General features: G+C 39.0%; 41 protein-coding genes and 1 pseudogene (2 of these 42 cut by a window edge). 30 read left to right on the top strand and 12 right to left on the bottom strand.

From position 1 onward, the window contains the following. Positions 1-583, bottom strand: the 5' portion of a protein-coding gene (locus HLV59_RS15065) for a LysE family translocator (protein ID WP_171430293.1). 26 nt of this gene lie to the left of the window's left edge; 583 of the gene's 609 nt are visible here — the first part of the coding sequence; the start codon lies at positions 581-583; the stop codon falls past the left edge of the window. Positions 584-838: 255 nt separating this feature from the next. Between HLV59_RS15065 and HLV59_RS15060 the strand changes: the two genes are divergently transcribed. The 9 genes from HLV59_RS15060 to HLV59_RS15020 all read left to right on the top strand — a co-directional run bounded on the left by HLV59_RS15060 (position 839) and on the right by HLV59_RS15020 (position 21,357). Further along, a complete protein-coding gene (locus HLV59_RS15060; protein WP_171430292.1) occupies positions 839-1,711 on the top strand; it encodes a LysR family transcriptional regulator in 873 nt (290 codons plus the stop codon). A gap of 368 nt (positions 1,712-2,079) precedes the next feature. Further along, on the top strand, positions 2,080-3,066 hold the full coding sequence (locus tag HLV59_RS15055; RefSeq protein ID WP_171430291.1) for a DUF1852 domain-containing protein: 987 nt from the start codon (positions 2,080-2,082) through the stop codon (positions 3,064-3,066). A 21-nt stretch (positions 3,067-3,087) separates the two neighbouring features. Then, a complete protein-coding gene (locus tag HLV59_RS15050; protein ID WP_032004310.1) occupies positions 3,088-4,131 on the top strand; it encodes a methionine synthase in 1,044 nt (347 codons plus the stop codon). A gap of 185 nt (positions 4,132-4,316) precedes the next feature. Next, a complete protein-coding gene (locus HLV59_RS15045; RefSeq protein WP_171430290.1) occupies positions 4,317-4,808 on the top strand; it encodes a flavin reductase in 492 nt (163 codons plus the stop codon). A gap of 680 nt (positions 4,809-5,488) precedes the next feature. Beyond that, positions 5,489-6,046 (top strand): TetR/AcrR family transcriptional regulator, encoded by a 558-nt coding sequence (locus HLV59_RS15040; protein ID WP_216606731.1) that lies wholly within the window; start codon positions 5,489-5,491, stop codon positions 6,044-6,046. A gap of 466 nt (positions 6,047-6,512) precedes the next feature. Further along, positions 6,513-8,045, top strand: coding sequence for a TolC family outer membrane protein (locus tag HLV59_RS15035; protein ID WP_171430288.1), 1,533 nt, complete (start codon positions 6,513-6,515; stop codon positions 8,043-8,045). Beyond that, on the top strand, positions 8,042-10,183 hold the full coding sequence (locus HLV59_RS15030; protein WP_171430287.1) for a type I secretion system permease/ATPase: 2,142 nt from the start codon (positions 8,042-8,044) through the stop codon (positions 10,181-10,183). Before HLV59_RS15035 ends, HLV59_RS15030 begins: the two co-directional genes overlap by 4 nt. Further along, positions 10,180-11,376, top strand: coding sequence for an HlyD family efflux transporter periplasmic adaptor subunit (locus tag HLV59_RS15025; protein WP_171430286.1), 1,197 nt, complete (start codon positions 10,180-10,182; stop codon positions 11,374-11,376). The genes HLV59_RS15030 and HLV59_RS15025 overlap by 4 nt, the downstream gene beginning before the upstream one ends. Positions 11,377-11,751: 375 nt before the next feature. Next, complete coding sequence (locus HLV59_RS15020) at positions 11,752-21,357, top strand: ABSDF2314 family large adhesin (RefSeq protein ID WP_171430285.1); 9,606 nt, start codon at positions 11,752-11,754, stop codon at positions 21,355-21,357. Positions 21,358-21,486: 129 nt separating this feature from the next. Here HLV59_RS15020 and HLV59_RS15015 read toward each other — a convergent pair whose 3' ends face one another. Genes HLV59_RS15015 through HLV59_RS15000 form a run of 4 tightly spaced genes read right to left on the bottom strand, consistent with a single transcriptional unit; the run spans position 21,487 to position 26,566 of the window. Continuing rightward, the gene (locus HLV59_RS15015) at positions 21,487-22,524 is read right to left on the bottom strand and encodes a peptidase MA family protein (RefSeq protein ID WP_171430645.1); all 1,038 of its coding nucleotides are present in this window, start codon (positions 22,522-22,524) and stop codon (positions 21,487-21,489) included. Beyond that, entirely contained in the window at positions 22,524-24,065 is a 1,542-nt protein-coding gene (locus tag HLV59_RS15010) for a glycosyltransferase (RefSeq protein WP_171430284.1), read from the bottom strand. Before HLV59_RS15010 ends, HLV59_RS15015 begins: the two co-directional genes overlap by 1 nt. 48 nt (positions 24,066-24,113) lie before the next feature. Further along, a complete protein-coding gene (locus tag HLV59_RS15005; RefSeq protein WP_130121103.1) occupies positions 24,114-24,863 on the bottom strand; it encodes a CatB-related O-acetyltransferase in 750 nt (249 codons plus the stop codon). A gap of 44 nt (positions 24,864-24,907) precedes the next feature. Then, positions 24,908-26,566: a glycoside hydrolase family 88 protein gene (locus HLV59_RS15000; protein WP_171430283.1), complete on the bottom strand. Its 1,659-nt coding sequence runs from the start codon at positions 26,564-26,566 to the stop codon at positions 24,908-24,910. 730 nt (positions 26,567-27,296) lie between these two features. On the opposite strand from HLV59_RS15000, the pseudogene HLV59_RS14995 reads away from it, so the two are divergent. Together HLV59_RS14995 and HLV59_RS14990 are read left to right on the top strand one after the other, a co-directional pair. Continuing rightward, a pseudogene (locus HLV59_RS14995) lies at positions 27,297-27,921 on the top strand (hypothetical protein). A 628-nt stretch (positions 27,922-28,549) separates the two neighbouring features. After that, the gene (locus HLV59_RS14990) at positions 28,550-28,957 is read left to right on the top strand and encodes a hypothetical protein (protein ID WP_171430282.1); all 408 of its coding nucleotides are present in this window, start codon (positions 28,550-28,552) and stop codon (positions 28,955-28,957) included. Positions 28,958-29,033: 76 nt separating this feature from the next. On the opposite strand, the gene HLV59_RS14985 is transcribed toward HLV59_RS14990, so the two are convergent. Further along, positions 29,034-29,420, bottom strand: a complete 387-nt coding sequence (locus HLV59_RS14985) for a hypothetical protein (RefSeq protein WP_005075196.1) — start codon at positions 29,418-29,420, stop codon at positions 29,034-29,036. A 600-nt stretch (positions 29,421-30,020) separates the two neighbouring features. Beyond that, entirely contained in the window at positions 30,021-30,608 is a 588-nt protein-coding gene (locus HLV59_RS14980) for a recombinase family protein (RefSeq protein WP_025469665.1), read from the bottom strand. Positions 30,609-31,438: 830 nt separating this feature from the next. On the opposite strand from HLV59_RS14980, the gene HLV59_RS14975 reads away from it, so the two are divergent. Further along, positions 31,439-32,023 carry a recombinase family protein gene (locus HLV59_RS14975; RefSeq protein WP_130121101.1) on the top strand — a complete coding sequence of 195 codons (585 nt, stop codon included), beginning with the start codon at positions 31,439-31,441 and terminating at the stop codon, positions 32,021-32,023. 245 nt (positions 32,024-32,268) lie between these two features. Continuing rightward, a complete protein-coding gene (locus HLV59_RS14970; RefSeq protein ID WP_031947468.1) occupies positions 32,269-32,562 on the top strand; it encodes a hypothetical protein in 294 nt (97 codons plus the stop codon). Between the two features lie 172 nt (positions 32,563-32,734). Here the strand turns inward: HLV59_RS14970 and HLV59_RS14965 are convergent, their stop codons facing one another. The 3 genes from HLV59_RS14965 to HLV59_RS14955 form a co-directional block, all read right to left on the bottom strand. Continuing rightward, entirely contained in the window at positions 32,735-34,018 is a 1,284-nt protein-coding gene (locus HLV59_RS14965; RefSeq protein WP_171430281.1) for a ribonucleotide-diphosphate reductase subunit beta, read from the bottom strand. Positions 34,019-34,156: 138 nt separating this feature from the next. After that, positions 34,157-34,291 (bottom strand): preprotein translocase subunit YajC, encoded by a 135-nt coding sequence (locus tag HLV59_RS14960; protein ID WP_171430280.1) that lies wholly within the window; start codon positions 34,289-34,291, stop codon positions 34,157-34,159. Between the two features lie 56 nt (positions 34,292-34,347). Beyond that, positions 34,348-37,182, bottom strand: coding sequence for a ribonucleoside-diphosphate reductase subunit alpha (locus HLV59_RS14955; protein ID WP_031947469.1), 2,835 nt, complete (start codon positions 37,180-37,182; stop codon positions 34,348-34,350). A 354-nt stretch (positions 37,183-37,536) separates the two neighbouring features. On the opposite strand from HLV59_RS14955, the gene HLV59_RS18715 reads away from it, so the two are divergent. The 3 genes from HLV59_RS18715 to bfmS are packed head-to-tail and all read left to right on the top strand — an operon-like array spanning position 37,537 to position 40,114. Then, the gene (locus tag HLV59_RS18715) at positions 37,537-37,719 is read left to right on the top strand and encodes a hypothetical protein (protein ID WP_031947470.1); all 183 of its coding nucleotides are present in this window, start codon (positions 37,537-37,539) and stop codon (positions 37,717-37,719) included. Then, positions 37,716-38,432 (top strand): response regulator transcription factor BfmR, encoded by a 717-nt coding sequence (gene bfmR / locus HLV59_RS14950; RefSeq protein WP_000076440.1) that lies wholly within the window; start codon positions 37,716-37,718, stop codon positions 38,430-38,432. The genes HLV59_RS18715 and bfmR overlap by 4 nt, the downstream gene beginning before the upstream one ends. A 32-nt stretch (positions 38,433-38,464) precedes the next feature. Continuing rightward, positions 38,465-40,114, top strand: coding sequence for a sensor histidine kinase BfmS (gene bfmS, locus HLV59_RS14945; protein ID WP_016144445.1), 1,650 nt, complete (start codon positions 38,465-38,467; stop codon positions 40,112-40,114). A 21-nt stretch (positions 40,115-40,135) separates the two neighbouring features. Here the strand turns inward: bfmS and HLV59_RS14940 are convergent, their stop codons facing one another. Continuing rightward, positions 40,136-40,489, bottom strand: coding sequence for a hypothetical protein (locus tag HLV59_RS14940; protein WP_171430279.1), 354 nt, complete (start codon positions 40,487-40,489; stop codon positions 40,136-40,138). A 92-nt stretch (positions 40,490-40,581) separates the two neighbouring features. Further along, on the bottom strand, positions 40,582-42,000 hold the full coding sequence (locus HLV59_RS14935; protein ID WP_062848708.1) for a sensor domain-containing diguanylate cyclase: 1,419 nt from the start codon (positions 41,998-42,000) through the stop codon (positions 40,582-40,584). 425 nt (positions 42,001-42,425) lie between these two features. Here HLV59_RS14935 and ndhC point away from each other — a divergent pair, with 425 nt between their 5' ends. The 14 genes from ndhC to upp all read left to right on the top strand — a co-directional run. Next, entirely contained in the window at positions 42,426-42,977 is a 552-nt protein-coding gene (gene ndhC, locus HLV59_RS14930; RefSeq protein ID WP_171430278.1) for an NADH-quinone oxidoreductase subunit A, read from the top strand. A gap of 6 nt (positions 42,978-42,983) precedes the next feature. Next, the gene (locus HLV59_RS14925) at positions 42,984-43,661 is read left to right on the top strand and encodes a NuoB/complex I 20 kDa subunit family protein (RefSeq protein WP_002120034.1); all 678 of its coding nucleotides are present in this window, start codon (positions 42,984-42,986) and stop codon (positions 43,659-43,661) included. 84 nt (positions 43,662-43,745) lie between these two features. Then, the gene (gene nuoC / locus HLV59_RS14920; RefSeq protein ID WP_002120052.1) at positions 43,746-45,533 is read left to right on the top strand and encodes an NADH-quinone oxidoreductase subunit C/D; all 1,788 of its coding nucleotides are present in this window, start codon (positions 43,746-43,748) and stop codon (positions 45,531-45,533) included. 13 nt (positions 45,534-45,546) lie between these two features. Next, a complete protein-coding gene (nuoE, locus tag HLV59_RS14915) occupies positions 45,547-46,056 on the top strand; it encodes an NADH-quinone oxidoreductase subunit NuoE (RefSeq protein ID WP_002120040.1) in 510 nt (169 codons plus the stop codon). After that, positions 46,053-47,384: an NADH-quinone oxidoreductase subunit NuoF gene (gene nuoF / locus HLV59_RS14910; RefSeq protein WP_002120030.1), complete on the top strand. Its 1,332-nt coding sequence runs from the start codon at positions 46,053-46,055 to the stop codon at positions 47,382-47,384. Before nuoE ends, nuoF begins: the two co-directional genes overlap by 4 nt. Before the next feature lie 11 nt (positions 47,385-47,395). Further along, positions 47,396-50,080: an NADH-quinone oxidoreductase subunit NuoG gene (nuoG, locus tag HLV59_RS14905; protein ID WP_069141561.1), complete on the top strand. Its 2,685-nt coding sequence runs from the start codon at positions 47,396-47,398 to the stop codon at positions 50,078-50,080. Between the two features lie 3 nt (positions 50,081-50,083). Beyond that, a complete protein-coding gene (gene nuoH, locus HLV59_RS14900) occupies positions 50,084-51,100 on the top strand; it encodes an NADH-quinone oxidoreductase subunit NuoH (protein WP_004703499.1) in 1,017 nt (338 codons plus the stop codon). 18 nt (positions 51,101-51,118) lie between these two features. Beyond that, a complete protein-coding gene (gene nuoI, locus HLV59_RS14895; RefSeq protein ID WP_002120012.1) occupies positions 51,119-51,661 on the top strand; it encodes an NADH-quinone oxidoreductase subunit NuoI in 543 nt (180 codons plus the stop codon). Then, positions 51,661-52,179, top strand: a complete 519-nt coding sequence (gene nuoJ, locus HLV59_RS14890) for an NADH-quinone oxidoreductase subunit J (protein WP_014205902.1) — start codon at positions 51,661-51,663, stop codon at positions 52,177-52,179. Before nuoI ends, nuoJ begins: the two co-directional genes overlap by 1 nt. Then, positions 52,179-52,487 (top strand): NADH-quinone oxidoreductase subunit NuoK, encoded by a 309-nt coding sequence (nuoK, locus tag HLV59_RS14885; RefSeq protein WP_000529822.1) that lies wholly within the window; start codon positions 52,179-52,181, stop codon positions 52,485-52,487. Before nuoJ ends, nuoK begins: the two co-directional genes overlap by 1 nt. After that, entirely contained in the window at positions 52,484-54,373 is a 1,890-nt protein-coding gene (gene nuoL, locus HLV59_RS14880; RefSeq protein WP_002120008.1) for an NADH-quinone oxidoreductase subunit L, read from the top strand. Before nuoK ends, nuoL begins: the two co-directional genes overlap by 4 nt. Position 54,374: 1 nt before the next feature. Then, positions 54,375-55,973, top strand: coding sequence for an NADH-quinone oxidoreductase subunit M (gene nuoM, locus HLV59_RS14875; RefSeq protein WP_002120006.1), 1,599 nt, complete (start codon positions 54,375-54,377; stop codon positions 55,971-55,973). Between the two features lie 2 nt (positions 55,974-55,975). Continuing rightward, entirely contained in the window at positions 55,976-57,469 is a 1,494-nt protein-coding gene (gene nuoN, locus HLV59_RS14870; RefSeq protein WP_016144453.1) for an NADH-quinone oxidoreductase subunit NuoN, read from the top strand. 100 nt (positions 57,470-57,569) lie between these two features. Next, positions 57,570-57,671, top strand: partial view of a uracil phosphoribosyltransferase gene (gene upp, locus HLV59_RS14865; RefSeq protein WP_002120045.1) — the start only. It continues 534 nt past the right edge of the window; 102 of the gene's 636 nt are visible here — the first part of the coding sequence; its start codon is at positions 57,570-57,572; the stop codon falls past the right edge of the window.

Genomic DNA, 57,671 nt, shown 5'->3' with positions numbered 1-57,671 from the left:
TCACACCCAATACACATAAAATTGAACCAATCACCTTATTAATCTGCACCTGTTTGGCTAACATTTTTTGTCTTAACAGCATTGAAGAAAAAAGCACAGCCACCAGTGAAAACCATATAAAATGGGCAAAAGACATAAAAAAGCCATAAGCCAAAAGAATGGTTTTAGGTGTAGTTAAACTCACAATTTGCGTGTAGGTACTGATTACAAATAGTGTGGTTTTAGGATTGAGGGCGTTGGTAAAAAAGCCATATTTTATGGCTTGAAAAGTACCTATAGAAGTTAAGGCAGCAGAGTCTAAAACAGGTTTTTGAGTAAAAGTTTTATAGCCAATATAGATTAGGTAAAGCGCACCAATGTACTTAACAATATTCAAAATTTGCGGCGTATATGTCATCACAAAGGCAACGGCAACTAACGTATAGGTCACATGCACCAACACGCCAAGCGATATTCCGAGTGAAGTGAACACACCTATTTTTTTGCCGTACAAGTAACTATTTTTGGTGACAATCGCGAAGTCTGCTCCGGGACTAATCACTGCTAAAATTGTAATGAGAATAACTGCAATGAACTCTGCCATTATCTTGTGCCCTCACTGAAAGCGAGAGAGTTAATCTGTACTTTTTGGAATGTATGTAAGGAGGTAAAAGTACTCCTTAATGTTGCTATTCTTGTCAGGAGAAAGGTTGGGGCTTTAGTGTTTCGAAGACAGATATAGATATCTAATATATTTTTCATCATCTAAAATAAGTTTTAATAAAGATGATTTTTATTTTGAACAGAAACCTAGAAATAAAAATCGATAAAAACGACTACACATCTATGAGTTTTTGGAATGATCGAAAGAATATCGCTGAATTCATTAAAATTTTTCTATTTTGTGGCGAAGTATGGCAGCGTCACTTTAGCTGCAAAGAAATTATTTGTGACGCAAAGTGCGGTTAGTAAACAGATTTATAATTTAGAAGAAGCTTTAAATACGGTTTTATTCGACCGTAAAAATAAAACACTTGTGATGACCGAGCAGGGCGAAATTTTATTGAGTTGTTGCCATCAAGTTTTTGGTCAACTCGATGAATGTCTAATAGAGCTAAGCCAGCCTAAAGCTAAAAGCAAACAACTGGTTTTGTCGTGTGAACCGACTCTTTCTATGAAATGGCTCATTCCTCGTTTATCAAAATTTAAAAAGCTCGGTCACGATTTTGAAGTCGTGCTACTCACTGCAGGCGGCGTGGTCGATTTTGAAAAAGATAATATTGATATCGCAATTCGTAGAAATGACTTTGATTGGGGAGAGCATATCTATAGCGAAAAAATTGCCGATGAATATATCGCTCTAGTTCAGGCAACTAAGCCATCGGAAACCAACGACGTACTCATTTCGACTTCTAGACCGAATTTTTTTAAAAACATGAGCCGCGTTGCTGAATTAAAGCAAAGTTTAAAAGGCTACACCAAAGTTGAACTCGAGCATTTTTATCTATGTTTAGAAGGTTGTTTGGCGGGACTCGGCGCGACAGTCATCTCAATTTATATGATTGAAAAAGAGCTTGAGTGGAAATTACTGCAAAAAAAATCACCAGTTGTGCAAGATAATTCAGCCTATTTTTTACTTTCTCATAGCGCTTTTGAGGAAGATTCACGTAAAACCATATTTTTAGAATGGCTAAAAGCAGAGATGAATGTGAGTCAGCATAAATTACTTTAAGTTTAGGCATTTGTTTAAGGATTTTATTGATTAAATTATTGAAATTAATAATAAATATTTAAAAAAGATTAAGGTGCTTTTCGAGCGCCGTATATTAAGTTACTGCCGTCTAAAATTCCCTAAGATGAAAAAAATTTAACTCAATACTTATTTATTAAATCTTAAACATGAATTTTACTCAGTTTTGAATGAGACTAAATCATTTTTATTCATGTTGTGATTGCGGTATAAATCTATTCATGCTCTGAAGCGCTCCAGTCATTCACTTTGATAAGACCATAAGGCACAAATCTGACAAGTCTGGAAAGTTTAAAAAGAGCAAAAAGTTTTTATTTAGGTTTATCTCAGAAATTAGGGTACTGATCACAATGAGTAAAGAATTTACATTTACGATTAAGAGTATTTGTTTCGATGAGAACTATCGTCCAGCAGACAATACACGTATTACAACCAACTTTGCTAACTTAGCAAGAGGGATGAGCCGCGAAGAAAATTTGCGCAATACATTGCAGATGATCGACAATCGTTTCAATGCCTTAGCTCATTGGGACAACCCTAAAGGCGACCGCTACGGCGTTGAACTTGAAATTATTTCAGTTGAAATGAACATTGATGCCGAAAACCGTGCAAGCGGACTTCCTCTCATCGAAATATTAAAAACCAATATTGTTGATAAGAAAACCAATGAACGCATCGAAGGTATTGTAGGCAACAACTTCTCGTCTTATGTACGTGACTATGACTTTAGTGTGCTGTTGTTAGATCACAACAAAAACAAGTCTACGTTTAGCACGCCAGAAAACTTTGGTGAATTGCACGGTAACTTGTTTAAGAGCTTTATTAACTCTGAAACTTACAAAGCCAACTTTAAAAAGGCACCTGTGATTTGCTTAAGCGTTTCGACCACGAAAGAGTACCACCGTACTGAAAACGAACATCCTGTTTTAGGCGTGGAATACAAGCAAGAAGACTACTCATTAACTGATGAATATTTCCAAAAAATGGGCTTAAAAGTTCGCTACTTCATGCCGCCAAATAGCGTTGCGCCGTTAGCGTTTTACTTTACTGGCGATTTGCTAAGTGATTACACCAACCTTGAGTTGATTAGTACCATTAGTACGATGGAAACCTTCCAAAAGATTTACCGTCCTGAAATTTACAATGCAAATTCAGTGGCTGGAAAATCTTATCAACCAAGCTTGAAACACGAAGATTATTCACTTACTCGAATTGTGTATGACCGTGAAGAACGTAGCCGTCTGGCTATTGAGCAGGGGAAGTTTGTTGAAGAGCAATTTATCAAACCATACCAAGCGATTCTTGAGCAGTGGTCTGCTAATTACGCTCCTAATTAATCAACATACGGGTCATTGATCATGAAAAAATTATTACCAACTTCAACTGCTGGCAGCTTACCTAAACCGTCTTGGCTTGCAGAACCTGAAAAGCTTTGGTCGCCTTGGAAACTTGAAAATGAAGGCTTAGCCGAAGGTAAAAAAGACGCGTTACGTTTAGCGTTGCACGAGCAACAACTTGCAGGCATCGACATTGTGAGCGATGGCGAACAAACCCGCCAACACTTTGTGACCACGTTTATTGAACACTTAAATGGCGTAGATTTTGAGAAGCGCGAAACAGTTCGTATTCGTGACCGTTACGATGCAAGCGTGCCATCTGTGGTCGGTGCGGTGTCTCGTCAAAAGCCTGTGTTTGTTGAAGATGCTAAGTTTTTACGTCAGCAAACCAATCAACCAATTAAGTGGGCATTACCTGGTCCAATGACCATGATTGATACGCTTTACGATGGTCACTACAAGAGCCGTGAAAAACTTGCTTGGGAATTTGCCAAAATCTTGAACCAAGAAGCGCGTGAGTTAGAAGCTGCTGGTGTAGATATTATCCAGTTTGACGAACCTGCATTTAACGTATTTTTTGACGAAGTAAATGACTGGGGCATCGCGACTCTAGAGCGTGCAATTGAAGGTCTTAAGTGTGAAACTGCGGTTCACATTTGCTACGGTTACGGCATTAAAGCCAACACTGACTGGAAAAAAACACTCGGTTCAGAATGGCGCCAATACGAAGAAGCTTTCCCGAAACTTCAAACGTCTAACATTGATATCATCTCGTTAGAATGTCACAACTCACATGTGCCTATCGATTTGCTCGAACTCATTCGTGGTAAAAAAGTCATGGTTGGCGCAATTGATGTTGCATCTAACCAGATCGAAACACCAGAAGAAGTGGCTAACACATTGCGTAAAGCACTTCAGTTTGTAGACTCTGACAAGCTTTACCCTTGCACAAACTGCGGTATGGCGCCTCTTTCACGTGAAGTGGCACGTGGCAAGTTAAATGCTTTAAGTGCAGGTGCAGAAATCGTTCGCAGAGAACTTACGGGTTATGATCTTACTGCTTAATATTTACCAATAAGTGGTATAAAGGGTTACTTTTTTGATGGCAGTTGATAATCAAACAAGTAACCCTCATTTTACTTACTACATGTCGCTCTAATCAGATCGCATGTCGATAGTACCTTCCTGATGGAGTTGGGCGGTATAGCAAACACACAGGACAAGGTACGGTTCAATTTAGGAATAATGTCATGGTTCAAGCAACAGACTTTAGAAATGCAATGTCTTTACTCACAAGTGCAGTTAGTGTTGTGACCACGGCAGGCATGTCTGGCCGTTTTGGATTTACTGCCTCTGCTGTTTGTAGTGTGACCGACACACCGCCGACATTATTGGTATGTATGAACCAATCTGCAAGTTCGCATGCACATTTCCTAGATAACAAAATCTTAACGGTAAATGTGTTAGGTGCGCAGCACGAACATATTTCAAAAGCATTTTCATCTAAACTCACACCAGAAGAGCGCTTTAAACATGGCGCATGGATTGAGTTAGAAACGGGTTCACCTGTATTAGACGATGCTTTGGTAAGTTTCGACTGTGAGATTGAGCAAATTCAACAAGTCGGCACACACACAATTTTTATATGTCCGATCATAGCGATTAAACAAAGCCAACATGACCAAAGTTTGGTTTATTTTAACCGTGCTTATCACCAAGTGGGGCAGACTGAGATTGTCTAATCTCACTTTCCGGTTTGTTGTTTCAAATTAAAATTTAAAAGATAGAAATCAATAAGCACGGATCGCTTCTGCTGGGTTTTAAAAATATAATTAAATATAATATCTAAAACAATAATTAAGTTAATCTAATGAAAAATAATAAGAAATTTAAACACTTGTCATTAAAGCCACATTGACACTTCTAAACTCTCAGATTATGCTTTGCGTGCTGGCCACATTGCCAGCCGGCTTTGACAGGCTGTTTTTTCGAGTACATTGAAAAGACTTGTTTTTTTTGATGTATACCCACTCGTCTCCCTTTTTGTAGCGGTAGGACGGAAGGGGGACGCCTTCGTGCGTGCTGGGTTCTCGAAAACCAGTCTGTCAACCCTCTTTCGTTCTGCCACCATAATTCTCTAATGCTTTGGCAGAACTCCCAAAATCAGGAGTTGGCTATGCACATCCATTATTTCTTGGCCTTGAGTGCCAAAGGCTATAACGACACAGCTTAAAAATTTAAAGCAGCTTGAACGCCATAAGGTTTTCAGGCTTTAAGTCTTTTTTACTTAAAACTTAGCAACAACAAAACTTGAGATGTGCCAAGCACCGTCTTACGGCTTTGCTGTGCCTTTTTTTCTCCCAAAAAGGGCACAGGCTTTTTATCTCATTTAGAAACAACAAGAATTTATAACGGTAAAACGATGCCAACTTTAGAAATATCTTCCAAAAAATTACAGGTGGTTCAAACCGCTATCCAACTCTTTACCACGCATGGATTCCATAATGCAGGCGTAGACCTGATTATCAAAAAATCCAAAATTCAAAAAGCCACGTTTTATAACTACTTTCACTCGAAAGAACGCCTTGTTGAAATGTGCCTAATCTTTCAAAAAAGCCGACTCAAAGAAGAAGTTCTGGCAATTGTCTATTCACACCGCTACCCGACCGCAGCCGATAAGCTCAAAGAAATTGTCCGCTTACATGTTGATGTAAATAGCCTTTACCATCTTTTGTTTAAAGCCATTTTTGAATTAAAACTGCTTTATCCACGGGCTTACCGCATGGCAGTTGAATACCGAAAATGGTTACTGAAAGAGCTTTTTGATTTGGTCTTTAGTCTGCAAACTAACAAACCTAAACCTGATGCCAACATGGTTTTAAACCTAATTGATGGCTTGATGCTACAGGTTTTAAGCTCCAACAGTTTGAATGAGCGGGATGTGGTGTTGGAGAGGTTTTGGGGAAATACATTGATATAAAAACTAAAATATTTATATAAAGGAAAATTTTAATTAATAAATCTTAATTGTAATAATGCGGTTTTATTAATTTTATATGTTTTTAATCATATGTTTTAATTTTATTTAAATTAATCATTATTGCTGCTTTTAAATAAATGATATATCTTTAATAATATGATTTTTTAGAGTTTATAGCCTACCACTTCCCCAAGGGGTAGGTTTTTTTTATTTAAAAATTTTACTTTAATTGCTGGATTGTATAGCTTTGATAGGTTTTAAATGTATGTGTTTAAAACCTATTTTTATAATTTAAATTTTAAAAAAATTAATTGTTTAGTTAATGTTTTTAAAAAATAATCATTTTTCGCTTTATTTTTTTTAAAAGAAAATTATTCTGAAAATTATTTGTTTAATGTGTGGGGGTTAATAATTTTTAAATAAGTTTTGGATTGTTTTAAAATATTTCAAGAGATTAGATCTTCTAATGAGTAAATTGCCTTTTCCCCCCAATGATTTACAACTTATAATCAAATCAGGTACGAAGTTTTTTTTATATTTTTGTATTGCTTCTAGTTTATCAATATCAATCGCAAAAGCAGAGACCGTGTCTGTTAACTCGGGAAAAAACTTAACAAAAAAAGTTTCTAAGCTCTTTAAACCCACGCCAGATGAAAGCTATCGATCTATCGACTTCCAAAAATTAAGTAATTTAGGCTTTGATCAGAACCAATTTCAACGGTTTGGAAATGATGGGAATTATTTACCGACTTCTACTGCGATGTGGAATAATCAAGTCAGTTTAGTTGATGCTGTTCAATATGCAGTTCAACGAAATCCTAACATTTCTCAAGCCATTTCAACTTTAGCTGGCCAAAATGCCGGTATTGATGTTGCGAAGGCGGGTTATTACCCCCAAATTTCAGGTGGTATTACCACAGGTGACTTGAGTAGCGGTGAGCGGGGAAGGCAGTTACTCACATTATCTGCAACTCAAATGCTTTTTGATTTTGGTAAAGTCAAATCAGGTGTATCGGTTGAGAAAGCCAAACTCCAAGTCGAGCAGGCGAATGTGTTGGTCAGCATTGACGATATTGCACTTGATGTGGCTCAGTCGATTATCAACATTCAGCGCTATCTTCAATTAAATAAAATTGCCGAACAGCAAATTGCGGGTATTCAGCGAATTCAGGAAATCGCTAATTTACGTGCAAATGCTGGTATTAGTAGCCAAGCTGATCCAGTTCAGGCACAAACATATTTAGAATCTGCGCAGTCAACACTTATTGCACAGCAATCTTTATTACGTCAGTACCAACAACATTTAAGAACTCTGGTAGGCGTAGATGTTTTTAATAAATCATGGATCATTCCTGACGATTTAGTGAAACAATCTGGTCTTTATAGTGAACCTGAGTTTAATACCATTCCAAAAATGATCGCTGCACAAGCGGGCATTGAAGTGGCTAAAGCTCAAAAGGAACAGACCCGTTTAACACGTTATCCAACTTTGGCAGTGAAAGGCTCTTTGAGTCAGGCTATTAACGGAAGAAACCCAAACAATAATGAAGACGACGGTTTATATAGTTCCATCATGCTTGAAGCCACTAGCCAGTTTTATCAAGGTGGGGCAGTTTCCTCTCAGGTGAAAATGGCAAGTTATGCAGAGGAAGCCGCTAAATCTAAAGTGAATTCTGTGTATCTGGATGTGCTCGATCAGATCAGAACCAGCCGTGAGCAAATTGAAAATAAACAACGTCAAATGCAGGTTTTAGCCAACCGCCAAGCGACAACAGTTCGTACACGCGAACTGTATCAAGAGCAGTACAAACTCGGTACACGTTCATTGGTTGACTTACTGAATGCTGAACAAGCCATTCATAGCGCCAATTCAGAACTTGAAACTGCACGTTATGACATCTACAGCAGTATTGTTCAGTATATTTCGGCAACAGGACGTTCCCGCCAAGCTTATGGCTTAAATAATATTTCAATTCAGGGGTTCGAAGTACAACCATGATGACAAAAATAAACTACCAGCCCTGGTTACAGGCGGTCTTAACGATTGCTAAACATTATAGAATTGAGCCTTCAGAAGAAAGAATTCGTTTACAACTTGACTGGAACCAAAATCAAAACCTTGATGATGTTTTGCAGTTAATGACCCGTCAGGTTGGACTCCATTTGCGTAAAGTACCTTTTTCTTTAGATTTACTTAATCCATGGCGTTTACCCGTCATGGTCGAGTTTAACGACGGACAGGTCGGTGTAATTGATAAGGCCGATACTCAAGGAAATGTTAGTATCCAGTTTAGTGGGGATCAGGGACTTTCGCAAAATGCGTCTTTAAGTGCTTTGAAAGATACGGTCAAAAATATTTATATTTTGCGCCCTGAAACGTCTATTCCCGATGCGCGTATTGATGAATATATCAAACCATACGAAGCAAGCTGGTTCTGGTCTATTGTTTTAAGAGACTGGAAACGCTATGTTGACATTATGTTTGCCTCACTGATTGCCAATGTGTTGGCACTGGCAACCATTATTTTCTCAATGCAAGTCTATGACCGTGTTGTACCTTCACAGTCTATCCCGACTTTATGGGTGTTGGCAGGTGGCGTACTGATTGCAGCGCTTTTTGAGTTTACTTTACGTGTAGCTAGAGTTTATTTATCCGATATTATTGGAAAACGTGCTGACTTACGGGTATCTGATCGTGTATTTGGCCATGCCCTACGCATCAAGAATAAAGATCGTTCAAAATCTACAGGTAGTTTTATTTCCCAGATTCGTGAGCTCGAAGGTGTTCGTGAGCTGGTGACTTCAACCACCATTAGTGCAATTGCCGATTTCCCGTTCTTTTTCCTGTTCCTGATCATTTTTGCGATTATTGGTGGGAAACTGTTTTGGGTGATGCTGCTGGTTGTACCGCTTATGCTTTTGCCGGGTATTCTGGCACAGAAGAAGTTAGCGCAACTCGCACAAGAGGGCATGAGAGAATCTTCAATCCGTAACGCTATTCTTGTTGAAGCGGTGCAGGGCATTGAAGACATTAAGTTATTACGTGCTGAGTCTCGCTTTCAGAACCAGTGGAACCACATGAACGAGGTTTCAGCCGATATCGGGATGAGACAGCGTAAAATTGTCGGCACCTTAATGGCATGGACCCAAAAGATTCAAGGCTTAACCTACGCACTTGTGGTGTTGGTCGGATGTTTTGCCGTGATGGAAGGTGAAATGACTACAGGTGCGTTAGTGGCTTGTTCAATTTTATCTTCACGTATGTTGGCACCGATTGCTCAAATTACAGGTGTGTTAGGACGTTTACAGCAAGCAAAAGTTGCCAAACAAAGCCTTGATGAACTCATGCAACGTCCGATCGATCAGGCAGATCGTTCGCATCTGGTACACAAAGCAGTTTTAAATGGCGATTACGAATTAAAAAGTGTCTTATTCCAATATGGCGAAGAAGACCCGAAACCAAGTTTGGCAATCCGTCATTTAAAAATTCGTGCTGGTGAAAAAATTGCCATATTGGGGCGTAACGGTGCAGGTAAATCAACACTGCTCCAGCTTCTATCTGGTATGCAAGTTCCAACTCAAGGCGCAGTACACTTAGATGGTCTCGATCTTTCATTAATTGATCCGTCTGATGTACGTCGTGATATGGGTTTACTTAACCAGAATGCACATCTTTTCTACGGTACGATTCGTGAAAACCTCACTTTAGGTGCGCCGCTTGCAACGGATGAAGAGATTCTTCGTGCGCTAGTAGTGACTGGTGCATTACCTTTTGTTCAAGAGAAAAAAGAAGGGCTAGATCACCTGATTTTAGAAGGTGGTGTTGGTTTCTCTGGTGGTCAGAAACAAGGGTTGTTACTGGCTCGTTTATTGATTCGTCAACCGAACATTTTACTGTTGGATGAACCGACAGCAGCCATTGATGACGTGGCAGAGAAACAACTGATTGATCATTTAAAAGGTTGGCTGGCACATCGTACTTTGGTCGTTGCGACCCACCGCCGCGCTGTTTTAGAACTGGTGGACCGCATTATTGTCGTGAATGAAGGCAAAATCGTGATGGACGGTCCAAGAGATCAGGTCCTCAATCAATCAACAGCCCAACAAAAACAAGTGAGCCAAGGGGGTAATTCATGAGCGAACCACAACAAGAACAACAACTCACCCGTTCAATGAATGTGTCTTATAGTGAGCCACCCTTACCACGTGCCAGTTTAGTGATCTGGATTGTGGGCATTGGCTTGGTTATTTTCTTTATCTGGGCGTGGGTATTTAAACTTGAAGAAGTTTCTACCGGTACAGGTAAAGTCATTCCATCATCTAAAGAACAGGTCATCCAGTCTTTAGAAGGCGGTATCTTAACCAAGCTGAATGTACAAGAAGGTGACATTGTTCAAAAAGGCGAAATTCTTGCACAGCTCGATCCAACCCGTTTTGCATCAAATGTCGGTGAGTCAAGATCTTTACTGATCTCTGCTCAGGCAACAGCAGCGCGTTTGCGTGCGGAAGTAAACGGTACACCTTTGGTTTTTCCGGAAATTGTGATGAAAGAACCAAAGTTAGTACAAGAAGAAACTGCATTATATACATCTCGCAGAGCCAATCTCGAAGAAACCCTTGCGGGTTTTAGGCAAGCTTTACAGTTAGTACAACAAGAACTGGCGATGACAGAGCCTTTGGTTGCTAAAGGTGCAGCAAGTGAGGTTGAGGTTTTACGTTTACGTCGTGAAGCAAATGATTTGCAAAATAAAATGAATGATGCGCAGAACCAGTACTATGTGAAAGCGCGTGAAGAGTTATCTAAAGCGAATACGGATAGCGAAACGCAACAACAAATTGTACTGGGTCGTAGTGACAGTTTAGATCGCGCAGTGTTCAGAGCACCGGTACGTGGTGTTGTAAAAGAAATTGCAGTCACTACCCATGGTGGTGTTATTCCACAAAACGGTAAATTGATGACGATTGTACCGATTGATGAACAGCTGCTTATTGAAGCGCGTATTTTACCGCGCGACATTGCCTTTATTCGTCCGGGACAAGAAGCACTGGTTAAAATTACCGCCTATGACTACTCAATTTATGGTGGTTTAAAAGGGAAGGTTACGGTTATTTCACCAGATACCATTCGTGATGAAGTGAAACAGGACCAATTCTATTATCGTGTTTATATCCGCACTGATTCCGATAAACTTTACAATAAAGAAGGTAAAGCGTTTGGTATTACACCGGGTATGGTGGCAACAGTAGATATTCGTACTGGTCAAAAAACAATACTCGATTACTTACTTAAACCATTTAATAAAGCCAAAGAAGCTTTGAGAGAAAGATAAAAAATTAAATCTATATAGCTTTTAAATATTTAAAAGCTATATAGATATTAATAATAAAAATTTTTGTTTTAAATATGTGGTTTTTATTATTTATGTTTTAAAACATAAAAAAATTAAAACACTATTGTGAGTATTATTTATTTATAAGTTTTTGAAAAACAATATTTATTATTTTAATTTTTTATTTGGTTAATAAACAAACTTATTTTTGCCCCATTTTTCGTGACGTGATTCATGTTTATAATTGGTTTTTGCGTTGAGGTTGGCTTTTGTTTTCTCTAGTTTATTCCTTAATTTGGGCTCTTCTTATTTCAAAAAATAAGGGCTTTAAATTGGATTGGTTTAATTAAATAATCCTGTACAAGGGGAATAAATATGTCAGAGATAAGGGTAGTTTCTAAGGAGAGTCATGAAACCTTAGAAATTACGACAAAGGATACAGTCTCTCTTTCCGAAGCATCTGTTATTTTAATAAAAGTAAATAAAGATGATGTTTCCGAAATTAGACAAGATGGTCGAAATGCAATTATTACTTTAAAAAATGGTGAACAAATAGTAATAGTTGATTTTTTTAACGGTAGTAATTATTCAACTGATAATAGCTTAGTTTTTGAGGATAACAATCATAAATTAATTTGGGTACAATTTACTGATGCCAACGGGGCATTATTAGAAAATATTACTTATAGTTATATTGATAGTATAGAACCGCTTCTTTATCACGATGGAGTTGCATCTCCATGGGCATGGTTATCTGTACCGCTAACCGCAGCAGGAATTTTGTGGTGGGCACATGATAGTGATGATAAAAATAATAATTTAAATAACGATTCAGACTCTGACAGCGACTCAGACTCTGACAGCGACTCTGATTCTGATAGCGACAGCGATTCTGACTCTGACAGCGACTCTGATTCTGATAGCGACTCAGACTCTGATTCCGACAGCGATTCTGACTCTGACAGTGACTCTGATTCCGACAGCGATTCTGACTCTGACAGTGACTCTGATTCCGACAGCGATTCTGACTCTGACAGTGACTCTGATTCCGACAGCGATTCTGACTCTGACAGCGATTCTGACTCTGACAGCGATTCTGACTCTGACAGCGACTCTGATTCCGACAGCGACTCTGACTCTGACAGCGACTCTGATTCCGACAGCGACTCTGACTCTGACAGCGACAGCGATTCTGACTCTGACAGCGATTCTGACTCTGACAGCGATTCTGACTCTGACAGCGACTCTGATTCTGATAGCGACAGCGATTCTGACTCTGACAGCGATTCTGACTCTGACAGCGACTCTGATTCCGACAGCGACTCTGACTCTGACAGCGACAGCGACAGCGACTCAGACTCTGATTCCGACAGCGATTCTGACTCTGACAGCGACTCTGATTCTGACAGTGACTCAGACTCTGATAGCGACAGCGATTCTGACTCTGACAGCGACTCTGATTCCGACAGCGATTCTGACTCTGACAGTGACTCAGACTCTGACAGTGACTCAGACTCTGACAGTGACTCGGATTCTGACTCTGATAGCGACTCTGATTCTGATAGCGACAGCGATTCTGACTCTGACAGCGACTCAGACTCTGACAGCGATTCTGACTCTGACAGTGACTCAGACTCTGACAGCGACTCTGATTCTGATAGCGACTCAGACTCTGACTCTGACAGCGACTCAGACTCTGACAGCGACTCTGATTCTGACAGCGACTCTGACTCTGACAGCGACTCTGATTCCGACAGCGATTCTGACTCTGACAGCGACAGCGACTCAGACTCTGATTCCGACAGCGATTCTGACTCTGACAGCGACAGCGACTCAGACTCTGATTCCGACAGCGATTCTGACTCTGACAGCGACTCAGACTCTGACAGCGATTCTGACTCTGACAGTGACTCAGACTCTGACAGCGACAGCGATTCTGACTCTGACAGCGACTCTGATTCTGATAGCGACTCAGACTCAGACTCTGACAGCGACTCAGACTCTGACAGCGACTCTGATTCTGACAGCGACTCTGACTCTGATAGCGACAGCGATTCTGACTCTGACAGCGACTCTGATTCCGACAGCGATTCTGACTCTGACAGCGACAGCGACTCAGACTCTGATTCCGACAGCGATTCTGACTCTGACAGCGACTCTGACTCTGACAGCGACTCAGACTCTGATAGCGACAGCGATTCTGACTCTGACAGCGACTCTGATTCCGACAGCGACTCTGACTCTGACAGCGACTCAGACTCTGATTCCGACAGCGATTCTGACTCTGACAGCGACTCAGACTCTGACAGCGACAGCGATTCTGACTCTGACAGCGACTCTGATTCCGACAGCGACTCTGATTCTGATAGCGACAGCGACTCTGATTCCGACAGCGATTCTGACTCTGACAGCGACAGCGACTCAGACTCTGATTCCGACAGCGATTCTGACTCTGACAGTGACTCTGATTCCGACAGCGATTCTGACTCTGACAGCGACAGCGACTCTGACTCTGACAGCGATTCTGACAGTGACTCAGACTCTGACAGCGACTCTGATTCTGACAGCGATTCTGACTCTGACAGCGACTCAGACTCTGACAGCGATTCTGACTCTGACAGTGACTCAGACTCTGACAGCGACTCTGATTCCGACAGCGATTCTGACTCTGACAGCGACAGCGACTCAGACTCTGATTCCGACAGCGATTCTGACTCTGACAGCGACTCAGACTCTGACAGCGACAGCGATTCTGACTCTGACAGCGACTCTGATTCCGACAGCGACTCTGATTCTGATAGCGACAGCGACTCTGATTCCGACAGCGACTCTGATTCTGATAGCGACAGCGATTCTGATTCCGACAGCGATTCTGACTCTGACAGTGACTCAGACTCTGACAGCGACTCTGATTCTGACAGCGATTCTGACTCTGACAGCGACAGCGATTCTGATTCCGACAGCGATTCTGACTCTGACAGCGACAGCGATTCTGACTCTGACAGCGATTCTGACTCTGACAGCGACAGCGACAGCGACTCAGACTCTGATTCCGACAGCGATTCTGACTCTGACAGTGACTCAGACTCTGACAGCGACAGCGACTCGGATTCTGACTCTGACAGCGACTCTGATTCTGATAGCGACAGCGATTCTGACTCTGACAGCGACTCAGACTCTGACAGCGATTCTGACAGTGACTCAGACTCTGATAGCGACTCTGATTCTGATAGCGACAGCGATTCTGACTCTGACAGCGACTCAGACTCTGACAGCGACTCAGACTCTGACAGCGACAGCGATTCTGACTCTGACAGCGACAGCGATTCTGATTCCGACAGCGATTCTGACTCTGACAGCGACAGCGATTCTGACTCTGACAGCGATTCTGACTCTGACAGCGACAGCGACTCAGACTCTGATTCCGACAGCGATTCTGACTCTGACAGTGACTCTGATTCTGATAGCGACAGCGATTCTGACTCTGACAGCGACTCTGATTCCGACAGCGACTCTGACTCTGACAGCGACAGCGACTCTGACTCTGACTCTGACTCTGACAGCGATTCTGACAGTGACTCAGACTCTGACAGCGACTCTGATTCTGATAGCGACAGCGATTCTGACTCTGACAGTGACTCTGATTCTGATAGCGACAGCGATTCTGACTCTGACAGCGATTCTGACAGTGACTCAGACTCTGATAGCGACTCTGATTCTGATAGCGACAGCGATTCTGACTCTGACAGCGACTCAGACTCTGACAGCGATTCTGACTCTGACAGTGACTCAGACTCTGACAGCGACTCTGATTCTGATAGCGACTCAGACTCAGACTCTGACAGCGACTCAGACTCTGATTCCGACAGCGATTCTGACTCTGACAGTGACTCAGACTCTGACAGCGACTCTGATTCTGACAGCGATTCTGACTCTGACAGCGACAGCGACAGCGATTCTGATTCCGACAGCGACAGCGATTCTGACTCTGACAGCGATTCTGACTCTGACAGCGACAGCGACAGCGACTCAGACTCTGATTCCGACAGCGATTCTGACTCTGACAGTGACTCAGACTCTGACAGCGACAGCGACTCGGATTCTGACTCTGACAGCGACTCTGATTCTGATAGCGACAGCGATTCTGACTCTGACAGCGACTCAGACTCTGACAGTGACTCAGACTCTGATAGCGACTCTGATTCTGATAGCGACAGCGATTCTGACTCTGACAGCGACTCAGACTCTGACAGCGACTCTGATTCTGACAGCGATTCTGACTCTGACAGCGACAGCGATTCTGATTCCGACAGCGATTCTGACTCTGACAGCGACAGCGATTCTGACTCTGACAGCGATTCTGACTCTGACAGCGACAGCGACAGCGACTCAGACTCTGATTCCGACAGCGATTCTGACTCTGACAGTGACTCTGATTCTGATAGCGACAGCGATTCTGACTCTGACAGCGACAGCGACTCTGACTCTGACAGCGATTCTGACAGTGACTCAGACTCTGACAGTGACTCGGATTCTGACTCTGACAGCGACTCTGATTCCGACAGCGATTCTGACTCTGACAGCGATTCTGACTCTGACAGTGACTCAGACTCTGATTCCGACAGCGATTCTGACTCTGACAGCGACAGCGATTCTGACTCTGACAGCGACAGCGATTCTGACTCTGACAGCGACTCTGATTCCGACAGCGACTCTGACTCTGACAGCGACAGCGATTCTGATTCCGACAGCGATTCTGACTCTGACAGCGACAGCGATTCTGACTCTGACAGCGACAGCGACTCTGACTCTGACAGCGACTCTGATTCTGATAGCGACTCAGACTCTGACAGCGATTCTGACAGTGACTCAGACTCTGACAGCGACAGCGACTCGGATTCTGACTCTGACAGCGACTCTGATTCTGATAGCGACAGCGATTCTGACTCTGACAGCGACTCAGACTCTGACAGTGACTCAGACTCTGATAGCGACTCTGATTCTGATAGCGACAGCGATTCTGACTCTGACAGTGACTCAGACTCTGACAGCGACTCTGATTCTGATAGCGACTCAGACTCTGACAGCGACAGCGATTCTGACTCTGACAGCGATTCTGACTCTGACAGCGATTCTGACTCTGACAGCGACTCAGACTCTGACAGTGACTCGGATTCTGACTCTGACAGCGACTCTGATTCTGATAGCGACAGCGATTCTGACTCTGACAGCGACTCAGACTCTGACAGCGATTCTGACTCTGACAGCGATTCAGATACAACCGCGCCAGATGCACCAGAGATTGACCCAATCAATGGCACGGATCCGATTACGGGTACGGCAGAACCAGGTTCAACAGTGACAGTGACTTATCCAGATGGCACCACAGCAACAGTTGTTGCAGGTACAGATGGAAGCTGGACAGTACCGAACCCAGGCTTGAATGATGGCGATGTTGTAACAGCAACAGCGACTGATGCGGCAGGTAATGAATCAGTACCGGCAACAGAAGTTGTAGATGCATTGGCTCCGACTGCACCAGAGATTGACCCAATCAATGGCACGGATCCGATTACGGGTACGGCAGAACCAGGTTCAACAGTGACAGTGACTTATCCAGATGGCACCACAGCAACAGTTGTTGCAGGTACAGATGGAAGCTGGACAGTACCGAACCCAGGCTTGAATGATGGCGATGTTGTAACAGCAACAGCGACAGATGCAGCAGGTAATGAATCAGTACCGGCAACAGAAGTTGTAGATGCATTGGCTCCGACTGCACCAGAGATTGACCCAATCAATGGCACGGATCCGATTACGGGTACGACAGAACCAGGTTCAACAGTGACAGTGACTTATCCAGATGGCACCACAGCAACAGTTGTTGCAGGTACAGATGGAAGCTGGACAGTACCGAATCCAGGCTTGAATGATGGCGATGTTGTAACAGCAACAGCGACAGATGCAGCAGGTAATGAATCAGTACCGGCAACAGAAGTTGTAGATGCATTGGCTCCGACTGCACCAGAGATTGACCCAATCAATGGCACGGATCCGATTACGGGTACGGCAGAACCAGGTTCAACAGTGACAGTGACTTATCCAGATGGCACCACAGCAACAGTTGTTGCAGGTACAGATGGAAGCTGGACAGTACCGAACCCAGGCTTGAATGATGGCGATGTTGTAACAGCAACAGCGACTGATGCGGCAGGTAATGAATCAGTACCGGCAACAGAAGTTGTAGATGCATTGGCTCCGACTGCACCAGAGATTGACCCAATCAATGGCACGGATCCGATTACGGGTACGACAGAACCAGGTTCAACAGTGACAGTGACTTATCCAGATGGCACCACAGCAACAGTTGTTGCAGGTACAGATGGAAGCTGGACAGTACCGAACCCAGGCTTGAATGATGGCGATGTTGTAACAGCAACAGCGACTGATGCGGCAGGTAATGAATCAGTACCGGCAACAGAAGTTGTAGATGCATTGGCTCCGACTGCACCAGAGATTGACCCAATCAATGGCACGGATCCGATTACGGGTACGGCAGAACCAGGTTCAACAGTGACAGTGACTTATCCAGATGGCACCACAGCAACAGTTGTTGCAGGTACAGATGGAAGCTGGACAGTACCGAACCCAGGCTTGAATGATGGCGATGTTGTAACAGCAACAGCGACAGATGCAGCAGGTAATGAATCAGTACCGGCAACAGAAGTTGTAGATGCATTGGCTCCGACTGCACCAGAGATTGACCCAATCAATGGCACGGATCCGATTACGGGTACGACAGAACCAGGTTCAACAGTGACAGTGACTTATCCAGATGGCACCACAGCAACAGTTGTTGCAGGTACAGATGGAAGCTGGACAGTACCGAATCCAGGCTTGAATGATGGCGATGTTGTAACAGCAACAGCGACAGATGCAGCAGGTAATGAATCAGTACCGGCAACAGAAGTTGTAGATGCATTGGCTCCGACTGCACCAGAGATTGACCCAATCAATGGCACGGATCCGATTACGGGTACGGCAGAACCAGGTTCAACAGTGACAGTGACTTATCCAGATGGCACCACAGCAACAGTTGTTGCAGGTACAGATGGAAGCTGGACAGTACCGAACCCAGGCTTGAATGATGGCGATGTTGTAACAGCAACAGCGACTGATGCGGCAGGTAATGAATCAGTACCGGCAACAGAAGTTGTAGATGCATTGGCTCCGACTGCACCAGAGATTGACCCAATCAATGGCACGGATCCGATTACGGGTACGGCAGAACCAGGTTCAACAGTGACAGTGACTTATCCAGATGGCACCACAGCAACAGTTGTTGCAGGTACAGATGGAAGCTGGACAGTACCGAACCCAGGCTTGAATGATGGCGATGTTGTAACAGCAACAGCGACTGATGCGGCAGGTAATGAATCAGTACCGGCAACAGAAGTTGTAGATGCATTGGCTCCGACTGCACCAGAGATTGACCCAATCAATGGCACGGATCCGATTACGGGTACGGCAGAACCAGGTTCAACAGTGACAGTGACTTATCCAGATGGCACCACAGCAACAGTTGTTGCAGGTACAGATGGAAGCTGGACAGTACCGAATCCAGGCTTGAATAATGGCGATGTTGTAACAGCAACAGCGACAGATGCAGCAGGTAATGAATCAGTACCGGCAACAGAAGTTGTAGATACTGTACCTCCAGTAATTGCTATTGATGAATTGGATGATGTTGATCCGATCACAGGTACGGCAGAACCAGGTTCAACAGTAACTGTAACCTTCCCAGATGGTAGTACCATTACTACTACTACAGAAGGTGATGGTACTTGGTCTGTAGCTAATCCTGGCACATTAGTAACTGGCGATGTTGTCACAGCAACAGCGACAGATGCAGCAGGTAATACTTCATTACCAGTCACATCTATAGTTCCAGTTTTCATTGATGCTATTGATGATATTGCTACGGTATTAAGTGAGGTTAATCCTGTAGTAACTAATCCTGATATTCCGGGTGGTGCGTTAGTAACCTTCCCATCATTATCATTGATTGGGCCAATTATTGACTTGAAAGGTCAAACACCAATTACAGTGACTGTACCTGAAGGTGGAATTGCATCGTTTGATGTATCTTTTGGTGGAGTTCTAATAGGTGGTGGTATTGGTTCTTATGACCTTAATATTCTTCGTTATAACGAGAATACGGGTGGATATGAGCTCTATAATAAAATAGATAATGCTGGATCCATGCTTGGAGTTGGTTTAGGCGTCATGGGAGGTGGAGCATCCATCAGTAATCTACCTGAAGGACAATATGCACTTGTATTAACTCCAGGTGAGGGCGTACAAGTTACAGGAATTGGTATCGCTTCAATTTCTGTTACCAACGAGGTGTTGAGTGATTATGGTGATGTCGTTGCGAAAGGTAATGTGATTACAGCAAATAATCCTGAAAATCCAACGGACGTTGCTGATGTGATTCATGCTGGTGAAACAGCAACGGTTATCAGTGTTGCTAATGAAGATGGTGTGACAACTGCTCTACCACAAGACAGTGAAGCATTTACTCGTATTCAAGGTGAATATGGTGAGTTGTTTATTGATAAGAATGGTAATTATGAATACATCCGTGATTTCACCATTCCAAATAGTCTAGGTAAAGTAGATAGTTTCACTTACACCATTAAGGATAGTGACGGGCATCAAGATACAGCGACTTTAAATGTTCGCATTGATACAAATGATCTTGATATCACATGGCCAGAAGATCCAACTCAAGATGGTGTAGTAGAGTTGACGGCAACTGATAATACAGCAGCAGCTGCGATTACATTAGTTCCATCAACCAATACAACTGTTGATACGGGTAGTATGGCTGCAAGTAGTACGAAACCGTTATTTGGCGCTGCTACTTCAGTTGCTGGTAGTGATACAAGCGATGTGATTAATGTCGCTGCAAATACTGCCGCATCGCTTAATTTCTCTGTAACTACACAAGGTGGTATCCTCGATAGCTCTGCTAATGGTGATACTTTCAGTTATCAAGTGCAAAAACTTGTGAATGGTGTTTGGACAACTCAACCTGGAGCATCAGCTTCTGTTGTACATTCATCACCAATCTTAGGTGATGCTGGCGGTACTGTGTTGATCAGTGGCTCTTATCAGGTTTCTGCATCAGACACTGCTAGTCAATGGCGTGTCGTGTTTGGTAGCACAGAATCTAATATTCCTCTGATTGCTGGAACGAATACAACTACTGTCAACACTACTGTAAATGCTACTTTCACACATTATGACCAATTCGTTGGTAATGGTGCGACGGTAACTGCTACGGGTAACTTGTTAACAGATGATTCTGGTAATGGTGTAGATGTAACGGGTGGAGCAAGTACAAAAGTATTTGTAGAAACTTCGCCTGGTACATATGTACAAGCGAATGGTCAAACAATCACGGTTGAGGATGGTACATTCGTTGTTTCGGCAAATGGAACATATACGTTCACAGCAAATAGTTCTGCTACTTCTGGTGATGTCGCTACATTGAACTATAAACTGGTTGCTGCAACAGGTGATGAAAGTACACCTGCAACTTTGACCGTGAATATTGGTAGTGAGACCATCAGTACCGCTAGCCACGACATTATTACTACTGGAGCTGGTGCAGATACAGTTGTCTATAACTTACTGAACGCTGCTGATGCAACAGGTGGCAATGGTAAGGATGAATGGACTGACTTTAATTTGGCACAAGGTGATAAAGTTGATATTAGTTCATTGTTAAATGGCGCTAATGCAAGCAATATCTCTAATTATGTGTCTGTTACTTCTGACGGTGCGGGTAATACTTTGATTAGTATTGATCGAGATGGTACTGGAAATACCTATAACTCAACTGATCTCATTGTATTGAAAAATACAGATACAACACTGGATGAGTTATTGAATAATAATCAGTTGTTGTTTTAATTGATTGTTGTTGATAGAAATCTGTAAATAAAAGAGAAGGCACCAGTGCCTTCTCTTTTTTTATTGAAAAACAGTTTTTAAAAGCATTAGTCGTAGTAAATGGCTTATTTAATATTTTTGAAAGTAAAATTAACTAGATTTTTTATTTTTTATAATTTTTTTTAAGAGTCTTTTAAATTCATTTTTCTCTATATTACGTTCGTTCTTGCTTTCTAGAGTTATCAATAATGTATCTAAAATTTGTGTGTTGAAATGAGCTGAATTTTGATCAATTTCTTTCCAATGATATAAATTCCAATTATTTAAAATAGAAATTTGTTGATCTTGTCTTCCAAGATTTTCAAGAAACTTTTTCATAAAGACGGTTCCTTTTAAATATTGATCTTGAAAAACAGGTTGTCCATCAGTGTATCTCTGTTTTATGAGAGAAGAGGGTAAAAATAGTTTTCCATCAGATGTATCTACAAGTGTAGAAAGACGGTTCCATAATTGAGATGTCCTATAAGTTCTTTGCAAGATGTATTTGTCAAAATCTTCTTCATTTGTCGGCAAATTTCTTTGTCCATATGTACCAAACTTATCTTTTCTGATAATCCCTTCTGACCAAGCTGCCAAGCTTTCTGTCAGCCAAGGTTGCTTAAACATCGTATAACCATAGGTATAAAGATGAAATAATTCATGTGATATTAATGAAGAGTCAGTAGTTAGATTTGGAATATTATTGCTAATAAGAATAATTAGAGCACAAGCATTTTTTTTTAATGGATTATTGGAATGTCGATGGGGTTCATCATAAGCTAGTCCGAGCCCATCAAGCTTCTGTATTTGTATATCAATATATTCGACGTTATTTTTATAGCGTGGACTATTCAAAGGATCTTGGTAGCCTAAAACGGACCAAGCTTTTCGTATGGTATTTGCTTGAATAGCAATATTTTCTACATAGTCAGGAACATGATTTAGATTTTTATCCTGCTGAAATATTAAAGCATTATCACCAGAAGTAGTGTAAAAAATACGCAGATTATTCATGCCATAATAGACTTGATCAAGTTGTTTAACAACAGGAGGGCTACTTGAATAACAATCAGTTTTTGCATGAATATAAGTAGATACACAAAATGTAGAGAATAATAAAACCAAAGTTTTTTTATGCATAAAAAACATTACTGAATAGCCTGGAAAAGCTCTTGCCATTTTAGGGCAAATTGTTTTTGATCTGTGAGTCGACTACATGCATATGCATTTTCACTAAGTTTAAGCCGTTTGTGTTCATCTTTTAATAAAGAAACTACTTTCTGTGCAAATAATTCTTCATCTTGAAAAGTAACTAAATAGCCATTTTCATCATGATTAATCATGTCTGATGGTCCGTAATCGATGTCATAACTCACGACAGGGCAGCCATGGCATAGGGCTTCTAAAACTGCCATACCGAAACCTTCAGATCGGCTAGAAAAAAGGAATAAGCTTGCCTTATTATATAAAGCATCAGTATTCTCATTATAGCCCATCAATTTAATATGATTATTTAACTGATGTTCATCAATTTGACTTTGTAAGAAGTTATGCTCACTTCCAAAACCATAAATGTTTAAATAAGCATTGGGGATTACTTCTACAACTTTTTTGAAAACCCTAATTAAGCTATCTAAATTTTTCGCTTTATCATATCTAGCAATAGTTAAGCAAAACATTGGATCTCTGTTTGAAAAATTGACATGATCAATAGTTTTTTCATATATATGTGGAATAACAAATAATTTCTCTTTCATTCCAAAGCGCTGTTGAATATGTTGTTTTTGGCGTTCAGTTAAGATTACTAGTGCGTCTAATTCATTACTATATTTAAAATAGCTACGATAATGACGATTAATTGTAGAATTTTGAATATCATGACCATTTAAATGGGTAGCATGAATTGTCCCAATAAATCGCATGTTTTCTTGTTTTATCTCTCTAAGTGGTTCATAGAAATGAATTGCACGGTCGATAAGAATATACATTAGATCATTTTTATAAAGTTTAGAGATTTTTAGGAACCAATACTGAATGAGCTGAGACTCAGTATCGAAAACCTCATTAATAACACCTTGTTTATTAAATAAAAAAATATTTGAAACAATATTTTTATTCTTTTCGTTGAGTTGATAGTTTTTTATAATAACTGGATAACCTTCTGTATGATAATATGTTTCAGTTATTATCATTTGATTTTCTGGGTTGATGACTTGAATACAACTAAGATAACCATAAGAGTCATAAATAATTCGTCCTGTTTTTACACCTTTTTTGAAAGTATTCACATAACTTAAAGTAGGAGAGTCATTTTGCCGTATTTCGTACAAATAGTTTTTATTATTTTTATCATGAAAACGTTGATTGTAGGTGAAAGGAATTATAGTTTTTAAAATGTTACTGTTAAACATTTCTACCATAGGGTTATGAATTTTTTTATTAGCTAGTTTTAGATGAGTTCCTTGAAAATCACCATATAAATTGAGATATCCAATAGAAGGAGGAGCTAAGTTTGTAGATATAAGGCTCCAATAATTTTCTGCAAGTGAGCGATCATATTCAGTAGTAATAATTGTGGGGCTAATACCTAATTGTTCATTTAGTATTTTTGCGCGCTTTAAAAGAGCAAAAACCAATCCATTTTTCTTTTGGTCAATTTTTGGAAATAGAAAAAAATATTGAGTTTTCATAATAAATAACCATTTTATAATTTATACAACATAAAAGATTTGTTTGCTTTACGATGGTTTCAGTAAATCATTTTTTGTAAAAATTTGTGGGTGGTATTCATTTAATTTTTCCATATAAATTCTTTTTTCTAAATTATTTATGAAATCAGATGGGGTTGTAAAATTTAGACCTTTTAAATCATTTTTATGAAATCTCCACCATTTTAAGTGCATTAATTCTTTAATGACTGTATCTTCGAATCTTTTACGAATTAATTTGGCAGGATTACCACCCACAATAGTATATGGTTCTACATTCTTTGTAATAACACTATTAGAAGCAATTATTGCTCCATCACCAATTGTAATATTATTTTTTAAAACAACATCAGCTCCAATCCAAACATCATTTCCAATAGTAACATTACGCCGACTTCTATAATTATGGGTGACTAATGCTGGATCAGTATCATGATAGTCCTCACTATAAAAGTGAGGTGAAGTAGAAATCCACTCGGGGAAGTGGTGGGCACCCATAATTTTGATATTACTTGCTAGACTACAATAGCGGCCAATAGATACTCCATAGTTAAGATTAGAAGATGAGTATGAGAAGGCACCAATTGTACAAAGGCTTAGAACAGAATTATAAAAATTATTATGTCCTTCAAGTTTCAAATCATTATTTAGGGTAATAAGCTTATGTGGATTTTTTTTAAGGAAAAACATATTTATATTAAGTCGACTAAGACTCTTTTCAATTTTAAAAAACTCAACATTTGTAGTTTCATTTGATAAAGTAAATATTTCATTATTCATAAAAATACCTTTAATTGCATTATTAAATAATTTTGGATTTGAAACTAATCTTTGAAGTGTAAATAATAAGCAATGTAACCTGATAAATTATGTTCTTGATCATCAATTCGAGCACGAAAACGATCATGTCTTACATAAAAAGAATTTAATATAGACTTGGGTTTTTTCATATACATAGCAACTTCTGGATAGAAGAAACCCGTGCGTTGAAATTCAGCACGTAACTGAATAAGAGATTTTAATTCTTCAAATTTAGAAGATTTAAATAGATTTTCATGACCTTGTATATTTAGACGATTTACCATTTTATAAGCAGACATCATCATCTCAAGGAAAGTAGCATATACTGTTTTACGATTTTTAATAAAGTCCATATGATTTAAATAGTTATTTATACCAAACTGATAGTATTTAACTTCTGGACATACTAATGTTAATTCATTCGTACAATAACTTAACCAATGATCATGATATTTTTCATATGAATTAGATATGAAGTTATCAAACATTAACTTAACAGTATCTAAAAGAACTTTATTATTATTTAACTGATAAAGCCTTAAGAGTGCCAGTGCAGCTTCACCATCATAATAAACAATTCTAAATTTCTCTTTAATAGACAAGGATGGGTATTCCAGAATGTGAGTAGTTTTTCCTGTTTTATCAATCATTTGCATAATACCATTTGCTATTTTTTCTGCATATTCTAGATATTTTTTATTTTTAGTAATTTCCTGATATTTTGTTAACATTAAAATAGTAGCTGCATTCGCACCAAGCTTAATCTCATAATTATTGTCATTTCCATCAATCATATGAGCTGTATCTTCATCTATTAATTTATAAAAATTTTTGATGCTATACTCAATAGCTAAGTGAATTTTAGACCAATATTGATTATTTTCTTCAATCTCAAAAGTTTCTAAAAGTGAATAAATTGAAGTGCAATGCCGTATTGTATTGTAGCTTTTAATTTCATTATTAAATGCAGGGAAATAGCCGTAGATAAATTTCCCATCTTCTAAAATTTGACTGGTTAGGAAACTAGAATTTTTATTAATTATTTCTTTAATATGAGATTTATCATTTTTATCAATGAACCTAACCCCATTTTCACAACCTCCACTTTGAAGTTTAATGAATTTACCATTTTCGTAAAATACACTTTCAGTTTCAAAAAGCCATACATCTTTAATTTTAATAATTTCTAAATCTTTTTGAATAGAAGAATATTTTTTCTTGATTGCTTTATTTAAATTATTTTGGTCAATAAAATTTTTTTGATCATATGAAATTCCTCGTATGATTGCATTCCCATAAATCTCTTGTTCTAAAAAACATATATTGAAATCTTTATCAAAACTAATACCTTTTCTAAAGTGATTATTATGCTTTTGATTAGATATATCATGGGTAACATCGGTCCAACTTTTCTTTTCTACGTGAGTTACAACATCAAGTTTTATATAGCCTAGATAACGTTTATCTCTAAGAAAAATTTTTTCTAAAAAGTTATTTATTTTTTTTTGCAGTTTTTGTATATCAGAACTAGCAATTGAAAAAACTTTACACCGTTGATCTAGGCAACCATATGAGATAAAGACTATTTTTTTTTCAGAGTCAGTCTGATCATATAGTGATATCCATTCACTGATCTGATTTTTTAAATTACTTAAATCTAAATATTTTAATTGATGTAGCATATTGCGACCTAATTAAGTTAATCTTGGCTAGAAAACAATTAAATTGTTTTAATTCCTTTCTTAAAAAATAATAGAGTGATATTTAATTCTGCTTATTATTGTATTGGTTTTTTTGTTGTACTAGAAGTGATTTTAAGGCTTTAGTTATGTTTAAAATTATTCGAAATTTAATTCATGTGTTTTAATTTTAGCATGGTTTAAAACATAATTTTATGTGTCCTAGTTTATTTTTTTGATAAAATAAATTAATTATATGTTTTATATAATTTTAATATTTCTATTTTTGTTGTGTTAATTAATCTTGATTGTTAATTTAATTGTCTAAAATTTATTTGAATTAAAAAGGTTAATTATGAAAAAAATAATTTCTTTATTGATGTTTTTAGGTGCTAATCATAGCTTTGCTGAAACAGTTAGTATTGATTTAACAAATGGAAATTTTATCGGAGATGATGCATATAAAGTTGTTACTTCGACCCAAGCACAATGTACACAATTGGACAATTCGGGAATCGGAAGAACAGTTTGGGCTGAAGTGAATTTAAATGGTTACTCATATAAAGAATGCATACGATATTATTCTGCCGGATTACTCGAAAATCAAATTAATAATAGAGCAATTGCGTATTTTTCTGGTGATGTAGCAATTGTAGGAGGAGTAGCACCTTTATCATATACTAACAAAAAACCACAGGACAAAGTTAATGAAGCAGTCGTTTGGTCCACAGAGTTGTATAATTTCCCATATATTTTTGTAGCTCGTCCAGGGATTTATGGATCATCTGGTGTGCATAATGGTGCTAGAAAGCCATTAGAATCTTTATTAATGTCTGAAGCATTAAATAAAATTAAGCAAAGACATCAAATTCTTAACTATGTGTTAGTTGGGCATAGTGGTGGTGGCCATATTGTATCTGCCTTATTATCAAAAAGGACTGATATATTATGTGCTGTTCCAAGTTCAGCTCCTTCATCACCAAAAATACAGGCTGAAGCATTGGGTAAGACGCCTGATCCAAGACTATTTGAAGCTGTAGATGCAATAACTGCACTTACACCTAAGCATCCAGCGAATAGAGTATTTGTAGTAGGGGATTTAAATGACAGTATTGTGCCTTGGGTTTCTCAAAAGGTACTTCATGATAAGTTGATTCAATTATCTTGGGCGTCAAATATCATAAATTTACAAGCAATTGACGGCTCTCATCATGATGTAGCTGAGAAAGCTATAAAGATAGCTGGGATGTGTGCAAGGGGATTGCCAACCTTAAATATTCTTGACCAAGCAGGAAATCTATAAGCGTACTATTTATTTGCATACAATAATAAAAGTATTCTCGTTATATCACTCATAGGAATCACTTTTACGCGAATACTAAAATATTAGCTCGCATTAAATTTATAAAATGATCTATTCAATTTTTTATTACTTAAATATAAATTTTATAAATGAAATGAAATGAAAATTGAGATGAGAAAAAATATAGTCTTTAAAAATATAAATTCTGAACAATAAATTGTGAGAGGATTTTATCTTTTAAATTTATTATAATGTTTGAAATTTAAATATTTAAAACATAATTTTAAAACATTTTTTTTAAATAGCATGATCTTAGTGCATGTAAAATAACGATAATTTTTAAGCAAGAATTTTTTTATTGAATTTGCTTAATTTTTAATTGATATGGATGTGGTCTCATGTAAATATAATTTCGAGGATTTTTATTATGAAACTATCCTCGTATTTCAGGTTTAAGTGATATTCACTAAGTCCACAGCCACCTAGGTTGTGGACTCTTCTTAATTAATAAAGAACTTAAAGTTATATTGATTTCTTTTATCTAATTTAAGAGTGTAAAGTTAAATCTCACTTAAATGCATTGGGGTATATCTATTGTTAATAATCCAAACTTTCTAAATTATAATTTAAGATGGGATTTATAAAAATGGATGTTTATATATCTAACATGAGGATTAAAATTAATGAAGAATTTAATTCTAACTCAAATCGTATTTTCATTCACATTAATCTTAACAGGTTGTATAAATCAACCATATGGACATCAATCGGTTTATTCACCACCTTCTATTAATACAATTGCGAATCATAAATTGTACTTAATAGCAGAAAAATCAGCCAATCCTAGCTTTGGTACAGGTGAGGTTACAGCAGATAAAGCTGCTAAATATACAAATAATCATAAGAAGACAGTGATTTGTGATAAACATCATTACTATGCTGCGAGTAATACTATTAGTGAGTTGAAGCAGACAAAGATTACTTTAGTAAGTGGCGAGGAAGTTAATGTCCCTAAATCGTGTTGGGTCGAAGATGCGAACCCACAAAACTCAATTTATGTTTCCAAATCATCTGTAAGCCACGGTTTTTGATAATTAAGTACATAGTGGAGATTAAGCTCGAATAGCTTAATCTCCACTATAATTTATTTAAACAATTTTTAAAATATTAGTTATTTAAATCAAAATAATTGATTGAAACGATAGCCTGAAAATAATTTTTATATAATTCTATATTTAGATCTAGAAAACTATTTTTTTCAATTTTTATTAAATATATGTTATTATTTACTTCTTTTCGATTTGAAATATATTCTATAGCAGAACCTATTTCATTAATTTTATAATTACTTGATTGGTTTAAATTTAATGAAACTAAAAAAGAGAGAAAACCTATTTCTTTCATTTTTTCTGCATAGAAAGTAGCGTAAGTTTTAGTGCTTTTTATTGATCCTGTATCAAACATAATTATGCCTGGAAAGGGCCCAAGTCCTTTGGGAATATAAATCTCACCTGTTGCTGAGCCTAGTGAGGAATTCCAAAAAAGATCATTCATATTAAGTGTTTATCAAAATTAAAAATAAATAAATTTTCATAATAATGGCTTGAAAGCATTAAACTATTTGATTCAAAACTCAAAATTATGAATTTTAAAAGATTAAACTATTAAGCTAACATTTGAAATTTTTTAACACTGTCAAGATTAACTTAAAAGTTTGATTAAGTTATTTCATTGAAAACAACTTTACTTTGTAAATATAATATAATCAATAGTAAATATATATAAATTATATATTTGCGCAAATTAATTTCATAATCAATTGAAAATAAAGTTTATTTTATGGTGTATAACTAATTAATCCTGATTTTATAGAGAAGAGTAAAAAGAAAAAAGTAATTTAAAATTGTAAGGAAAAAGTAAATTAATATAGAGCCATTATAAATTATCATTAATAAAAAATAAATTTAAAATATAACAATATTTTAAATATGTTTATATATATCAATATCTTATCGAATTTTCTTAAAATTCAATATTTCCTATAATTTATATTGTGTAAAGGATTAAATTTTACTAATGAAATATATTTCATTACGATTCCCTTTTATATCATTCCATATGCATTTAATGGGTTTTGAAATAAAATTTAAATAATTACAATGTGTTACTTTTCGAAGCATTGTTTAAAATTCTTTGGATTACAGTTCTTGTAACTGAAAACTCTTTAGCGAGTGAATACACACTATAGCCTTTTTTGAACAACTCAATCACTCTATTTTTTTGTTCATTATTCAATATTTCAGGCCTACCAACTTTTCTTGCAGGTTTGTGATCTTTGAATTTTTTGTTGTCAGATTTGAACAATTTTTCAAATTCAGCAGATAATTTTAGAAAATGAAGGAAGAAAATTTTCAAGTCACCATTAATTTCATTTTTAGAATAATCCAAGCATATCAGTCGGATTTTTTTTTGATCAATTTTATCAACTATACTTAAAATTTCTTCAAAACTATTACCCAAGCAATCCATGCTTTTTATCACTAAAATATCACCTTCTTCTAATGAATAACTTATTAAGTTAAGAAATTTATCTCTATAAATAATAGATTTATCAACAGATACTTCTTCTACTACTAATCTATTCTTTTGAATTTTATAACCATACTCACTAAAAAAAGAGATATATCTAGAAAATTCAAATTGCAAATTAGGCTCTATTCTAACATAGGCATATGTACGCATATTAAAAACACCAAAATTAAACAAAAACAAAACAAATCTTAGCATCTTATTTTTTTAAAAAAAACATGAACTAAATCACAAAAGTGTACTATACACTGTTTAAAACACATTAATTAAATGCATAGATTGAGCTTCACTGTTTATCACATTTTTAATCATTGTTATTATATTAGTTAATAATTTTATTGGGCTTTTCTGGGTATTTCTTTTCATCTTTAATTACCTTGTTGCTTAAGACTTTCTAAATTTAATATTAATCTAATATTAAAATCTAGTTTTATTTTTTTAATAGAATGATTTGAATATACATAACAAAACAAAATATCATATAGGAAATCAGAAGATTTTTGATATTTTATATATCTTTTTGATATAAAAGTATTTTTTTAATATATCAGTTTGATTTATAACTATGTGTTTAAATTTATTAAAAATAAAAAACATGGTTTTAAAACACTTCTGTAAAATAATTTATGAAAATTATAAATTTATATTTTTTATTAATATTTAAAATATATATAGTTTTAATATTTGACTATATTTATAATTTTCTTATGCTGCTTTGTAAGTTTTAAATATAAAAATTAAAGTAATTTTTAGGCAATTATTTAATCTTTATATAATATTTTAACATATTATATTTTTGTTGTTGTGATCATTGGAATTTTAAAATAGTAGAAATATGGTAATAATTACACTACTATAAAAGTATGAAATTAATAAACTAATCATATAACAATCAATAAGTGAAGATCTAAAAGTATTTTTTGATTTTAATTTACTTTATTAGACATACTTCACATCACTCTAAGGGATAGAGGGGGATGACTATGCGTATTTATGCATATATACGAATAAATTCAAATATTGATGATTTGCAAAAAGAAAAAGAATCTTTTATTTCTTTACTAGCAAGCTTTGATCATAAAGTTCATCCAAATAGAGTTATTCTTGAATTGGTATCAGTAGATAAATCTATTACTATACGAAATATTTTTTATAATCTAATTAATTATTCCTTGGAGGAGGGGGACTTTCTAATTGTTAAAGGTATTGATTGTTTAGGAAATAGTTTTAAAGAAATATTATCTACAATTATTTTAATTGAAAAAAAGAAAATTAAATTAATTATATTGGATTATACAAATAGTGAGTTGAAAGAAGATATTAAAAATAATTTAATTCATTTTATTGAAATTAGTATTGGTTTTGAAGAACTTTTCATATTTGATCAAGCTGCACAAAAAAACTATAGATTATCTAAAAAGGTAGGTAGACCTGAAAAATTAACGGATGATCAAAAACAGGATGTTATTAATAAATTTAAAAAAGGATTTAGTGTATATTCTTTAGCTAAGGATCTTGCAGTTTCAAGGACTGTAATACAAAGAATAATTGAAAAATCCAATGATTAATTAAACAATTAATATTAGAGTTAAATGATGGATTAAAATGATTTAGTTTTTGTTGTGATTTAAATTGTGTTTTAATTTTTAATTTAATGCTTATTAAATTAAAAATTAATTTTAAAATTAAATTCATATTGATATTTTTATTTTTTATTCATATTGTTGTATATGTTATATAAAATAATTTTAATTTATTAAAGGTTGTATTGTATAGCTATGTGTTTGATTTTTATGATCTGGTAAAATTAAATATGGATATGAATATTGATTTAGAGAAATGGAGGTGCTCTATATGTAATGGTTTTATTGTTGTTGATCATTCCAAAATTCAGAAAGAAGATTATGTGCAGTTTGTATATAGAAGAATAACTAATAATGATTCTTTTTATTTCATTTATAGAGTTGGCATGGTGGTAGACCGAAAAGAAAAATTATTAACTATTAAGTATAAGAGTAGGTTATATAAGGTGTTGGATAGTGGTACTTATCCTGTAAATGCTCCAGCTCTTATTGTCTATAATATGTTTTGGATCTGTGGTTGTTAGCGTTTAAATATTAAAAATACTTATTTTGTTAGTTGAAATTAGTATGAATTTTAAATCTCTATATTTTTGATTTTGTTATTTATTTTATCTGTTGTTTTTCTAATCTAATGAAATATGTCTTAAATAAAAAACCGCTATAAATAGCGGTTTTTTATTTAGTAGATACTTTAACTTACCAGCTTAACGCACCACCAGTTTGGTAGTCAGTTACGCGAGTTTCAAAGAAGTTTTTCTCTTTACGTAAGTCCATCATCTCAGACATCCACGCAAATGGATTCGTTACACCAGCAAATTGCTCTGGTAAACCAAGCTGAGCTAAACGGCGGTTACAGATGAATTTCAAATATTCTTCCATCATGCTTGCGTTCATACCCAATACACCGCGTGGCATTGTGTCACGTGCATATTCGATTTCAAGCATTGTACCTTCAACAATCATTTGAACCACTTCTTGTTGGAACTCAGCAGTCCAAAGGTGAGGGTTCTCAATCTTGATTTGGTTAATCATGTCGATACCAAAGTTCAAGTGCATAGATTCATCACGCAAGATGTATTGGAACTGCTCAGCAACACCGTTCATCTTGTTACGACGACCCATACTCAAAATTTGAGTAAAGCCACAGTAGAAGAAGATCCCTTCAAGTACACAGTAGAATGCGATCAGGTTACGAAGTAAACGCTGGTCATTTTCAGGTGTGCCTGTGTGGAAATTAGGGTCAGTTAAAGATTGCGTGTATTTCAAGCCCCAAGCTGCTTTACGTGCAACAGATGGAACTTCACGGTACATGTTGAAGACTTCGCCTTCGTCCATACCTAAAGATTCGATACAGTATTGGTAAGCGTGAGTGTGAATTGCTTCTTCAAACGCTTGACGCAAGATGTATTGACGGCATTCAGGGTTAGTAATGTGACGGTAAATCGCCAATACCAAATTGTTTGCAACCAAAGAATCCGCAGTCGAGAAGAAACCTAAAGAACGCATAACAATAGTACGCTCATCTTCGGTCAAGCCATTTTCAGACTTCCAAAGCGCGATGTCATGGTTCATGTTAACTTCTTGAGGCATCCAGTGGTTTGCACACCCGTCAAGATATTTCTGCCAAGCCCACTCATATTTAAATGGAACAAGTTGGTTCAAGTCCGCACGACAGTTAATCATTGCTTTGTCGTCAACTTGAACACGTTGAGCACCCATTTCTAGCTCTTCAAGGCCAGGGGCAACGTCTAAATGTTCTAAGGCTTGAGCGGCTCTAGCCACTGTATCGGAGGCAACTGTTGGTCGCACGGAATGGGTTCCAGCGGATTGTGGAGCTGCCACGCTCGACGATGATGGCTGCGCAGTAGATACATTCTGCGAATCTGACGCTTTTTCCGATTGGACGGGCGCAGACTTGTGTTCAGGTGTAGTCGGTTTTTGCGAATCATCTTCAAAATCGTCCCAACTAAGGATAGACATTTTTGTTCTCTCTTCGTTGTATATATCTATATTTGACATCTCTTAAACGAAGATGTCCCTACTATACGCTTTTAATGTGTAAACAAAATTAAGTTTTATTGATGCATGACCAAATTTTGGGCCTTTGGTCTCTACTCACTACAACTTATTTTGTTTACGCTGCTGCTTACGTATTGTGATAAATGCGTAAACCATCGGCATATAAAAGAAAATAAAGGCAAAGATTAAAACTCCAACACCAAGTATATAGTTATGGCTGAGATGAGAAAGCATAATCTTTACCTCTTTTAAGATTGCTCTTTAGTGAAAAAGAGCAACCTTATTGAATGTTATTGGCAAGCTTCACAATCAGGGTTGTCGATTGAACAAGCCATTGGTACAGGAGCTGCTTGAGTGAAGCCTTCTTCTTCAACCGCTGCTTCTGGTTTCTTCGCTTCTACCACAGGGGCAGCAACCGCCGCGGCTTCAACAGTCGCAGGTTTAACTGCGTTTAAAGCACCTGTGTTGATTGTAGATTTTTCAGCAGAGGTTGCACCTAAAGCTCGGAGGTAATAAGTCGTCTTAAGACCACGTAACCATGCCATCTTATAAGTGATGTCAAGTTTCTTACCGTTTGCACCAGAAATGTAAAGGTTAAGCGATTGAGCTTGATCAATCCATTTTTGACGGCGTGATGCAGCATCAACGATCCAGCGTGTATCTACTTCAAACGCAGTAGCAAAGATTGCTTTTAATTCTTCAGGAATACGAGCAATTTTTTGTACTGAACCTTCAAAGTGTTTAAGGTCATTCACCATTACTGTATCCCAAAGACCACGTTCTTTTAATGCACGAACAAGGTATGGGTTAATAACAGTGAACTCACCAGACAAGTTAGATTTCACATATAAGTTTTGGAATGTTGGCTCAATAGACTGAGAAACACCACAAATGTTAGAGATGGTTGCAGTTGGAGCAATTGCCATCACGTTTGAGTTACGCATACCGTCTTTTTGAACTTTGGCACGTAAAGTGTCCCAGTCTAAACGTTGAGTACGGTCAACTTCGAACATGCGCTCTGGACGAGACTTCGCAACAATTTCTAAAGAGTCGATTGGAAGGATACCTTGATCCCACAATGAACCTTTGAATGTTGAGTAAGCACCGCGTTCAACAGCCAAGTTGCTTGAAGTTTCAATCGCGTAGTAGCTAATTACTTCCATTGATTCATCAGCAAAATCAACAGCAGCGTCTGAACCGTAAGCAATACCCATTTCATATAGAGCATCTTGGAAGCCCATGATACCCATACCCACAGGGCGGTGTTTCAAGTTCGAGTTTTTCGCTTGTGGTACAGCGTAGTAGTTAATGTCGATCACGTTATCGAGCATACGTACTGCTGTTTTAATTGTGCGAGCTAATTTCTCACGGTCTAACACACCACCTTGAACGTGTTGTACAAGGTTGATCGAACCTAAGTTACATACTGCAATTTCGTCTTGATTTGTGTTCAAGGTAATTTCAGTACATAAGTTAGATGAGTGAACTACGCCAACATGTTGTTGTGGTGAACGTAAGTTACATACATCTTTGAATGTGATCCACGGGTGACCAGTTTCAAACAACATAGAAAGCATTTTGCGCCATAAATCTTTAGCACGTACTTTCTTGTGTAGCATGTTGGTTTCTTTCGCTACAGACTCATAGTAAGCATAACGCTCAGCAAATTCAGCACCAGTTAAGTCGTGCAAGTCTGGAGTTTCAGAAGGAGTAAATAATGTCCATTCACCATCTTCAAATACACGTTGCATAAACAAGTCTGGAACCCAGTTCGCAGTGTTCATGTCGTGAGTACGGCGACGGTCATCACCCGTGTTTTTACGAAGCTCTAAGAACTCTTCGATGTCTAAGTGCCAAGTTTCTAAGTATGCACACACAGCACCTTTACGCTTACCACCTTGGTTTACTGCAACAGCTGTATCGTTCGCAACTTTCAAGAATGGAACAACACCCTGAGACTTACCGTTAGTACCTTTAATATAAGAGTTCAAGGCACGTACAGGCGTCCAGTCATTACCTAAACCACCAGCCCATTTAGAAAGCATCGCGTTGTCACGCATTGCGCCATAAATGTCATAAAGGTCATCGCCAATTGTTGTTAAGTAACAACTTGAAAGCTGTGGACGTAATGTACCTGAGTTAAACAGGGTAGGCGTAGAAGCCATGTAGTCGAAGCTAGACAATAAGTTATAGAACTCAATTGCACGTTCTTCTTTATCTTGCTCATTGAGTGCAAGACCCATCGACACACGCATGAAGAATAATTGTGGTAATTCGAAGCGAACGCCGTTTGAGTGAATGAAGTAACGGTCAAATAAAGTCTGTAAACCTAAATAGGTGAACTGATTAGAACGTTCCGGCTGAATTGCTGCTGATAATTTTTCTAAGTCGAAGTCAAGCAAGTCAGGAGAAAGCAAATCAAGCTCAACACCTTTTTTCAAGAATGCTTCAAGTGCATTATTTTCAGGTGTATCTGTTGATAAGCCTAAGAACGTTAAACCAGTGCTCACTAATTCGTTACAAAGCAAACGTGCAGTCACGTAAGTGTAGTTTGGTTCTTGTTCAATACGGGTACGTGTTGCCATCATCATTGTAGTGGCAATATCACTTTCTTTTACGCCGTTGTATAAGTTTTTAACGGTTTCATCGACAATCGCTTGAACGTCAATACCTTCCAAACCTTCAGCTGCTTTAGAAACAGTTGCTTGCAATGCACTTAAATCAAGTGGCTGAAGCTGACCGTTTATGTCGGTAACTTGTAAAGTAGGGTGGTGGTTTGAGTTCGTTTGCTGACGAGCGCTAGCACGTTGTTCACGGTAAATCACATAAGCGCGGGCAACCTTTTGTTCCCCAGTACGCATTAAAGCAAGTTCTACTTGATCTTGAATTTCTTCAATATGGATCGTACCGCCCGATGGTAAACGGCGAGTAAAAGTATTTAAGACCATTTCCGTCAACTGGGTAATACGGTCATGAATACGGCTAGAATCCGAACTCTGTTGACCTTCCACAGCAAGAAAAGCTTTACCAATCGCAACTGAAATTTTCTCTGCATCAAATGCAGCAACATCTCCAGTGCGCTTAATCACCTGAATTTGACCGGGAGTCGAAGTAATTACGCTCATGCCAGCATAGCTCCATTGTCACTTTTGTTATGTTCATAGACCGTTTGAACCGAGCAAAAAAACATGCCACGATATTTGAGGGATAAACACAAGACTTAGTAGTTAAAGTTTATTTTCAACACAAGATACGGGATTTTTCATAGCAGATCAATCTTGACTTTTTAGTAATTTTTTATCTGTATGATTTGATGGGAGATAGCATAGCAAAGCTGTTAAAAAACACTTATAGATAAGTTTGTGGATAACTCAAAAAACAAACACTTAAATAAATTTAAACTAAACAGAGAAATAATTTGTTTAATATTCATACATTGGAAATATGAATAGAATATGAAATTTAATAACAATAAATAAATCTTAAAAACACGTGAAAATTCAAAGGTTAATAAAATGCAACAAAATACGATTGTCATGTATCAGTTTGGTGAACGCCTACTTGTTTACAATGTAAACGTGTGTATATTGCAAATGATAAACGAATGTATCTGCAAGATTTTTAAGATGCATGAAACGAGATTTATAGGGGCAATGATATGAGCCAAGAAGAAAAGTTACCAAAGATTCTGATCGTTGAAGATGACGAGCGCTTAGCGCGTTTAACTCAAGAATATTTAATTCGCAACGGTTTAGAAGTTGGTGTAGAAACTGATGGTAACCGTGCAATTCGTCGTATTATTAGTGAACAACCAGATCTAGTGGTCTTGGATGTCATGTTGCCGGGTGCCGATGGCTTAACAGTTTGCCGTGAAGTTCGTCCACATTACCATCAACCGATTCTTATGTTGACTGCACGTACAGAAGATATGGATCAGGTGCTTGGTTTGGAAATGGGCGCAGATGACTATGTTGCTAAACCAGTTCAACCACGTGTTCTTTTAGCGCGTATCCGTGCACTATTACGTCGCACAGACAAAACCGTAGAAGATGAAGTTGCACAGCGTATCGAGTTTGATGACCTTGTCATCGACAATGGTGGTCGTTCTGTAACGCTAAATGGTGAACTTGTTGACTTCACTAGCGCAGAATATGACCTATTATGGTTGCTTGCATCAAATGCTGGTCGTATCTTATCGCGTGAAGATATCTTCGAACGTTTACGTGGTATCGAATACGATGGTCAGGACCGTTCAATCGATGTCCGTATTTCACGTATTCGTCCAAAAATTGGCGATGATCCTGAAAACCCAAAACGTATTAAAACAGTACGTAGTAAAGGTTACTTGTTCGTTAAAGAAACCAATGGGTTATAAGATCGGAATAAACTTCCTATAAGGTTGGTCGAGTGTTTAAACACAGTATATTCCTGCGAATATATGCGGGACTGGTAATTCTTGTTGTTTTGGTTGCTGTCTTTGGTTATTTGCTTGTACAAATTATCAATTATCAACGGGCACAAGAATACCGAGAATCTTTAACCGATGGTATTTCTTATGTCATTAGTGAGGGAGTCGCTCGACAACCGGGGAAGCAACAGAAAATAGATTGGGTTTCTGATGCGTCAGATTTATTGGAACTTCCAATTTACTATACTGATGCAAGTAAGGTTGAGTTATCTCGTACCGAGAAAAAACGAATCGAAGCTCAAAAATCTGTTGTCCGTTACGATGCCAGTAATAGTATTGCGTATATCATTATTGGCTTACGTGACGACCCACAACATTATCTATCTATAAAAGTAGACAAAATTAGTGAGCGCCAAATGAAGGCTCTCCCTATTTTTGTACTTGATTATCTAATGTTTTATCCGGGGCAAGAACAAGAATATCTTGCCAAGATTCAAAAACATTTCTCTTATCCAATTAATATCTACAATATTCAAGATATTAATCTGGACTCTGAGCAAATTGGCCGTTTGCGCCAAGACCAAAGTGTCATGTTGTACAAAGATAGTGCAACAATGCGTGGCACAACCATTTCAATCGTATCTCCAATACCAAGTCATCCTACACAAGTTCTCGTGCTTGGACCGGTTCCAATGTTTAACTGGATGCCTTTACAGCTTTCGGCAGGGATTACCTTATTTAGCCTATTCTTACTGAGCTTAGGTGTTTATGGGTTGATTTTGCCGCTAGAGCGTAAAATTCGCCAAGTACGTTATGCATTAAACCGCATGAAGTCTGGTGATTTGTCATTGCGTGTTCCTATTGAAGGAAGTGACGAAATGGCAAACTTGGCATCAAGTTATAACAACATGTCTGATCATATTCAGCGTTTAATCGAGGCTCAGCGTGAGTTAATGAGAGCTGTATCTCATGAGCTTAGAACTCCAGTTGCCCGTATTCGTTTTGGTACAGAGATGTTGGCTGAAGAAGACGATTACAATCATCGTATGCATCAGGTCGATATGATTGATAAAGATATTGAAGCACTCAATACTTTAATTGATGAAATCATGACTTATGCAAAACTAGAGCAGGGCACACCTTCACTAGATTTCGATGAAATTACTTTATTTGATGTATTAGATCAGGTTGCGGTCGAAACCGAAGCTTTAAAAACGCAAAAAGAAATTGAACTTGTTGCTCCGCCACTTTATGTGAAAGTAGATGCTGAGCGCCGTTATTTGCATCGTGTTGTACAAAACTTGGTGGGTAACGCGGTTCGTTATTGCGATAATAAAGTTCGGATTACCGGCGGTATCCACAGTGATGGCATGGCCTTTGTTTGTGTTGAGGATGATGGCGCAGGTATTCCTGAACAAGACCGTAAAAGAGTATTTGAAGCTTTTGCCCGTTTAGACGATAGCCGTACTCGTGCGTCAGGTGGCTATGGTTTAGGGTTGTCTATTGTAAGTCGTATTGCTTACTGGTTTGGTGGTGAAATTAAAGTGGATGAAAGCCCAACTTTGGGTGGTGCTCGTTTTATCATGACATGGCCAGCAAAACGCTTTAAACAGCCTCCTTTAAAAGCCAACAAAAAAGCACCTTCTTAAGGTGCTTTTTTATTAGTCTATTTATAATTGAGTCGCATCTGGTTCCAAAATAGTTTTCCCGCTTCTTAAGCTGGTTAACGCCTCGGAATTAAAGTCGATCAGTAATGAATTATTTTTTGCATCAATCTGGTATTTTTGAATAAGAGGTTGGTCTCCATTAATTGTTTCTATTTTATATTCATCTGCAATATGCAAAATACCTTCTAGGTTGGTTGTGGTTGACGCAAAATCCTGTCTAAATATTTCATAGACATCCCGCAAGTCAAAAATTGCATTGTTAGCATCTGGATGTTTGTGAATATAGCTTTCTATATGTCGCACAAGTAGTTGTGCAAACAAGTAGTAATTTGGTTTATGCGTATATTCTAGAGTCATGCATTTTTCTCCTTATTATCTGTTATTAGCATACATGGCAAAACACAGGTTATTGTATAAAATTCATTACACTAGATGATGAAATGAAAAAATTATAAAGATATAAAGACCCGATTACGCCCTTGGCGCTTTGCTTGATATAAAGCATCATCTGCTTCTTTAAATAAACTTTCAATCGCTCGATGAGAAGATGGGGAATATAAGCTTATACCAATACTGACTTGTATAAAAATGGGTAATTTCCCATAAATATAAATAGGTTGCTGGCTAATTTTAATTCGTATTTGTTCTGCAAGTTCAAAAGCACTTTCCTTGGTGGTATCTGCAATAAAAATGGCAAATTCTTCACCGCCCAAGCGGCCCAACAAATCATGAGGATGGAGAATATTTTGAATCGTGGTGACACAAGTCTGTAGCGCACGATCACCGATTTGATGCCCGTAGTTGTCGTTGACTTGTTTGAAATGGTCGACATCCAACATGAAAAAAGCTGAAGTTTTATTTTCTTTTTGTACTTTTTCTTGAAGTAATCTGACTGACTGCAAAAACTGACGTCGAGTCAGACTTGAAGTTAGTTCATCATGTGCAATCGCATGTTGAAGCTTTTGAATTAACTCTGAATGCAAAACACTAATACTCGAAACTGTCAGAGGGGCAATCGTCATCATGATTAACCCTATACGGATTGAAATCGTATTGCTGAAATAGTCATTCGGGTAGAGTAAAAGGTAGTGCCCAGAGACATGATAAATAATATAAGCACTGGTAAAGCTTGTAATGAGTGCAACAACAATAGGTTTGTAGCGAATAGCACACCAGATGAGTGCAGCAATTGGGTAGAGGAGCGAACCGGGACCAGAATCATAATAACTGGCTGCGATAGAAATAAGGACAGCCACGAAAGGTAAGAGGTCGGTTGCGTGTAAACCACGATTTCTTGAGAAGGAATGTTTTATCTGACTATATTGAGGGATGTTCAGTATGATCGGTAAAAGAAGTAAGGCATTTTGCAATTCTGAGGTAAACCAGTAACCAAATTCATCCAACAAGCCACCAAGCATAAATTTAGTATTAAACATAGGCACGAAAGTTGCTGCAAACAATCCGCCTACTACGCTACCGACCCCACATAAAGCAAATAAAAATAAGTAAGAATAACCTCGGTAAGCGGCTTTAATATACTGATTAAAAAACATGTAGAGCGCAAACGTAGTAACAACATAAAGAAAGTTTGAAGTTGTTAAAACGAGTGTGAGAGCAAATGGGGTACCCTGAAATAGGTCAGCAATAACATAGCCGCTATATGCACCTAAAAATGTACCTAGTCGGCGTGTGCTTGGAAAGCGAATGAGTAACCCAAGCAAAACCGAGTTGGCAGGCCAAAAAAATGCGAGAAAACTTAAAGGACGAGATGCGATGCCGATGAAACAACATACTGCAATAATGAAGCTAAAGAGGAGAAAAAGTTTTAAAAAGGAGAGAAATGAAAATTCACGAAGTGAGTATGGCATCAGCTGCCCTTAATGATAAATACTCTTATCCAAGAGTAATAAAATATTATGCATGATTAAACATTCATCATAATTCAGAGGAGAAGCTGAATACAATAAAAAACAAACTAATATTATAAAAAAGTAAGTTATAAAAAGTTAATAAGAGCTTCAACTGTGTAAATATTCTAAAATTAAAAAATGAAAAAAATCATCATAAATAAAGAAACAATTAAATAAACCGATTATGTGCGGTGAAACCCCCCTTACAACACATAGATGAATAGTTTTGTCTAGAAAATCATCCGAAAGACTAAGACGCTTCAACTAGCATGGGAAATTAGAAATCAGGTACAATTGGCGGGATTAATTTTGTGTTTGGTGTATTTGAAGGCCAATACATACATTCTTTGTTAAATAATAGGCCTGCCAGGAGTTATCCCCGCATGAGTGCCATTACTCCATACGACTGGGCGATTATCGCCTTCGTGATCGGCGTTACATTTCTTTGCGTCTTTATGCTCACAGTTCCCTTACTCCTCGGGGGAAAATCGTGGGGACGTGCTAAGCAAGAGCAGTTTGAATCAGGTGTCGTGAGTGCTGGTGGCGCTCGCATTCGCCTGTCTGCAAAGTTCTATTTAGTTGCAATTTTCTTTGTTGTCTTCGACTTAGAGGCGCTTTACCTCTATGCATGGTCTACTTCTGTGCGTGAAGTAGGGTGGTTGGGATATACCACTGTAGTGATCTTTGTCGTTGATCTATTGATTGCGCTTGTTTATGCCTTCTCTGTAGGTGCTTTAAGTTGGTCACCAGCAGATCGCCGTAAATCAGCAGGTGAGGCGGTTAAAATCGGTTCACCAACAATGAACATTGCTGAAATTACACGCTTTAATTCTATTGAAGAGCTCGTAACTGACCCTACAGGCCAGATTCCAGCTCAATCATCAGGTCGTGTTAAGTCAAAAACTACACCTGCATTGCCATCTGAAAAGGAGTAAGTCGGGATGAAATATACTCTGACCCGCGCGAATCCGGATGCTGATCAATACCCATTGCAAGAACGTCAAATTGTGACGGATCCGCTTGAAGAGGAAGTGAATAAAAACGTATTCATGACTCGTTTAGAGGATGTCTTGCATACAGCAGTAAACTGGGGACGTAAAAACTCTTTGTGGCCATTTAACTTTGGTACCTCATGTTGTTACGTCGAATATGCAACGACCTTAACCGGTGTGCATGACTTGTCACGTTTCGGTGCAGAGGTTATCCGTGCTTCACCTCGTCAGGCTGACTTGATGATTGTTGCAGGTACCTGTTTCGTAAAAATGGCACCAGTTATTCAGCGTCTGTATGAACAGATGTTAGAGCCTAAATGGGTCATCTCGATGGGTGCTTGTGCAAACTCTGGAGGTATGTACGACATCTATTCAGTAGTACAAGGTGTAGACAAAATTATTCCTGTTGACGTGTACGTCCCAGGTTGTCCGCCTCGTCCTGAAGCATTAATTCAAGCTTTAATGCTTTTACAAGACCAGATTCAATTAGAGCGACGCCCGCTTTCTGCCGTGATCGGTGATGATCTTCAGCCAGTATATAAGCCAAAGATGATGCCAGAACGTGACCGTAAGAATGCTGAGCGTATTGCCGTTAAAAACTTACGCTCTATGGATGAGATTAAATAATTTTTTGACGGTGTTTTGACATATCTAACTGATATGTTCATCGAGAAAATTGACAGAATTTGTATTAAATAGGAAGCCAAGCCAATGGCTGAAACTGACATTGCTATGCCAGAGTCAACAGCAGTTGATTCACGCCCAGCATTTGCAATCGTAGAAGAGCTCAAAACCAAATTTGGTGAGAACTTTTACGTGCAGGCGACTTTTGAAGAGTTTCCAACAGTCTGGGTTGAGCGCGCACGCGTGCAAGAAGTCCTTATGTTCCTACGTAAAGTGGAACGTCCGTATGTAATGCTATTTGACTTATCTGCGATGGATGAACGTTTACGTGTTCATCGTGATGGTTTACCAGCATCTGACTTCACTGTGTTCTATCATTTATTATCGCTTGAGCGTAATAGTGACATTCGTATCAAGGTTGCCTTGAACGAAAATGATCTAAACATTCCAACAGCGACAAATATCTGGCCAAATGCCAACTGGTATGAACGTGAAGCTTACGATATGTTCGGTATCAATTTCGAAGGGCATCCAATGCTCCGTCGTATTTTGTTGCCAACCTATTGGGAAGGTCATCCGCTTCGTAAAGAATATTCAGCACGTGCGACAGAATATACGCCGTATATGCAAGACAAAGCGAAACAAGACTTTGAACAAGAGCACTTACGTTTTGTACCAGAAGACTGGGGCCTTAAGCGTGGTAACGCTGATGAAGACTTCATGTTCTTGAACTTGGGTCCTAACCATCCATCTGCACATGGTGCGTTCCGTGTTGTATTGCAGTTAGATGGCGAAGAAGTGAAAGACTGTGTACCTGATATTGGTTATCACCACCGTGGTGTGGAAAAGATGGCTGAACGTCAAACATGGCATTCTTTCATTCCTTATACTGACCGTGTTGACTACTTAGGTGGTTGTGCTCAAAACATGCCGTATGTGATGGCTGTAGAGCAAATGGCAGGTATTAAAGTTCCTGAGCGTGCGCAAGTGATTCGTGTCATGTTGAACGAATTGTTCCGTATCAATAACCACTTGTTATTCTGTGGTACGGCAATTCAGGATGCCGGTGGTATGACACCAGTATTCTATATGTTCGCAGACCGTCAAAAAGTTTACGACATTGTCGAAGCAATCACGGGTTACCGTATGCATCCAGCATGGTTCCGTATTGGTGGTACAGCACACGATCTTCCAAACAACTGGCAAAAGCTTGTTAAAGAATTGCTAGAGTGGATGCCTAAACGCTTAAACGAATACTACACAGCTGCATTGAAAAACTCTGTGTTTATTGGTCGTACGCGTAATGTTGCACAATACGATGCCAAATCTGCACTCGCATGGGGTGTAACTGGTACTGGTTTACGTGCAACAGGTATCGATTTTGACGTACGTAAATATCGTCCATATAGCGGCTATGAAAACTTCGATTTTGATGTGCCGGTTGAGTATGAAGGCGATGCATACGCACGTGTGCTTGTTCACTTCCGTGAAATTACCGAGTCGCTAAAAATTATTCAACAGTGCTTGGATAACATGCCTTCTGGTCCATACAAAGCGGATCATCCATTGGCTGTTCCACCACCGAAAGATAAGACATTACAAGATATTGAAACCTTGATTACGCACTTCTTGAGCGTTTCATGGGGTCCTGTCATGCCAGCGGGCGAGTCATCATTTATGACTGAAGTGGTTAAAGGTGCAAGTACTTATTACTTGACTTCAGATAAAGCGACTATGAGTTATCGTACTCGTATTCGTACACCGACGTTTACTCACTTACAGCAAATGCCTTCAGTGATTAACGGAAGTTTAGTATCTGACTTAATCATTTATCTGGCGACCATTGACGTGGTTATGGCTGACGTGGATCGCTAAGAGGTAACACATAATGATGATTTTGACTGATAAAAAACCACGTGTGAATGTCGAAGGGATTTTGACTGCGGAAGAAATTCACGAAATCGAACATCACATTGGTCACTATCCATACCCTCGTGCAGCCTCTTTGGATGCATTGAAGTGTGTACAGCGCCGTAATGGTTGGGTAGATGACGCTCAAATGAATGCCATCGCACAGTTGTTGTCGATGAGTGTTGCTGATTTGGAAGGCGTTGCAACATTTTACAACCGTATCTATCGCCATCCGGTAGGTCGTCACGTAATTTTACTTTGCGACTCAATTGCTTGCTTCTTAATGGGTGCAGAAACTCTTGCTGAAGCATTCCAGCGTGAATTAGGAATTCAGTATGGTCAAACGACACCAGATGGTCGTTTTACTCTGCTTCCAATTTGCTGCCTAGGCAACTGCGACAAAGGCCCAACTTTAATGATTGATGAAGATACTCACGGTTTAGTCGAAGTGACATCAATTAAACAGTTATTGGAGAAGTATGTATGAATACTGAACCAAAACCAATTTATGGCGACGGTAATCCGGAAACTCATCCGCTCACTTGGCGTTTAAGCAAACAAGAAGCGGTACGTAGTGCTGATGATTACGAAGCACTTGAAGGCTATGCTGGCTTTAAAAAAGCTTTAGGCATGAAACCTGCTGAAGTGTTAGATGTCATTAAAGCTGCAACTGTAAAAGGTCGTGGTGGTGCGGGTTTCCCTGCGGGTATTAAATGGTCATTGATGGCACCAAATGATGGTGGTCCACGTTACTTGATCTGTAATGCCGACGAAATGGAACCAGGTACCTTTAAAGACCGTTTGTTGATGGAAAAACTTCCACATCAATTGATCGAAGGGATGTTAATTGCGGGTTATACCTTAGAAGCAACTCAAGGTTATATCTTTATCCGTGGTGAATACATCGAGGCTGCTCAATATCTAAATGAAGCGTTAGAACAGATTCGTGCTAAAGGTTATTTAGGCGAAAACATCTTAGGTTCTGGCTGGAATTTTGATCTGCATGTACATACGGGTGCAGGGCGTTATATCTGTGGTGAAGAAACTGCATTGATTAACTCGCTTGAAGGCCGTCGTGCTAACCCACGTACTAAGCCACCGTTCCCGCAAGTTGCAGGAGCATGGGGCCGTCCGACGATTGTGAACAACGTTGAAACTTATAACAACTTGCCAGCAATCATGCTTCGTGGACCAGAGTGGTATATCGGTTTATCAGCGGGTAAATCAAAAGATCCAGGCACTAAAATTTATGGTGCATCGGGTAAAGTTAAATTCCCGGGTCTTTGGGAATTGCCATTTGGTACAACTGCGCGTGAAGTGATTGAAGATCATGCAGGTGGTATGCGTGAGGGCTTAAAGCTCAAAGCATGGTTACCGGGCGGTGCTTCAACTGACTTTTTGCCAGCAGATACCATTGATTTACCAATGGATGCAGACACGATTATGAAAGCAGGTTCTCGTTTGGGAACATGTTTGTTAATGGTGGTAGATGAAACCCAATGTATGGTATCGCTCACTCGTAACTTAGAAGAGTTCTTTGCGCGTGAATCATGTGGTTTCTGTACACCATGTCGTGATGGTTTGCCATGGGCTGTTAAAGCGCTTAAAGCACTTGAAGCAGGCGAAGGTAAGAAAGAAGATATCGACCATTTACAAGAACTAACTCGTAAATTATGGATTGGTAAAACTTTCTGTGCCCACGCACCAGGTGCGATGGAGCCGCTTATGGGCGCACTCAAACATTTCCGTGGTGAGTTTGAAGCGAAAGTGACGAATCGTCCTGTCGTGCAAACCAGCAACGTAGAACAAGCTTAAGGAATTCGACTATGGCTACAATTCATGTCGATGGAAAATCGTATGAAGTCAACGGCTCGGAAAACTTGCTACAAGCATGTTTGAGTCTGGGCATCGACATCCCATATTTTTGTTGGCATCCATCCTTAGGTTCGGTTGGTTCTTGCCGTCAATGTGCTGTTACGCAATATGCGAATCCAGAAGATACGCGTGGTCGTTTAGTCATGTCTTGCATGACACCAGCATCTGACAATACCTATATCTCAATTGAAGACAAAGAAGCAACGGATTTCCGTGCATCTATTGTTGAATTTTTGATGACCAACCACCCGCACGACTGTCCAGTCTGTGAAGAGGGTGGTCACTGTCATTTACAAGATATGACTGTAATGACGGGTCATGACCGTCGTCGCTACCGTTTTACAAAACGTACGCATTACAACCAAGAACTCGGCTCATTCATTGCGCATGAAATGAACCGCTGTATTGCTTGTTACCGTTGTGTTCGTTACTACAAAGACTATGCGGGCGGTACAGACTTTGGCGTATATGCCAATGCATCTCGTGTTTACTTTGGTCGTCCGGAATCAGGTACTTTAGAGTCTGAATTCTCTGGTAACTTGACTGAAGTATGTCCAACAGGTGTATTTACTGATAAGACTCATTCAGAGCGTTATAACCGTAAGTGGGACATGCAGTATGCACCAAGCGTGTGTCAAGGCTGTTCTTCTGGTTGTAACATTTCTCCGGGTGAACGTTATGGTGAAATCCGTCGTGTAGAAAACCGTTTTAATGGTTCGGTTAACCAATACTTCCTTTGTGACAAAGGTCGTTTTGGCACAGGTTATGTAAACCGTGCAGACCGTCCACGTCAGCCTCAGTTCCGTAATGGTGAAACTGTTGCAACTGTTTCTGTCGACCAAGCTCTAGATCAAGCGATTGCTAAGCTTCAAGGCAAAAAAGTTTTGGGTATTGGTTCTCCTCGCGCAAGTTTGGAATCGAACTATGCATTACGTGAGCTTGTAGGTCAGGCAAATTATTCAACTGGTATTGCACAAAAAGAGCAAAAGCTTGTTGAACTTGCTGCATCTATCATGCAAACCGAGGGTATCTACAACCCGAATATGCGTGAAATTGAAAGCTATGATGCTGTTCTGATCTTAGGTGAAGACCTAACTCAAACTGCACCTCGTATGGCATTGTCTGTTCGCCAAGCTGCGAAAAACAAAGCGCGTGAAATGGCTGCAAAAACACGTACACCAGATTGGTTAGCTGAGCCTGTACAACGTATTGGCCAAGAAGCAAAATCTCCAGTTTACATTTTAGCTGCAACTCAAACTCGTCTTGCTGACATTGCAACTGGTGAAGTGGTTGCTTCTCCAAATGACATCGCACGTTTAGGCTTTGCAGTTGCTGCGGCAGTAAATGGTGAAGTTGTAGGTGGTTTAGATGAAGATGCAAAAGCATTTGCTCAAACCATTGCCGACACTCTAAAAGCAGCAAACAAACCATTAATTATTGCGGGTACAAGCTTGCAAGATGCTTCTATTATGGAAGCTGCAGCACAGTTGACTCAGAACTTAGGTTCTAAAGCTGGTTTAAGTCTTGTAGTTCCTGAAGTGAACTCTATGGGCTTGGCATTGTTCGGTGGTTTAAGCCTTGAACAAGCATTTGCTCAAGACTACGACACACTTGTTATTGTTGAAAATGACTTGTTCCGTCGCTTACCAGCTGCACAAGTACAAGCTGCATTAGATAAAGCTGAAACAGTAATCGTGCTTGATCACAGTGAAACTGAAACTGTGAAACAGGCTGATATCGTTCTTTCAGCAGCAAGCTTTGCAGAGGGTGATGGTACTGTTGTAAGCCAAGAAGGTCGTGCACAGCGTTTCTATCAAGTTTACGATCCAAGCTACTACAAACCTGAATACGCAATTAAAGAATCATGGCGTTGGTTACATGCCATTGAAACTGGCATTAAAGGTAAGGCTGTAGATTGGACATTGCTTGATGATGTCATTGAAAGCATCGTGAAAAATGTACCAGTACTTGAAGCTATCCAAGATGTTGCGCCTGATGCAGGTTATCGTGTACATGGCTTGAAAATCGCTCGTGAACCACGTCGTTATTCAGGTCGTACAGCAATGCGTGCGCCGTTATCGGTTCATGAGCCTAAACAGCCTACCGATCCAGATTCAGCATTAACATTCTCAATGGAAGGTTATGTTGGTCCGCAAAAAGCATCATCATTAGTACCATTTGCATGGGCTCCGGGTTGGAACTCTCCACAATCTTGGAACAAATACCAAGATGAAGTCGGTGGTCACTTAAAAGGTGGTGATTCTGGTGTTCGTTTATTCGATCGCTTGGCAAAACGTCCTGCACGTAGCTACGTTGCTCCAGTGCCAGTAGTTGCAAACCCTGAAAGTTTCCGCTTAGTACCAATGCATCATATTTTTGGTTCTGGTGAATTCACGATTAAAACACCTGCAATGGAAACTCGTATTCCTGAAGCTGTGTTTGCAGTGGGCGAACAAGATGCAACTCGTTTGAATCTTCAAGAAGGTCAACGCATTACGGTAAAAGCAGGCGAAACGACTGTGAGCTTGCCGGTACAAGTAATTGAATATTTACCTACAGGTTATATTGGTTACCCAGTTGGTTTAGCACCAATGGTGTCACTAGCTGAGCCTGTTTCAGTGGCTTTAGGAGTGTAATTCATGAATCAAGAAATTATACGTCAAACGCCACTTTGGGCTGAGAACTGGCCGATTGCTTACGCTGTCGTTCAAGCAGTTGTGATTTTGCTTGTTGTTGTTTTAGTTGCTGCGTTGATGTCTTTTATTGAGCGTCGTTTACTTGCTTGGTGGCAAGACCGTTATGGTCCAAACCGTGTTGGTCCTGGTGGTATGTTCCAGATCGTTGCCGACATGCTCAAGATCATGTTCAAAGAAGACTGGACACCAAAGTTTGCTGACAAACTTACATTCCGTTTAGCACCAGCTGTTGCAATGGCAACAGCGGTTCTTTCGTTCATGGTAATCCCGGTGAGTCCTTCACTGGGTGTTGCTGACATGAGTATCGGTTTATTGTTCTTCATGGCAATGGCTGGTATTGCAGTCTATGCGGTTTTATTTGGTGGCTGGGCTTCAAATAACAAATACTCATTGCTTGGTGGTTTACGTTCAGCAGCTCAAACTATTTCTTATGAAGTGTTCTTGGGTATTTCATTGATGGGTGTGGTTGCAATTGCAGGCTCATTTAACCTTCGTGAAATTGTTGAAGCACAACGTGATGTTTGGTTCGTCATTCCGCAATTCTTAGGTTTCTTGATTTTCGTAGTTGCTGGTGTTGCGGTAACTCACCGTCATCCATTTGACCAACCAGAAGCAGAACAAGAATTGGCAGAAGGTTACCATGTTGAATATGGCGGTATGAAATGGGGTATGTTCTTCGTTGCTGAATATGTCAACGTAGTACTAATCTCTGCATTGATCGTGACTTTATTCTTTGGTGGCTGGTTAGCACCATTCAATTTAGAAATTCCATTTGTTCCACCAGTATTCTGGTTTGTGATTAAAACAGCATTCTTTGTAATGATGTTCGTATTGGCACGTGGTTCTTTAATGCGTCCACGTTATGACCAAGTCATGAACTTTGGTTGGAAAATTTGTTTGCCATTGGCGTTGGTCAACTTGTTAGTGACTGGTGCTGTGATTCTGATGAATCAGGCCTAGGACAGCAGGGAGTACAAAATGTATAAATTTCTAGCTGGATTCGGATCAATTGTACGTACGTTACTCATGGTGTTTAGCCATGCAACACGTAAACGTGACACGATTTTATATCCAGAAGTTCCGGCTGAACAGATTGTGCCGCCACGCTTTCGTGGTCGTATCGTATTAACGCGTGACCCTGATGGGGAAGAGCGTTGCGTAGCATGTAACCTATGTGCGGTTGCATGTCCGGTTGGCTGTATCTCACTACAAAAAGCAGAAACAGAAGATGGTCGTTGGTACCCGGAGTTTTTCCGTATCAACTTCTCACGTTGTATTTTCTGCGGTATGTGTGAAGAAGCTTGTCCAACAACTGCGATTCAGCTTACCCCAGACTTCGAGTTAGGCGAATATGTACGTCAAGACCTTGTTTATGAGAAAGAAAACTTACTCATTTCAGGTCCAGGCAAATACCCAGACTACAACTTCTACCGTGTAACGGGTATGGCAATTAACGGTAAAGAGAAAGGTCAAGCACAAAAAGAAAGTGCACCAATCGATGTACGGAGTCTATTACCATGATGTGGCCGTTTTATTTGATGGCACTCGTGGCCATCGTTTCTACGGTTCGTGTAGTGACTAACACGAACCCTGTACACGCTCTACTTAGTCTAATTGTTTCATTGCTTGCTGTTGCTGGTATTTTCATGATCGTGGGGGCGCCTTTTGCAGGTGCTCTTGAAATCATCGTTTATGCCGGAGCAATTATGGTTCTATTTGTCTTCGTGGTGATGATGCTTAACTTAGGTCAACACACCGTTGAACAAGAACGCAAATGGCTTTCTTCAGATGCTTGGGCATATCCAGCACTCATGAGTTTCTTGCTCGGCTTGCTTTTAGTTTGGATGCTTGGTGGTGAATACACCACTATTTCAGCACCGCTTGGGGCACAAGTGATTGGACCAAAAGTAGTTGGTCAAGCACTCTTTACTCACTATTTATTATTGGTTGAAGTTGCCGCGATGTTATTGCTAGCAGCCCTTGTTGCAGCATACCACTTAGGTAAACGTGAACCAGGTGCAGAAGAGGAAAAAGAATAATGGGCCAGATTCCTTTAGAACATGGTTTGATTGTTGCAACCATCCTTTTTGCACTCGGTTTTTACGGTGTAATGGTGCGACGCAACCTATTATTTATGTTAATGAGCCTTGAAATCATGATGAATGCTGCAGCATTGGCATTTGTTCTTGCAGGTAGCGTATGGGCACAACCAGATGGGCAAGTGATGTTCATTCTGATTTTGACCCTTGCAGCAGCAGAGGCATGTATCGGTCTTGCGATTGTCCTTCAGTTCTATCATCGCTTCCATCATTTGGATGTGGATGCTGCTAGTGAGATGCGCGGATGAGTTATTTATATTTAACAGTATTATTTCCGCTAATCGGTTTTATTTTATTGGCGGCAGGACGAGACAAACTCTCTGAAAATGTTGCAGCTGTTATTGGTGTAGGTTCTGTAGGTTTATCTGCATTATTTGCACTCATTGCTGGAATGGCATTTACCACGAGTGGTCAACAAGTTTTTGTTCAAAACTTGTGGACATGGTTCAATGTTGGCGGTTTTGCGCCGGGCATTAGCTTACATTTAGATGGCTTATCTTTACTCATGATGGGCATGATCACGGGTGTTGGTTTCTTAATCCACATCTTTGCATCATGGTACATGCGTGGTGAAGAGGGTTATGCGCGTTTCTTCTCTTATTTCAACCTGTTTGTTGCCAGCATGCTTGTGCTTGTATTGGGTGACAACTTGGCGTTGTTATTCTTGGGTTGGGAAGGCGTAGGTCTTTGCTCTTACTTGCTAATCGGTTTCTATTATGCAAACCCTGCAAATGGTTGGGCTGCGATCAAAGCGTTTACAGTGACCCGCGTTGGTGACGTATTCTTGCTTATTGCTTTATTCTTGCTTTACCAACAATTTGGTACGCTGAATACTCAGTACATCGTTGAACACGCAGCAGAAGTAATGACGAAGAGTTCGTCACTTACAATCTGGACTGCATTAATGTTGTTCTTGGGTGCTGCTGGTAAGTCTGCTCAAATTCCATTGCAAACATGGTTGGCAGATGCGATGGCAGGTCCAACACCTGTTTCTGCATTAATCCACGCTGCAACAATGGTAACGGCTGGTGTGTACTTATGCTGCCGTCTATTCAGCGTATTCGAACTTGCTCCTGAAGTGATGCAATTCATTTCAGTAACTGGCGCGGTAACTTTGTTAGTTGCAGGTTTTGCTGCACTTGTTCAAACAGACATCAAACGTATCTTGGCTTACTCAACAATGAGTCAGCTTGGCTATATGTTTATGGCTGTAGGTGCGGAAGCTTATCAAGCTGGTTTATTCCACATGTTGGCTCACGCATTCTTTAAGGCATTATTATTCTTGTCTTCTGGTGCGGTGATTTTGGCTTACCACCACGAGCAAAACATCTTCAAAATGGGTGGTTTGTTCAAACGTAACAAATTCCTGTTTGCTTGTTTCGCGATTGGTGGCGGTGCATTAGCAGCTATTCCATTCTTAACAATTGGCTTCTTCTCTAAAGATGCGATTCTTGGTGAAGTTTGGGTACAAGGCCAATCAGTTGCTTTATATCACACCTTATATTGGGTGGGTGTAGCAGGTGCATTCCTGACTTCAATCTATACATTCCGTTTAATCTGGGTTGTATTCTTTGGTCAAGAAAATACCCCTTACCATGAGATTAAAGGTGCAACTTACTGGGCTCCATTGGGTATTTTAGCTGTATTGTCTACTTTTGTTGGTGCGGTATTAAAAGCACCGGTAGCAGGTATTCTGAATACTGCAAAAATCCCTGAATTCCATGTCGCTGAACAATTTGTAGAAGGCATGCATGGGGCAGAGCACTTAGCAGTAGGTATTGCACTAGTTGGTCTAGTTGTTGGTATAGCATTATTTACATTTGCTTATGGTGCAGTGAAATCATTCGCTCAAACAAGTTTGGGTTCAGGTTTGGCACATATTTGCCGTACCGCTTTTGGTTTTGATGCATTGTATGACATCGTTTTTGTTAAACCTTATTTATTCTTCGCCAAAATCTTTGGCCGTGATCCGATTGACGGTTTGTGGTTGGTTCTTCCTGCACTCGTGAAAGGCGGAAACAGTTTTACAAGCTCACGTCAAACAGGTTCATTGCGTGAATACGCATCAAGCATGTCACTCGGTGTAGTGGTGTTATTGATGATCTTGATCGTTATTCAGGTAGTGGGGAAATAAAATGGAAAACAATTTAATTTTACCCGCGCTGATCCTTGTTCCGTTCATTGCCGGTTTTATTTGTTGGTTAGTCGATAAGCTCGACAAAACTCTGCCACGCTGGATTGCCTTAATTGGTATGCTCATTACTTTGGGCTTAGGTCTTGCACTTTGGCAAAGTGGAACTTATAGCTACGAGTTGGGTTCTAAAATCCCAACTTGGTCTGCTGAGTTCTATTTACCGTGGATTCAATCACTCGGTATAGGCATTCACTTAGCTGTGGATGGTTTATCTTTACTCATGGTGTTATTAACAGCGTTACTTGGTGTACTTGCTGTTGGTTGTTCATGGGGTGAGATTCAAAAGAACGTTGGTTTCTTCCACTTAAACCTCTTATGGAGTTTAGGTGGTGTTATCGGTGTATTCTTAGCGATTGACTTGTTCTTGTTCTTCTTCTTCTGGGAGATGATGCTTGTACCAATCTACTTCTTGATTGCGTTATGGGGTCATAAAGGTTCAAACGGTCGTTCACGTGTTTACGCGGCTACTAAGTTCTTCCTTTACACGCAGATTGCTGGTCTAGTGATGTTAATCGGTATCCTAGGTCTTGTGGTTTATGGCTACATGATGACAGGCATGATCGGTTTCGATTACAACTATTTATTAGCTGTAGCTAACCACTTGCCTGCAGGCTTAGCATACGGTTTCATGATCTGTTTCTTCATCGGTTTTGCGGTGAAGTTACCAGTATTCCCATTACACGGTTGGTTACCAGATGCACATGCTCAAGCACCTACAGCGGGTTCTGTAGACTTAGCGGGTATCTTGATTAAAACAGCTGCGTATGGCTTACTTCGTTTTGTTATTCCTTTCTTCCCGACCGCTTCTGCACAGTTTGCAGACATTGCGATTATTTTCGGTTTGATTGGTATTTTCTACGGCGCATGGTGTGCTTACCAGCAAACTGACATGAAACGTTTACTTGCGTATACGTCGATTTCACACATGGGCTTTATCTTACTTGCAATCTATGCAGGTAACATTTTGACCTTCCAAGGTCTAATGATCATGATGTTGGCACATGGTTTGTCATCAGCTGCATTGTTCATTATGTCTGGTCAAATCTACGAACGTTTACATACACGTGATTTACGTTTAATGGGTGGTCTTCGTGGCCAGCTTCAGTACTTGCCATTTTTCTTGATGTTCTTTGTTGCTGCTCTTGTAGGTGTACCGGGTCTAGGTAACTTTATTGGTGAATTCCTGATTTTGATGGGTTCATTTAATAAATATCCTGTCTTCACGATCCTTGCTTCTATCAGCCTTGTGTTCGCAGGTTTATATGGCTTGATCTTGATTCACCGTGCTTTATTCGGTGAACCAAATCCTGAACAAAAGCAACATTACACTAGTCCATTGAAAGACTTATCTGCTCGTGAAGTTGGTATTTTGATGATTTGTGCGATTGGTCTCGTTTGGCTTGGTATCTACCCACAAACATTCTTGGATGTATCTCATTCAAGCATGCAGTGGTTGGTCAATAGTTATGTGCCAGTACAAGAAGTCGTTGAAACTGTTCAGCAAACAGCTACTCAACTTGACCATGTGGAGATCCAATAATCATGAACTTCACAGTATCATTCTCTACGCTTATGCCTTTAACTCCGGTGATGATTGTTGCTTTGACAACAATCGTCGTCATGTTGTTAATTTCTATTAAGCGTAATCATAATTTAATCGCAACGACTTCTGTTGTTGGTTTAAACCTCGCTGCACTTTATATTTTATTTGCAGTATTTGGCGGTAAGTTTGTTCCGGCAAATGTGATGGGCATGTTTATGGTTGATCCATTTACCATGTTCTATCAATTTATGATTTTGATTGCGGCATTGGCTTGTTGTACTTTGTCTCATGCCTATATCGAAACTTATAAAGATAACCGTGAAGAGTTATACCTTTTGTTACTTGCTTCAGTAGCAGGTGCAATGTTAATGGTTGCAAGCTCTCACTATGCATCGTTCTTCATTAGCCTTGAGTTAATGTCGATTCCTGTATATGGCTTACTTGCTTATACTTATCAACGTAGTAACTCACTTGAAGCGGGTATTAAATACCTTGTACTTTCAGCAACAGCTTCTGCAATGTTGTTGATGGGTATGGCATATATCTATGCATATACAGGTTCGCTTTCATTCTATGATTCTGTACAAGCATTATTTGAAGCAATCAAACAGCCAATGGTGTTATTAGGTTTAGCACTTATTATCTTTGCTGTTGCATTTAAATTGTCGCTTGCACCGTTCCATAAATGGACACCGGATGTATATGCAGGTGCACCAGCGCCAATGGCAACTTTCTTAGCAACTGCTGCTAAAGTTGCAACAATTGGTTTATTCGTGCGCTATATGCTTGCATCAGGCGCAATGATGGTGAACTCGTTAGTAACTATTTTGACGATCATTGCTGTATTGTCGATTTTAGTTGGTAACTTACTTGCTGTTCGTCAAGTTAACTTAAAACGTATTCTTGGTTATTCATCTATTGCTCATTTTGGTTATTTGTTAATTGCTTTAATTAGCATGACTTATGCAAGCTTGGGTAGCGTAACTGTATATGTGGTGTCTTATGTATTAACAACTATCGGTGCCTTTGGTGCGGTAGCGTTAATGTCTAGCCCATATAACAACGTAGATGAAGCACAAAGTCTTGCAGACTACCGTGGTTTGTTCTGGCGCCGTCCAGTACTTACAGCAACTTTAACAGTCATGATGTTGTCTTTGGCTGGTATTCCATTAACAGCAGGCTTCATTGGTAAGTTCTTGGTGGTAATGGCTGCTGTAACAACTCAACACTGGTTCTTGGCTGCAATGATTATTGTGGGTAGTGGTATTGGTTTGTACTATTACTTACGTGTGATGGTTGTCATGTATATGACACCACCAGAAACTCCTCGTATTGATGCAGATGCTCATTGGGGACAAAAAGTAGGTGGTTTAATGGTATTGGCTGCTGCTGCATTAGTTATTATTTTGGGTGTTTACCCAGATCCAATGATTAATTTGGCATTGAAAGCAGAAATTTTATCTCCATTACATTTCATGCTTTCACAACAGTAATTCTGGTGTACAAAAAAGCCTCCAAAACTGGAGGCTTTTTTTTATTGGGCGTTAAAAAAAGATTATAATAAATACGTTTTTATATTTTTAGGTAACATCTGTGGCCATTCAAGAAATTCGTCACCCACTTATTCGTCATAAATTAGGTTTGTTACGCCGTGCTGACATCAGTACTAAGAATTTCCGTGAGCTTGCTCAGGAA

It is taken from the genome of Acinetobacter lactucae (assembly GCF_013122135.1).
Classification (GTDB): Bacteria; Pseudomonadota; Gammaproteobacteria; order Pseudomonadales; family Moraxellaceae; genus Acinetobacter; species Acinetobacter lactucae.
This window is presented reverse-complemented; position numbering and strand designations above follow the sequence as displayed.

Bases quoted from the DNA above. Each gene is read 5' to 3' on its own strand.
- HLV59_RS15060 (WP_171430292.1), top strand. From the start codon at position 839: ATGATCGAAAGAATATCGCTGAATTCATTAAAATTTTTCTATTTTGTG.
- HLV59_RS15055 (WP_171430291.1), top strand. From the start codon at position 2,080: ATGAGTAAAGAATTTACATTTACGATTAAGAGTATTTGTTTCGATGAG.
- HLV59_RS15050 (WP_032004310.1), top strand. From the start codon at position 3,088: ATGAAAAAATTATTACCAACTTCAACTGCTGGCAGCTTACCTAAACCG.
- HLV59_RS15045 (WP_171430290.1), top strand. From the start codon at position 4,317: ATGGTTCAAGCAACAGACTTTAGAAATGCAATGTCTTTACTCACAAGT.
- HLV59_RS15040 (WP_216606731.1), top strand. From the start codon at position 5,489: ATGCCAACTTTAGAAATATCTTCCAAAAAATTACAGGTGGTTCAAACC.
- HLV59_RS15035 (WP_171430288.1), top strand. From the start codon at position 6,513: ATGAGTAAATTGCCTTTTCCCCCCAATGATTTACAACTTATAATCAAA.
- HLV59_RS15030 (WP_171430287.1), top strand. From the start codon at position 8,042: ATGATGACAAAAATAAACTACCAGCCCTGGTTACAGGCGGTCTTAACG.
- HLV59_RS15025 (WP_171430286.1), top strand. From the start codon at position 10,180: ATGAGCGAACCACAACAAGAACAACAACTCACCCGTTCAATGAATGTG.
- HLV59_RS15020 (WP_171430285.1), top strand. From the start codon at position 11,752: ATGTCAGAGATAAGGGTAGTTTCTAAGGAGAGTCATGAAACCTTAGAA.
- HLV59_RS15015 (WP_171430645.1), bottom strand. From the start codon at position 22,524: ATGTTTTTTATGCATAAAAAAACTTTGGTTTTATTATTCTCTACATTT.
- HLV59_RS15010 (WP_171430284.1), bottom strand. From the start codon at position 24,065: ATGAAAACTCAATATTTTTTTCTATTTCCAAAAATTGACCAAAAGAAA.
- HLV59_RS15005 (WP_130121103.1), bottom strand. From the start codon at position 24,863: ATGAATAATGAAATATTTACTTTATCAAATGAAACTACAAATGTTGAG.
- HLV59_RS15000 (WP_171430283.1), bottom strand. From the start codon at position 26,566: ATGCTACATCAATTAAAATATTTAGATTTAAGTAATTTAAAAAATCAG.
- HLV59_RS14990 (WP_171430282.1), top strand. From the start codon at position 28,550: ATGAAGAATTTAATTCTAACTCAAATCGTATTTTCATTCACATTAATC.
- HLV59_RS14985 (WP_005075196.1), bottom strand. From the start codon at position 29,420: ATGAATGATCTTTTTTGGAATTCCTCACTAGGCTCAGCAACAGGTGAG.
- HLV59_RS14980 (WP_025469665.1), bottom strand. From the start codon at position 30,608: ATGCGTACATATGCCTATGTTAGAATAGAGCCTAATTTGCAATTTGAA.
- HLV59_RS14975 (WP_130121101.1), top strand. From the start codon at position 31,439: ATGCGTATTTATGCATATATACGAATAAATTCAAATATTGATGATTTG.
- HLV59_RS14970 (WP_031947468.1), top strand. From the start codon at position 32,269: ATGGATATGAATATTGATTTAGAGAAATGGAGGTGCTCTATATGTAAT.
- HLV59_RS14965 (WP_171430281.1), bottom strand. From the start codon at position 34,018: ATGTCTATCCTTAGTTGGGACGATTTTGAAGATGATTCGCAAAAACCG.
- HLV59_RS14960 (WP_171430280.1), bottom strand. From the start codon at position 34,291: ATGCTTTCTCATCTCAGCCATAACTATATACTTGGTGTTGGAGTTTTA.
- HLV59_RS14955 (WP_031947469.1), bottom strand. From the start codon at position 37,182: ATGAGCGTAATTACTTCGACTCCCGGTCAAATTCAGGTGATTAAGCGC.
- bfmR (WP_000076440.1), top strand. From the start codon at position 37,716: ATGAGCCAAGAAGAAAAGTTACCAAAGATTCTGATCGTTGAAGATGAC.
- HLV59_RS14940 (WP_171430279.1), bottom strand. From the start codon at position 40,489: ATGACTCTAGAATATACGCATAAACCAAATTACTACTTGTTTGCACAA.
- HLV59_RS14935 (WP_062848708.1), bottom strand. From the start codon at position 42,000: ATGCCATACTCACTTCGTGAATTTTCATTTCTCTCCTTTTTAAAACTT.
- ndhC (WP_171430278.1), top strand. From the start codon at position 42,426: ATGAGTGCCATTACTCCATACGACTGGGCGATTATCGCCTTCGTGATC.
- HLV59_RS14925 (WP_002120034.1), top strand. From the start codon at position 42,984: ATGAAATATACTCTGACCCGCGCGAATCCGGATGCTGATCAATACCCA.
- nuoC (WP_002120052.1), top strand. From the start codon at position 43,746: ATGGCTGAAACTGACATTGCTATGCCAGAGTCAACAGCAGTTGATTCA.
- nuoE (WP_002120040.1), top strand. From the start codon at position 45,547: ATGATGATTTTGACTGATAAAAAACCACGTGTGAATGTCGAAGGGATT.
- nuoF (WP_002120030.1), top strand. From the start codon at position 46,053: ATGAATACTGAACCAAAACCAATTTATGGCGACGGTAATCCGGAAACT.
- nuoG (WP_069141561.1), top strand. From the start codon at position 47,396: ATGGCTACAATTCATGTCGATGGAAAATCGTATGAAGTCAACGGCTCG.
- nuoH (WP_004703499.1), top strand. From the start codon at position 50,084: ATGAATCAAGAAATTATACGTCAAACGCCACTTTGGGCTGAGAACTGG.
- nuoI (WP_002120012.1), top strand. From the start codon at position 51,119: ATGTATAAATTTCTAGCTGGATTCGGATCAATTGTACGTACGTTACTC.
- nuoJ (WP_014205902.1), top strand. From the start codon at position 51,661: ATGTGGCCGTTTTATTTGATGGCACTCGTGGCCATCGTTTCTACGGTT.
- nuoK (WP_000529822.1), top strand. From the start codon at position 52,179: ATGGGCCAGATTCCTTTAGAACATGGTTTGATTGTTGCAACCATCCTT.
- nuoL (WP_002120008.1), top strand. From the start codon at position 52,484: ATGAGTTATTTATATTTAACAGTATTATTTCCGCTAATCGGTTTTATT.
- nuoM (WP_002120006.1), top strand. From the start codon at position 54,375: ATGGAAAACAATTTAATTTTACCCGCGCTGATCCTTGTTCCGTTCATT.
- nuoN (WP_016144453.1), top strand. From the start codon at position 55,976: ATGAACTTCACAGTATCATTCTCTACGCTTATGCCTTTAACTCCGGTG.